This is a genomic window from Leifsonia sp. 1010, from assembly GCF_031455295.1.
Classification (GTDB): Bacteria; Actinomycetota; Actinomycetes; order Actinomycetales; family Microbacteriaceae; genus Leifsonia.
In genome coordinates, this window is record NZ_JAVDSL010000002.1 from 1 (window position 1) to 55,633 (window position 55,633).

The following is a 55,633-nucleotide window of genomic DNA, read 5'->3' on the forward strand; positions in this document are numbered from 1 at the left end:
CCACACCCCCGCCGCGCGCGCGCCGCGGGGGGGCGCGCCGGGGCCCCCCCCCCCACTCGGAACCGGTCGGGTTGTGGTCACCCCCCCCCCCAAACCCCCCCCCCCCCACGAATCTGGGGGTGACCTCAGGGAGGAATCGGGGGGTACCCCGATAGCGCGGCAGTGGCGCGAATCGGTTGGATGGAGACATGACCACCACCACCACCACCCCGTACCAGACCGCCACTCCCGACCGCACCCTCAGCATCACGAGCTTCGCGCTCGGACTCGCCTCGATCGTCTTCGGCTGGACGCTGATCGCCCCGGTCGCCGGCCTCGTCGTCGGCATCATGGCGCTGAAGCGCGAGCCGCTGGGCAAGACCTTCGCGGTGTGGGGCATCGTCCTCAACGCCGTGATGCTCGCCGGCGCCGCGTTCTTCGCCCTCCTCGCCCTCGTGGGTATCGGGTTCGGCGTCCTGGCGCTGCCGTTCGCCTGGCTGTAAGTCGACAGGGGACAATGGGGGGATGGAACCATCCCCCCTCGTCCGGCCGCGCAGCTTCGTAGTGCGCGGCCGCAAGACCGAAGCCCAGTCGCGCGCGATAGACGAGCTGTGGCCGAGCTTCGGCGTCGACTTCGACGGCTCGCCCCTCGACCTGGACGCGATCTTCGGACGCACGGCGCCCCGAGTCGTCGAGATCGGCTTCGGCAACGGCGAGAACCTGCTGACCCTGGCGGAGCGCCACCCCGACCGCGACTTCCTCGGCATCGAGGTGCACGGCGCGGGCATCGGCCGGGTGCTCGGCGCGATGCGGGATCGCGGACTCACGAACATCCGCATCGTCCGGCACGACGCGGTCGAGGTGTTCGAGCGCGGACTGCCGGCGGGTTCGGTGGATGAGATCCTCGTCTTCTTCCCGGACCCCTGGCCCAAGGCCCGTCATCATCGGCGCAGGCTCATCCAGCCGGAGGTCGCCCGGCTGCTCGTCGCTGCGCTGTCCCCGGATGGCGTGCTCCGGCTCGCGACCGACTGGGAGCCGTACGCCGAGCACATGATCGAGGTGCTCGACGCCGAGCCGGGTCTCGTGAACCTCGCGGGCGAAGCGCGCTTCGTCCCGCGCCCGGACGACCGTCCGGTCACCAAGTTCGAGCGCCGGGGCGAGCGCCTCGGCCACGCCATCTTCGACCTCGCGTACCGTCCCGCCCGCTGACCCGCCTGCCCGACCCGTCCGTCCGCCCGTAGACCCCAGTCGCGCGTCCGCGGCGCGCAAAGGGAGGTCATCCGATCCCGCGCATCGCCGGATCGCCTCCGTTTCCCGCATCAGGACGGCGTGTCGACGGGAATCACCTCCCATTCCGTCCGGCCACCGCGGAGGGCGGAAACGGAGGAGATCCGCATCCCCGCCTCGGCGCGTTGCGCGAAACGGAGGGCCGAGGACGGCCGCCGGCACCGGATCGCCTCCCTTTCGGGGGCGCACGCCTCCGGCCCGACGGACCGCCCGTATTCGTAGGATGGGCGCATGACGCATGCGCGCACGGTCGACGAGCTCCGGTCCGCCTTCGAGCGAGGGGTCACCAAGCCGCTCGCGTGGCGCCTCGGCCAGCTGCGGGCGCTGCGCCGCATGCTCACCGAGCGGTCGGCGGAGTTCGAGGATGCGCTGCTCGCCGACCTGGCGAAGAGCCCGACCGAGTCGCAGATCGCCGAGCTCGGGTTCGTGGTCGGCGAGATCGACCACACGCTGAAGCACCTGCGCCGCTGGCTGCGGCCGCGCCGCGTGTCGGTTCCCGGAGCGCTGCTCCCGGCGCGTGCGTCCACGATGCTCGAGCCGGTCGGTGTCGTGCTCGTCATCGCGCCGTGGAACTACCCCGTGCAGCTGCTGCTCGCCCCGCTGGTGGGCGCGCTCGCGGCCGGCAACGCGGTCGTGCTCAAGCCGAGCGAGCTCGCCCCGGCGACCTCTGCGGCGATGGCCCGCCTCATGCCGCAGTACCTCGACACGCGCGCCGTCGCGGTGGTCGAGGGCGGCGTGGAGGACACCACCGACCTGCTCGCCCAGCGGTGGGACCACATCTTCTACACCGGCAACGGCCGCGTCGGCCGCATCGTCGCCGCCGTGGCGGTCGAGAACCTCACCCCGGTGACGCTGGAGCTCGGCGGCAAGTCACCCGTCTACGTCGATGCCACGGTCGACATCGCCGCTGCCGCCCGCCGCATCGCGTGGGGCAAGTTCATGAACGCGGGGCAGACGTGCGTCGCGCCGGACTACGTGCTCGCCGAACGCTCCATCGTCCCCCGCCTCGCCGATGCCCTGCGCGACGCGGTCCGCGACCTCTACGGCGACGACCCGGCGCAGAGCCCCGACTACGGCCGCATCGTCAATGACCGCCAGTTCGAACGGCTGACCGGGATGCTCGGCTCGGGCACTGCGGCGGTCGGCGGCGACCACGACGCCGAGACCCGGTATCTCGCTCCGACCGTGCTTACCGATGTCGCGCCCGAGTCGCCCGCGATGGCGGAGGAGATCTTCGGCCCCATCCTCCCGATCCTTCCCGTCGACGGCCTCGACGACGCCATCCGCTTCATCCGCGCGGGGGACAAGCCGCTCGCCCTGTACGTCTTCACCTCGAGTGCGACGACCCGCCGCCGCATCCTCACCGAGACCAGCTCCGGCGCGGTCGGCTTCGGTGTTCCGGCCGCGCACCTCGCGGTCGCCGGACTCCCGTTCGGCGGGGTTGGCGAGAGCGGCGCCGGCGCGTATCACGGCGAGCGATCGCTGCGGACCTTCAGCCACGAGAAGGCGGTGCTGAGCAAGCCGCTCAGCCCCGACACCCTGCAGCTGATCTACCCGCCGTACACCGAGGCCAAGGACCGCTTCGCGCGCGGTCTGCTGCGCAAGCTGGGCTGATCCCTCGACGCTCGACGGCGATGGACACCGTGTCGAAGGAGTGTGGAGATGGGCGACAGGTCGTCCAGTGGGCCTCACAGGCCCGGGGGTAGGCTCGGCACTGCCGGAGGCCACGAACGTCCGGCGCCAGAAAGACATGCCAACGCACAACGAGAGGCAACGGTGCCAACCGTGAACCCGACAGCAACCATGGACGACTCGAAGACAGCCCCAATCCCCGTCGTCACCCCGTCCGGACTCGTCGTCACCGATGCGTCCGAGAACGTCTCCGACGTTCCTACCCCCAGCGCCGAGGGGCGCGCGACACGCGTCGAGACCGACTCGCTCGGCAGCCGCGAGATCCCCGCCGACGCCTACTGGGGCATCCACACCTCGCGCGCTCTGGAGAACTTCCCGATCGCCAAGCGCCCGATCTCCGTCTACCCGGACCTCATCGTCGCACTGGCCAGCGTCAAGCAGGCCGCCGCGCGCGCCAACGCCGAGATCGGCGTGCTCGAGCCGCGCAAGGCCGAGCTGATCGACCGCGCCTGCCAGCTCATCATCGACGGCCGCTACCACGACCAGTTCGTGGTCGGCGTGATGCAGGGCGGCGCCGGAACCTCGACCAACATGAACGCGAACGAGGTCATCGCCAACATCGCGCTCGAACTCGACGGACACGAGAAGGGCGACTACTCGCACCTGCACCCGATCGACGACGTCAACCGCAGCCAGAGCACCAACGACACGTACCCGACCGCCATCAAGATCGGCCTCACCTTCGCGCTCGGGCACCTGCTCGACGAGCTCGCTCTGCTGCGCGATTCGTTCGCCGCAAAGGCCGCCGAGTTCCGCAACATCCTGAAGGTCGGCCGAACCCAGCTGCAGGATGCCGTGCCCATGACCCTGGGCCAGGAGTTCCACGGCTTCGCCACCACGCTGACGGAGGACCACGCGCGCCTGACCGAGACGAAGTGGCTGCTCGCCGAGATCAACCTCGGAGCGACCGCGATCGGCACGGGCATCACCGCGGACCCGGGCTACGCGGCCGCCGCCGTGCGCCACCTGAACGCGATCACCGGCCTGAATCTCGAGACCGCCCCCGACCTGATCGAGTCGACCAGCGACGCGGGCGCGTTCATGTCGTTCTCCGGCTCGCTCAAGCGCAGCGCGATCAAGCTCTCGAAGATCTGCAACGACCTCCGCCTGCTCTCGTCCGGACCCCAGGCAGGGCTCGGCGAGATCAACCTGCCGGCGCGCCAGGCCGGCTCCAGCATCATGCCCGGCAAGGTCAACCCCGTCATCCCCGAGGTCGTCAACCAGGTGGCCTTCTCGGTCGCCGGCGCGGATGTGACGGTCACCATGGCGGCGGAGGGCGGCCAGCTGCAGCTCAACGCCTTCGAGCCCGTCATCGCCCACTCACTGCTGCAGAGCATCACGTGGATGGCGCAGGCGTTCCGCACGCTGCGCATCAACTGCGTCGACGGCATCACGGCGAACGAGGAGCGCCTCGGCGCGATGGTCGGCTCGTCCGTCGGCGTGATCACCGCACTCACCCCGCACATCGGCTACGCCGCCTCGGCCGCGCTCGCCAAGTCGGCTCTCCTGACCGGACGCAACGTCGCCGACCTCGTCGTCGAGGCGAAGCTGATGAGTCGCGAGGAGGTCACCCGGCTGCTGTCGCCCGCCCGTCTGAGCGGCCTGGAGGTCGTCACCACGGCCATCCCGGTCATCGAGGCGGATGCCATCCGCGAGGCACGCTCCGATACCGAGTGAGCGACGGGGTTCCTCAGCCCCGTCATCGAACGCAGACTCGTTCGTCTACTCCTATGGACGGATGCTCGCCTTCCCGCTGGCCCAGCGGGCTCCAGGCGGCTCCGCCGGAAGGAGCGACGGATGCCGCGAGGCGAGAGACGGATCGTGGACCGCTTCCTGCGGTCGCTGGAACGGGCGCCGGGCATCCACGTCGTGGACGCCGACGCCCTGCTGCTGCAGGTGCTGACCCCGGACGATCGGATCGTGGAGGTGCGGGTGGAGGAGGACGCCCTGCTCGCCAACGCCCGCCTGGTCGCCGACGATGCGGCTCTGCACGGACTGTCCGGGACCGACAGCGTCGAGCGGTCGTTCACGCTGTTCTTCCTGCACATGCAGACGGCGGTGCGGTCCGGGCCGCCGCAGGGGGCCCGCCGGCTCCGTTACACCGCTCAGGGCGTGGTCCGGGATGGGCACGCGGGAACGGGGAGCACGCCGCGCATGCAATAGCGGACATTGCTGTCTAGGCTTTTCGCCCCCGACCCGGGCAGGGTGAGCTTAAGCCCGCATAGAGGTCGTTATGCCCGACATAGCGACAAGGGTGCCGGCACCGGGGAATCTCGCTGCGCCGAGTGCCGGCACCCGACCTTTTCCGCCTGGCGTCAGTCGGACGGCGAGGGACCGGCGGCCGGAGAATCGTCCGCCGGGAGTTCATCCGTGCTCTGCGGCACGGTGCATTCGAAGTCGTACACCGCGCGGGGCGGAGTGCCCTGCAGCGCGGAGAACGCGTACACATCGACGACGGCGGCGCCTCCGAGGTGGGAGGGGCGGCGGATGCGCGTGGGCGGCGTTCGGGAGAGGGAGGGCACCGAGAGGGTGGTCTCGCTGCCGTCGCGGGCGACCAGGACGCAGGTGAGCATCCATCCGTCCGCTTCGTCGGGGATCATGCGACGACCCTAGGCGGTGCGGCCGCTCAGGTCGATTCCCCCGTCGAGGGGGAGAAGAAATCGGTGCCGTCCGCGGGGCCGGTGTGCGGCCCGGCGGACGGCACCGGAAGAGACTCAGTTGAAGGGCGCCCACTCGTCGAGGTCGTACTCGAGCTCGATGCCGTCGTAGAGGCGGACCCGCCAGACCTTGCTGTTGCCGCCGACGTACTGGCCGCGGGCGGTCTCCATCGACCACTCACCGTCGCCGATGCGCTGCCAACGGATCATGCCGACGTGTTCGCGGAGCCGCGGCGCGTGCGGCGGGTGAAGGAAGTCGTCTTCAGACATTTATCCATACCGTCCCCCTCGCTGCCCTCTCATCGTGGCCCAGCGTCGAGACGAGTCACTACCCCCAAATGTGGGGTCTAGGCTTTTCGCTCACCCGGCACGTCGGGATCGCTCAGCGTTCGCGCGCCTCGGCCTCGTGGAAGAGCGCGATCATGTCGCGGCCCAGCTGGTGCGGGGCGGTCTCGCACGGGCTGTGCCCGGTGCGGTAGACGGCGAGGCGGGCGCCGAGGGCCTTCGCGTTCGCGGCGTGCAGGTGCGTCGGCCAGAGGTCGTGATCACCCGTGACGACGAGGAGCGGGATGCCGCTGGCGGCGACGCGCGAACGCACATCCGGGACCCGCTTCATCAGTCCGACGATGTCGTCGACGCTGGAGCGGCGGGTGAGTGCGAACCGCGACCGTACGAAGGCCAGTCGACTGTCGGAGACCTTGTTCTTGTTCGTCGTGATGCCCCAGATCATCAGGCTCGCGCCGATGTGGGCCGTCGCGAACCAACTCAGCCAGCCGATGATCCGCACGCCGCGGAACGACTGCCCCGGCTCCGGCGGGGCCGTCAGGAGAGTCAGCGACCGGAACAGCTCGGGATGCTCCACCAGGGCCAGCTGCGACAGGATGCCGGCGAAGGAGTAGCCGAGCACGTGCGCCGGGCCGCCGTCGCGCAGGAAGGCGACGACATCGGCTACCAGCAGTCCGTAGGTGTAGTGGCCGCCCGGGACCGGACCGGCGTCGGCGGACTCGTACTGCCCGGCCAGATCGAAGCTCTGCACGTAATAGCCGGCCGCCACCAGGATCGGCGCCAGGAGATAGAAGTCCTCCTTGGAGCCGGTGACCCCGGGAATGAGCACGACGCGGGGATCGGCCGGGTCGCCGAGTGCGGCGACCGCCAGCTCACCGCTGGGCGCGCGGAAGCGGGAGAAGACCGTGCCGACGGGCGCGACCGACCAGTCGATATCGGGCAGGGCGGCATCGAGGCGCGCAGCCTCGTCGTCCCCGCCCGTGACCGGGCGCCGCTCTCCGATCGACACAGGCATACGCTAACGCACCGCGGCGCGCCCGGTGGGTCAGGTGACGCGGCAGTACGTGGTGAGGTAGCCGATCCCGCCGATGGAGACGGTGACGGTGGAGCGGTCGCGGAGGAAGACGGGAGGGGTGCGCGAGTAGCCCGCGCCGCCCGGGCTCCCGGTCGAGATCAGTGTTCCGGGCGGGATGGTGGCCGAGCGCGAGAGGAACTCGATCAGCTCCGGGACGCTGCGGACCATGTCGGCGGTCGACGCATCCTGCAGGATGGCACCGTCGACGTTCGTGGTGAGCCAAAGGTCTTGCGGGTCGGGGATCTCGTCGGCCGTGACGACCACGGGCCCGGTGGGGGTGAAGCCGTCGAACGACTTGCACCGCGACCACTGCGCCTCCGAGAACTGCAGGTCGCGCGCAGTGATGTCGTTGACCACGGTGTAGCCCCACACGTAGTCCAGGGCGTCCTGCACCGGGACGTTGCGCGCCGGGCGCCCGATGACGACCCCCAGCTCGGCCTCGTAGTCGACCTGGGTGGAGAGGTCGGCCGGCCAGGTGGTGGTTCCGCCGTGCCCGGCCAGGGAGTTCGGCCAGAGGTTGAAGACGGTCGCCGCCTTCTCGCTCCGCAGTTTCAGCTCGGACGCGTGCGCGGCGTAGTTCGCGCCGATCGCGATGACGTGCGGCGGGCGGAGGATCGCGGAGGCGTGGCGCAACTCGTGCACCGGCGGCAGCTCGCGGCCGGCGGCTTCCGCCTCGGCGACGACCGCGCGCACCTCGGCGAGGCCGCTCTCGCCGCGTTCGATGAGCTCCTGCAGGTCCCGCGGCGGCCGGTCCATCACCTCGTCGAGGAAGAGGGCTCCGTCTCCGATGACGGCGGCCAGGCGGGGCCCGGGATCTGCGGCAGTGCTGAGGTGCGAGAATCTCACCGATCCAGGCTATCGGTTCAGGCGACGGCGCCCGGCGCGTCCCTCTCGCGGTCGTGCGCTTGACGGCGCCGGGTGATGCGGCGGCGCCAGGGCGACTGGTCGGGTAGGTGCATGCTCAACGTCGTGTACGCCCAGCGCAGCCGGCGCCCGAAGCCGCGCCAGGTGGAGAACGGGCGGGCCGAGATGCCGACCGTGAGCCGTTCGTCGTAGCGGACGGCGGTGTCGAGGCTCAGATGGAAGGCGAGGTCCAGATCGTCGTGGATGTCGCTGCGGTCGCGGTGCACCCGCTCGCGCACATCCAGCCAGACCTCGCGGCGCATCGCGAAGTTGGAGCCGAAGATGGGCGGGTTCCCGAGCCACAGCCCCATGGACCAGAAGTAGCCGCCGATGTAGAGCACCTGTCCGATTCCGGCGACCACGGTGTTGCCGTCGTAGAACACGCCGGGGCCGGTGAGCACACCGACCTCGGGCGCATCGACGAACTCGGCCTCGATGTGGAGCAGCCAGTCGGCCGGCGGCCGCGAGTCGGCATCCAGGCGCGCGATGATGTCGCCGCTCGCGGCGTCGTACCCGGTGGATGCGGCGGGCCAGATCCCGCGATGCGGCTGCTCGACGACGGTCGCCCCGGCCGCGCGTGCGACATCGGCGGTGCCGTCGCTGCTGCCGTTGTCCACCACGATGATCTCGTCGGCGGGACGCAGCTGCGCAGCGAGGTCTTGCAGACAGCGGGCGAGCATCTCGGCGTCATCGAGGGCCGGGATGACGACGGACAGGGAGGGCACGTGTCGATCGTACGCGGCACCGGGCCTGGTTTCAGGCCCGCCACAGGTGCAGCCCGGCATAGCTGCGCCAGGGAGCCCACCGTGCACCGTGCTCGGCGAGCCCGCGCGCATCCCCCGGGAGCCCGAGCCGCGCGGCACCCTGCCGGAGTGCCAGATCGCCGGTGAGCAGGATGTCGGGGCTGCCCAGCACGCGCAGGGCGACGTATCCGGCCGTCCACGGGCCGATGCCGGGCAGCTCCACCAGCCGGCGTTCGAGCTCGTCACGCGACTCGCCGACGTCGATGGTGAGGCGACCGTCGGCCAGCGCCTCGGCCGCACCGACGATCGCGTCGATCCGGCGCGACGGCCCGCGGAGCACCTCCCGCCCGCGCTCGGCGATCGCGGCGGCGGTGGGGAAGAGGCGGGTGAAAGCGCCCCCGCCGGGCACCGGCAGGTCGATGGATTCGCCGAGGGCGTCCGTGAGCCGGGTGAGGGCGGTCCGCGCTGCGGCGACAGACACCTGCTGCCCGATGAGCGCACGGAAGACGATCTCCTCCGCATCCACCGCTCCGGGCACGCGCAGGCCGGGTGCCGCGGCGACGCTGGGCGCCAACGCGGGGTCGGCGGCCAGGACCGCGTCGATGGCCTCGGCGTCCGCGTCGAGGTCGAGCAGGCGTCGCACGCGCGCCACCAGGGGGGCCAGATCGGCCACATCCGCCAGGGAGGCGTCGCACTGCACCGCGGGGGACGTCGCGGTGCCGGTGAGAGTCAGCCGCACCACCGCGGGCCCGTGCGGGAGCCGGAGCGCCCGGGCGTACCCGATGTCGCCGGAGCCGTGGGCCGCGCCGGGAGCCTCCATCCCGTCAATCGCGCGGGCTGCGAGGAAGGACAGCACCGACGCGCCGTCGAACGGCGCACGGGCCGGCAGCCGCAGGCTCAGCGTCACCGTGCCGGGCTCGCGGTGTGCGGCGGCGGGGGAGCGGCGGGCGGCGGTCCGGATGGCGCCGGGCGTGAGCCGATAGACCTCGGCCATGGTCTCGTTGAACTGCCGGACGCTGCTGAAGCCTGCGGCGAAGGCCACGTCGGTGATCGGGAGGTCGCTGCCGGTCAGGAGCAGCCGCGCCGTCTGCGCACGGTGGGCGCGGGCGAGAGCGAGCGGTCCGGCACCGAGTTCGGCGGTGAGCACGCGGTTCAGGTGCCGCGGGGTGTAGCCGAGCCGGTGCGCGAGGCCGGGCACGCCCTCCCGCTCCACCGTGCCGTCGGCGATGAGGCGCATGGCGCGTGCGGCGAGGTCGTCGCGCACGTTCCATTCGGGTGAACCGGGCACGGCATCCGGGAGGCAGCGCTTGCAGGCGCGGAGCCCTGCCTCGTGCGCGGCCGCCGCGGTGAGATAGAAGGTGACGTTGCCGGGCTTGGGTGTGACAGCCGGGCAGCTCGGACGGCAGTAGATGCCGGTGGTGTGCACGCCGGTGATGAACTGCCCGTCGAAACGCGCATCCTTGGCGCTCATCGCCCGGTAGCGCTCGGCGAACACCGGGTCGGTGAGGCGGCCGTCGGCGCTGTCCGCAGGGGTGCTCGATGCGCCGGACCGGGGATGCTGCAGCGTGCTCATGTCCACCAGCGTGACACCCGCCGCCGACATCCGATAGCGGAAATCGGACATCACCGCGAGGCCGCCGGTGCCGCCGATCGCTAGCCTGGGGGCATGGACGTACTCGACTGGCTCGCGGCCGCGCTCGGCGAGGAGGCCGCCGACGCCGGCGTGCTGACGACCGACCCCGCTCTCCTCGACGCCGCCCGCACCGACCGGTCCGGATGGGTGGCCCAGGGCCGCCCGCTCGCGATCGTGACCGCGCGGTCGGTGGCGCACGTGCAGGCCACGCTGCGGGCGGCGAGCGAGTTCCGCGTCCCGGTCGTGCCCCGGGGTGCGGGCACCGGCCTGGCGGGCGGCGCGAACGGTACCGACGGATCCATCGTCCTCGACGTCTCCGCGATGAACCGCATCATCGAGATCTCGGCCGACGACCAGCTCGCCGTCATCGAGCCCGGCGTCGTCAACAGCGACCTCAACGCGGCACTGGAGCCATACGGCCTGTTCTTCGCGCCCGACCCGGCGAGCAAGGCGATCTCCACCGTCGGCGGGAACATCGCGACCAACGCGGGCGGGCTGCTGTGCGCGAAGTACGGCGTCACGCGCGAGGCCGTCCTGGGGCTGGAGGTCGTGCTCGCGGATGGACGCCTCCTGCGCACCGGGCATCGCACGGTCAAGGGCGTGACCGGCTACGACCTGACCGCCCTGTTCGTGGGGTCGGAGGGGACGCTCGGCGTTATCGTGGGCGCCACCGTCCGAGCCCAGCCGATCCCGCCGGGCGAGCCGGTCACCCTCGGCGCATTGTTCTCCGACGTCACCTCGGCGGCGCAGGCCTCGGCCCGCATCACCGCGGCACGGCTGCGTCCGGCCGTGATGGAGCTGCTCGACGCCCCGGCGCTCGAACGCATCTCCGCGTACCTCGGCTCGGCGACGATCGAGGATGCGTTCGGCGCGACGGGAGGCGCGGCCTACCTCCTCGTCCAGTTCGACGGCGCCACCGCGGCGGCCGACGCCGCCGCTGCCGGTGAGCTGCTGACCGAGACCGGGGGAACAGTCCGGGTCGCCGCGGATGCGGAGGAGGGGGAGCGCCTGCTCGCGCTCCGCCGCGCGTTCCACCCGGCGCTGGCCTCGTCCGGCGAAGTGCTCATCGAAGACGTCGCGGTGCCGCGCTCACGGATGCCGGAGATGTTCGCCGCGATCGAGCGCATCTCCGAGCGGTACGGCATCCCCATCCCGACCGTCGCCCACGCCGGCGACGGCAACCTGCACCCCAACTTCGTCTACACCGGCCACACGGTGCCCGACGCCGTGTGGGATGCGGCGAACGACCTGTTCCGGACCGCCATCGCCCTCGGCGGCACCCTCACCGGCGAGCACGGCGTCGGCGTGCTCAAGCGTCGCTGGCTCGCGGACGAGGTCGGACCCGACTCCTACGAGTTGCAGGTGAAGCTGAAGTCGGTGTTCGACCCTCTCGGCATCCTGAACCCGGGCAAGGTCTTCGGCGGCGCCTGACTCCGTCTGGGGGCGCGTGTGCGCCCTTAACAGACTCGACCCCCGGTGGTGCGGCGATGCCTGCAGCGCTCCCGGGGGATCGAGTTATGCGTCAAGGATGCCCCCGGCGCGCAGCGAGCGCAACCCCCGATCGCGGCTGCGCGGTGAGCGAACGCGCTTTGACGCCACACCCCGGCACCGGTTGGATGGGAGGCATGGCAGAGAACACCAACCAGAAGCCGGAAGTCGACGCCCCCGAGGGACCGGCTCCCGAGACCCTCGAGATCGTCGACATCGTCGAGGGCACCGGCCCCGAAGCCACCCCCGGCGCGAAGGTCGACGTGCACTACCTCGGCGTCGAGTACGAGACCGGCGAGGAGTTCGACTCCTCCTGGAGCCGTGGTCAGTCGATCAACTTCCCGCTGAACAACCTCATCAAGGGCTGGCAGGAGGGCATCCCCGGCATGAAGGTCGGTGGTCGCCGCAAGCTCACCGTGCCGCCGGCGCTCGCGTACGGCCCCGCCGGCGGCGGTCACCCACTGTCGGGCAAGACCCTGATCTTCGTGATCGACCTGCTCGGCGTCAGCTGAACGCATCACCCGAACGACGAAGCGCTCCCTCGGCACGGCCGGGGGAGCGCTTCGTCGTCTGGGGTGTCCTGTGCCGTGCGCGTCGGAAACGGAGGAGATCCCGGCCGCGGCCGACATCATCCCCTCCATTCCCGGCGTTCAGGGCGATCACCCGCCGGATCTCCTCCGAATTGGTCGACCATCCCCCGCCGCTCGACCGGTCCGAAAAGGAGGAGTCCCGCCGCCGACACGCCGCGGAACGCCGGGAACGGAGGCGATCCGGCGGGCTGCGGCGGAGATGTCCTCCGTTCCGGACCGGCCCAGGCGCCCGTCCGCCGCTCGGCCGAGACGACGGCCTACAGCGCGGGCGGCTGCATCCGGGTCGGGATGGCGATGCGGTTCCAGATGTTGATGGTCGCAATGGCCAGCAGCACGTTCGCCAGGCCCTCCTCGCCGAACTCGGTCAGCGCGCGCTGGTACAGGTCGTCCGAGACGCCGTCCTCGTGGATGAGGGTCACGGCCTCGGTGAGCTCCAGCGCGACGCGCTCGCGATCGGTGAACCACGGAGACTCGCGCCAGGCGGAGACGGCGAAGACCTTGCGGAGCGGCACGCCGCGACCCTGCAGGTCGACCGAGTGCATGTCGACGCAGTAGGTGCAGCCGTTGATCTGTGAGGCGCGCAGCTTGATGAGGTCGCCGAGCGGCTCCTCGACCTTGCCGCCGACGTAGCCGTCGAGGTTGATGACCTTGCGGTAGCCCTCGGGCACGATGGTGGGGAGTTGGATGCGTTCTGTCATGTCCTCCACGCTAGGAACACGATTGGCTGCGGGTAAGATCCATTCCGATCGATTCTGATCAGGCCATTCGTCGAGGCTCGGAGGGCATCCTGGACCTGCATGTCGCCATCGACGGCCGGGGCGATCGCGCCGACCGCATCTACCGCCAGCTGCGCGACGCCGTGGTCGATGGGCGCCTGCGGCGGGGGGAGCGGCTGCCGGCGACGCGCGAACTCGCCGAGCGGCTGCAGGTCTCGCGCTCGACCGTCTCGACCGCGTACGAGCGGCTGACGGCGGAGGGGTACCTCGCCGCCCGGGTGGGCGCGGGCACGTTCGTCGCCTACACGGGCGCACCGGCCCGCCCCGGCGCTGCGGACACCCCGCGCGGCGCCGCCCGCCCGAACGCGACCTGGGCCGAACTCGACGACCCGCTCTGGACCGAGCCGCGCCCGATCGCCTACGACTTCAGCATCGGCTCACCCGATCCCGCCCTCTTCCCGCTGGAGACCTGGCGGCATTACGTCACCGCCGAGCTCCGCGGCGGCTTCGCCCGCTCGGCCCTCTACGCCGACCCGGCCGGTGTCGACCGGCTGCGCGAGGGGATAGCGCGGCACCTCGGCCTCGCACGCTCGGTGGCCGCGGGTCCCGAGGACGTGCTGGTGACCAACGGCGCGCAGCAGGCGTTCGACCTGCTCGCCCGTGTGCTGCTGACGCCGAGCGACACCGTCCTCGTCGAGGACCCCGGATATCCGCCCGTCCGGCAGCTGTTCGAGACGACGGGCGCCCGGGTGCTGCCGGTCCCGGTGGACGAGTTCGGGCTCCGTGTCGACCTGCTGCCCCCGGCACGGCTGCTGTATGTGACCCCCTCCCACCAGTTCCCGCTGGGCGGCGTGCTCCCGCTGGAACGACGGGTCGCCCTGCTGGAGTGGGCGGCCCGCAACGACGCGGTCGTCATCGAGGACGACTACGACAGCGAATACCGGTTCGGGGCGCGGCCGCTCGATCCGCTCCAGCGACTGGATGCGGAGGGGCGGGTGGTCTACGTCGGCACCTTCTCGAAGACGATGGCACCGGCGCTCCGGCTCGGATTCGTCGTCGCCCCGCCGGGCCTCCTGCCCGCTCTTCGGCATGCCAAGCGGCTGAGCGACTGGCACAACGACGCGGTCACCCAGCGCGCCATGGCGCGCTTCATCGACTCGGGCGGTTTCGCGCGTCACGTGCGCTCGGCGACCCGCGTCTACGAGCAGCGGCACGACGCGCTCGTCCGTGCGGCGCGAGGGCTGCTGCCGGGCCTCCGCCTGGTGCCGTCCGCCGCCGGGCTCCACCTGGCGCTGCTCGCGGACGGGGCGGACGGCGACATCGACGGCCGCCGGGTCGCTGAGCGGGCCGCGGTCGCGGGCGTCGCCGTGCAGCCGGTGTCGCGGTTCCGGGTCGGGGAGGGGCCCGACGGCCTCCTGCTCGGCTTCGGCGGCATCCCGGTGGAGCAGATACCGGACGGCCTGCGCACGCTCGCCCAGGCGGTCGAGCGTGCCCGGGCGTCGGCACCGGGCGAAGCAATGCGATGATCGGAGGATGACCTCGCCGGATGCGCCCGCTCCCCGCCGTCGTGGCCGGCCGGCCGACGTCGACCCCGAGCGGGTGGCGCTGCTCGCCCTTCGGCATTTCGACGAGCACGGGTACGAGCAGACCACGATGGACGACATCGCCCGGGTGGCGGGAATCGGGCGGCGCACGCTGTTCCGTTACTTCCCGAGCAAGCCGGCACTGGTGTGGGGCGGCGTCGAGCCGGTGGTCGGGCGGATGCACGACGTGCTCGACGCAGCGGAGGACGACGAGCCCGTGCGGGATGTGCTGGCGCGCGCGGTGACCGAGTCGCTGACCCTGAGTCCCGAGGCCGAGGAGGCCACCCGCCGGCGCATGGCGCTGATGGGTACGCACCCCGCACTCGTCGGATTCGGTCTCACAGCGATCGCGGCGAACCGCGGCATGCTCGTCGATTTCCTCGCCCGCCGCCTCGGAGCCGAGCCGGACGGACTGCGCGTGCAGGTGCTCGCCGACACGATCGGGTCGGCCGACTTCTCGGCGCTCGTCTGGTGGGCGCGCCACGACGACGGACCGCCGGGCCCGGTGGTCGCGGCCGCACTGGACCAGGTGCTGCGCGGCATCTGACCGCATCCGGCTGTTCGACGCCGCTGGGATGGCTCTCGCCGCGCTGCCCGGCGACGAGTAGCGTGAGCCCATGCCGATCGAAGACGCATTCCCGCAGGGCACGCCCGTCTGGGTCGACCTCCAGAGCCCCGACCACCCCGCCGCCGCCACCTACTACCGATCGCTGTTCGGATGGGATGTGTCGGCGCCGTCAGCCGATTCCAACGGTTTCGCGCTGGCCAGCGCACGCGGTGTCCCCGTCGCCGCGCTCGGCCCGCTCCCGTCGGACGATGTGCCGACGAGCTGGACGGCTTACTTCTCGGTCGACGATCTGACCGCCGCGGCGCAGGCCGTGACGGCCGCGGGCGGCTCGGTGCTGCTGGAGCCGGGAGAACCGGTCGCCGGCATCCGGCTGGCCATCGTCGCCGATCCGGCCGGAGCGGTCTTCGGACTGTGGCAGCGGAAGGACCAGGGCGACCCGTGGCTGCGCGACGAGCCGGGCGCGGTGGACTGGCTGGAGCTGGTGGCCGCCGACCCGGCGTCGACGTTCCCGTTCTACGAGTCGGTGCTCGGCGTCGGCATCAGCGAGATGCGTGTGGGGGAGGAGCCCTACGGGCTGTTCGACGTCGGCGAGACGAGCGTGGCGGGCGCCTACCGGTCGGACGGTGTCGAGCCGGCCCACTGGCTGGTGTACTTCAACGTGGCCGATCTGGATGCGGCGATCGTGCGTGCGACGGAGCTCGGCGGGACGCTCCGCACCGAACCGCTCTCCGCTCCGGGCGTCGGCCGGTGGGCCGAGATCGTCGACCCGCAGGGCGCCGGATTCGCGCTCCTCGAGCCGGAACCGGAGCCGTCCTGAGCGGTGGCCGCGGGGCGGGAGCGCCCCGGATGCTCTGGTAGACTCTTCCAGTTGCCGTCTAACGGCCGCGGATCAAGAGAGCCCAGGCATCAGGCCCCGGGCACCGCGCAACGAGCAGAAAGGGGATCCCTCTATGGCGCTGGATGCAGACACCAAGAAGGCGATCATCGAAGAGTACGCAACCCACCCCGGTGACACCGGATCCCCCGAGGTGCAGGTCGCGATCCTGACCAAGCGGATCAAGGATCTCACCGAGCACCTCAAGGAGCACAAGCACGACCACCACTCGCGTCGTGGCCTGCTTCTGCTGGTCGGTCAGCGTCGCCGCCTCCTCGGCTACCTCTCGGACATCGACATCAACCGTTACCGCTCGCTGATCGAGCGCCTCGGTCTGCGTCGATAACCGCAGCCGGAAGCCGGCGTCTTCGATAGACACCGCGAACTTCTTACAGACGGGCCGTCACCTTCGGGTGGCGGCCCGTTCTGCGTTGCCGGCACCGATCACGATTTGCGCCAAATCTCGGTTACGGCGCGCCCATAACCGCGATTTGCGCCAAATCTCGCTCATGGCCGGGATGTGGTGCTTTCATGCTCTTGGCGGAACGTTTACAGCGCTGTAGCGTTGGGCGCACGTCCCGTCTCGAAGGAGAGCTGTGATCCCGCGCCGATTGTCCCTGTCCATCCTCTCCGCGATTACAGCGCTGGCCTTTTCAGCGGGAGCGATCGCGGCAGCGCCCGCGCATCCCGCCGCCGCGCCGGCGACGTACAGCAACCCGCTGCCCCTCGACCTGGGCGGCGGGAAGCTCGCCGAGCAGTGCGCCGACCCGGACGTCATCCGCTCGGAGGATCCGGCCGATCCGGCGTGGTACCTGTACTGCACGCGCGACGTCATCGACTCGTCGCTGCGCAACCCCGACGGCTCGCTCGTCTTCTCAAGCATCCCGACCTACCGCTCCACCGATCTCGTGCACTGGTCGTTCGTCGGCGAAGCGCTGCCCACGAAGCCCGCCTGGATCGGCGACGGCGACATGTGGGCGCCCGACGTCGCGTACGTCGACGGCCACTATCTGCTGTACTACACGGCGACGAACACCGTGGCGCCCGGCGGCGGCTCGGCGATCGGTGTCGCAACCAGCGACAGCCCCGCCGGGCCCTGGGTCGACTCGGGCGGTGCGGTGGTGGAGCCGATGCCGGCGCCGGGGAGCGCGGACCCCGCCGACCGGAGGTGGGTGTTCGACCCGGAGTTGATCACTGTCGCGGGCGAGCACTACCTGTACTTCGGCAGCTACTACGGCGGACTCTCGGTGCGGAAGCTCTCGGCCGACGGTCTGCACTCGGACCCGGCCAGCCAGGTGCAGGTCGCCATCCCGAATCGGTACGAGGGTACTCACGTCATCGAGCACGACGGCTGGTTCTACCTGCTCGGCTCGGCGACCAACTGCTGCTCGGGGCCGCTGACGGGATACGGCGTGTTCGCGGGACGCTCGACGTCGCCGACCGGTCCGTTCGAGGACCGGACCGGCGCACTGCTGCTCGACCCGCGCGTCGGCGGCACTCCGGTGCTGCACCAGAACGGCAACCGCTGGATCGGTACCGGCCACGTCACGAGCGCGGTCGATGCGACCGGCCAGCGCTGGATGCTGTACCACGCGGTCGACCGCACCGACCCGTACGTCGCGGGCGGTGGCACGTACACCAAACGTCCGGTGCTGATGGATGCGCTCGACTGGAAGGACGGCTGGCCGGTGGTGCGGGGCGGGGCGGGGCCGTCGGACTCCCCGCAGCCCGCCCCGGTGGTGACGGCGGGTGATCCGGCGGCGTACGCGCCGACGTTCGTCGCGCCGCCCAGCCGCGGAACGCTGCTTCCCGCGTACTCGGACGAGTTCGACGGCGCGGAGATGGACCCTGCTTGGACGTGGGAACGCGATCCCGGCGCGACGACACGATCCCTCTCCGGGGGTGCGCTGCACTGGGACACCCAGGCGGCCGATCTGGGCCCCGACGCGGGAGCCGCCGGACTTCCCCTCCGGGCTCTCCCGAGCGGTGACTACGTCGTCGAGACGCGGGTGTCGAGCACCGTGCCGAGCGAGGGATGCTGCCAGAACTACGCGCAGGGCGGCCTGGTCATCCACGAGGACGACGCCGACTTCGTAAAACTCTCGGTCACCTCCATCTGGGAGACCCGGCAGACCGAGTTCGGCAAGCGCGAGACGGCGGAAGGCCCGGGGTATCCCACGTACGGAAACGCCGTCGGCGGACCGGTGGCGGAGGCGACCGTTCTGCGGCTGAGCAGAACGCACACCGCGACGGAGAACGTCTACACCGCATCCACCAGCGCGGACGACGGCGCGACGTGGGATGAGGCGGGCGCCTGGACGACACCGCTGCAGGCGACGCCGCCCCGGTTGGGACTTGTGTCAATGGCGGCGGGAGGGTTCACGACGACGTTCGACTACGTGCGGGTGTACGGAGGGGTCGCCGCGCCCGGGACGGGAGAACCCGGCGGCGGGGGAGGCACGACGGATTCGGCGGCGCTGAACCCGACCACGGAACTCGCCGCGAGCGGTTCGACCGCGGACGCCTGGGTCGCGGGACTCGCGGCGCTGCTCGTCGCCGCCGGCGTCGTGGTGCGGATCAGCGGTGCTCGGGGTCCGCTCCCGGCCGGACCTTCGCGTCGTCGCGGACGTCGATCCGGCGGCGGCCCTCCGAGCCCTCGCTGACCTCGATCCGCGGGTCGGCGTCGCTCTCGTCGGCGGAGGGGGCGGTGGTCAGCTGGTCGGCGCGGTCGTCTCGGTGGCTCATGCCACGACTCTCCCGCGCCCACCGCATCCCGGCAAGGGCTCTGCCTCCCCGTCGCCCCGCACGATTTGCGCCAAATCATCGTTATGGCGCTCACATGACCGAGATTTGCGCCAAATCTCCGGCAGCCCCACCCTCGGTAGGCGCGGGATTCGTGCCGAATGTGCGTTATGGCGGCGCCATAACGCACATTCGGCACGAATGTGGGGAGGTCAGTCGTGGGGTGCGGGAGGCGCGGGCGCGGAGGAAGTGACGGCACCGCGGCGCGCCGCGACGGCCCGGTCGAACAGGGTGACCGCGACGAGCGCCGCCGCGACCAGCGCGATCCCGATGGTGACGCCGACGAGTCCGATCACCGGCGACGCCAGTGGGAGGAGGAGCACGAGGGCGATCGCGACGAATGTCTTCACCGGCCGGATGACCACCTCCGATACCAGCGGAGCGTGCAGCACGTAGAGCATGAAGAGGAACACCGCGACCGGAACGGCCATCGCGTACTCCACCGCCGTGTTCGACGCCTCCGAGTGCGCGGCGCCCGCCTGCACCGCCACCTCCAGCCCGGCCCCCAACGCTGCCAGCGACGCGAACACGAAGTAGTGTCCGTACCCCCAATAGAACGACCGATTGCGTCGTGACCGCAGTCCCTCGGCGGCCGGCTCCAGGAAGTACAGCCACCACAGGGCGAACAGCAGCACCAGACCGGCCACCGCGATACACACCAGAGCAGCGCTGAATCCGGACTGGGCGAGCGCGTTCTGCACACCGATGGCCGACGCCGACACCGATTCGCCGAGCACGATGATCGTGAACAGCCCGTAGCGCTCCGCGATGTGGTGAGGATGCCAGCTCGTCATCCCGGGCCGCTCCGCCCACAGCGGCACCGCCAGTTCGAGCAGCGCGCCGAGAACGAAGGTCGCGACGGCGATCTGCGTCGGCAGGAACCCCCACGCCACCCACAGCACCTGGACCGCCGAGACGCCGACGGCATACCGGATCGCCGTCTTGCGCCCCTCCGGGTACTCGATCGCCGCGCGCACCCACTGCCCGACGAGGGCGAACCGCATGATCAGGTAGCCGACGATGATCGCCGTGAAGTTCTCGTGGTCGAACGCAGCGGGGACGCCGGCCGCGAGCACCAGCACTCCGCCCATCTGCACGAGGGTCATCAGCCGGTAGGGCACGTCGTCGGTGTCGTAGGCCGAAGCGAACCAGGTGAAATTCATCCACGCCCACCAGATGGCGAAGAACACCATGAGGTAGAGGGGCAGGTGGTCGAGGATGGTCCCCTCCTCGCCGGCATGCGCCAGCTGCCCCGCCACCTGCGCGATCGCGACGACGAAGGTCAGGTCGAAGAGCAGTTCGAGCGGGCTCGACACCCTGTGGCGCTCGTCGGTGGAGCGGCCGGTCATCCGGATGCGGAACGCGCTGGTCATGTGCGCCAGCATAGGAGGATGCGCCGCCGTCCCGTGCTCTCCGCCGTCACCGTCGCCTACCTGGCGGTCGTCGCGTGGATCACGTTGAACCCGGCACCCGGCAATCCGGCGGGCAATCCGCTTCTGCGGTCGCTGCTGCGCTTCGTGTCGGCGGTTCCCGGCTTCGGCTGGGTGGACTATGCGGTGGCCGAGTTCTCGGCCAACGTGCTCATGTTCGTGCCGATGGGCCTGCTGTTCACGCTGCTGCTCGGCCGCTGGCGCTGGTGGCTCGCGGTCACGATCGGCGTTGTCGCGACGCTGGTGATCGAGTTCGTCCAGCTGTTCCTGCCGGCGCGCTTCAGCGACCCGAGCGATCTGCTCGCGAACACGCTCGGCACGCTCATGGGCGTCGGGATCGCGTTCCTCCTTCCCACGCGCCGAGGCGGTCGTAGGGTGGCCGCGTGGAGACGGTGACGAAGGAGCGGGCGGACGCCCCCGACGGGTTCTTCGAGGCGGAGGCCGCCGGCCTCCGCTGGCTCGGCGAACCGCAGGCGGACGGGGGAGCGCGCGTGGTGCGGGTCTCGGCCGTGAGCCGCGGACGGATCGAGCTGGAGCGCATCCGCGAGACGCGTCCGACGGGGGAGGCCGCCCGGGCGTTCGGCGCCGCGCTCGCGCTGACGCACGCGGCCGGGGCTGTGGCGTTCGGTGCGCCACCGGACGGCTGGGACGGCCCGCTGTTCATCGGCAAGCGCCCGCTCCCCATCGCGCACGAGGCCGGCTGGGGCCGGTTCTACGCGCGCGACCGCGTGCGGCCGTACCTGGAGATCGCGGTGGATGCCGGGAGCGTCACCACGGATCAGCTGGCGGTGATCCGTGCGGCCGTCGAGCGCGTGGAGTCGGGGGAGTTCGACGACGAGGAGCCGCCTGCGCGCATCCACGGCGACCTGTGGAACGGCAACCTGCTCTGGGACGCGCGCGGCGGCGTGCTGATCGACCCGGCCGCGCACGGCGGCCACCGCGAGACCGACCTCGCGATGCTCGAGCTCTTCGGCGCACCGCACCTCGACGACATCGTCGCCGGCTACGACGCCGCCCGGCCGCTGCGTGCGGGCTGGCGGGACCGCATCCCGCTGCACCAGCTCCACCCGCTCGCCGTGCACGCCGCCGGCTACGGGCCGTCCTACGGCCGGGCGCTCACCGACGCCGCGCGCGCGACCCTCGCGCTCTGAGCAGCACCCGGATCAGGAGGCGGGCGTCACCGTCAGGTCGACGGAGGCGAAGGGGAACGGGAAGACGTACGTCGCGCTGCCGTTCCACGACTCCAGCGGGATCAGGCCGAACCACACGACGCCGATCAGCAGGCTGACCCCGGCGATCGCGGTGCCGACGAGCGCAGCGCGATCGAGGATGCGGAGGGCGTCCGCCTCGGTGCGAGCACGCCGCAGCACGCGCCCGATCGCCACGAACACCACGAAGGCGAGTGCCGCGAACACGAACGGGCTCGGGTGGAGCTGAAGGCTGACGCAGCTGTCGGCCGCCGGTCCTGCGCCCGGGCAGAAGGCGCGGGTGCCGTTCGACAGGAAGCCATAGCCGACGGCGACGAGCGCGGTCGCACTGATCAGCCGCCGCACCCGGATGAGGATCGCCGCGCCGGGAACGGCGGGCAGCAGCGCATCCCGCGAAAGAGTCGACGCGTGCGCCGACCGTGGTGTCTCGCCCATCGGAATCCCCCTCGTCCCGGCTCGCTGACGGCCTCCGTCCATCCTGGCACGGGCTGCGACTGATAGGATGCTGGTGGTCGGCCGAGCGCCGTCCATCCAACTCAATACCGAGAAGGAACCCGGAGCAGGCTGGCAGAAGCTGGTCCTCGGTGGTGGTATCCGGATGCGGTGGCAGCGAGAGCGGCCCGCAACCGTGTATTTCTACTGATGGCCAGACGGGCTCAGCCCACGCGATCCGCATGGGATGCCGCGTACACACGACGTGTCGAACTGCCTGTTCCTGCTCCTTGAATGACAGTCGCGTCCACACGGGACAGCGACGTTAAACAAAGGAGACAGACCTCTTGGAAGGTCCTGAAATCAAATTCGCCGAAGCCGTTCTCGACAACGGCCGCTTCGGCACCCGCACCGTCCGGTTCGAGACCGGACGCCTCGCCCAGCAGGCGCAGGGCGCCGTCGCCGCGTACCTCGACGAGGAGACCATGCTGCTGAGCGCGACCAGCGCCAGCAAGCACCCGAAGGACAACTTCGACTTCTTCCCGCTGACCGTCGACGTCGAGGAGCGCTCGTACGCCGCAGGCAAGATCCCCGGCTCGTTCTTCCGGCGCGAGGGCCGCCCCTCCACCGAGGCGATCCTGGTGTGCCGCCTGATCGACCGCCCGCTGCGCCCGTCGTTCGTCGACGGCCTCCGCAACGAGGTGCAGATCGTCATCACCGTCCTGAGCATCGCTCCGGACGAGTTCTACGACGCGCTCGCCATCAACGCGGCCAGCGCCTCCACGCAGATCTCCGGTCTGCCGTTCTCCGGCCCGATCGCCGGTGTGCGCCTCGCGCTCATCCCCGGCAACGGCACCCACGAGGACCAGTGGATCGCCTTCCCGAAGGCCGAGCAGCTGAAGGAGGCCGTGTTCGACCTCATCGTCGCCGGCCGCGTCCTCACCAACGAGGACGGCTCCGAGGGCGACGTCGCGATCATGATGGTCGAGGCGGAGGCAACCGAGAACAGCTGGAACCTCATCCAGGGTGGAGCGGTCAAGCCGAACGAGGAGATCGTCGCGCAGGGCCTCGAGGCGGCCAAGCCGTTCATCCGCCAGCTCGTCGGCGCGCAGAACGTCATCGCCGAGCAGGCCGCGAAGGCCATCGCCGACTACCCGGTGTTCCTGCCCTACTCGCAGGAGACCTACGACAACGTCGCCGGCCTCGCCTACGACGAGCTCGTGAACGTCTACCAGATCGCCGACAAGATCGAGCGCCAGAACGCCGACGACGCCCTCAAGGAGCGCGTCAAGGTCGCCCTCACCGAGAAGGTGGAGGCGGGTGTCCTCGACGCCGAGGTGCTGTCGCAGTTCTCCGCGGCCTACAAGTCGGTGTCGAAGGTCGTCATGCGCGGCCGTGTGCTCCGCGAGGGCATCCGCATCGACGGGCGTGGCCTCACCGACATCCGTCCGCTCGACGCCGAGGTGCAGGTCATCCCGCGCGTCCACGGTTCGGCGATCTTCCAGCGCGGGGAGACCCAGATCCTGGGCGTCACCACGCTGAACATGCTCAAGATGGAGCAGCAGATCGACTCGCTCTCGCCGGTGACGCACAAGCGCTACCTGCACCACTACAACTTCCCGCCCTACTCGACCGGTGAGACCGGCCGCGTCGGGTCGCCGAAGCGTCGCGAGATCGGGCACGGCTTCCTCGCCGAGCGCGCCCTCGTGCCGGTGCTGCCGAGCCGCGAGGAGTTCCCGTACGCGATCCGTCAGGTTTCCGAGGCCCTCGGGTCCAACGGCTCCACCTCGATGGGCTCCGTCTGCGCCTCCACCCTGTCGCTGCTGAACGCCGGTGTGCCGCTGCGCGCGCCGGTCGCCGGCATCGCCATGGGCCTGATCTCCGACGTCGTCGACGGTGAGACCCGCTACGCGGCGCTCACCGACATCCTGGGCGCGGAGGACGCGCTCGGCGACATGGACTTCAAGGTCGCCGGAACCAGTGAGTTCGTCACCGCGATCCAGCTCGACACGAAGCTCGACGGCATCCCGTCGTCGGTGCTCGCCGGCGCGCTGAAGCAGGCGAAGGACGCCCGCACCACCATCCTGAGCGTGCTCAACGCCGCCATCGACCGTCCGGATGAGATGGCCCCGACCGCGCCTCGCGTGATCTCGGTCCAGATCCCGGTCGACAAGATCGGTGAGCTGATCGGCCCGAAGGGCAAGACGATCAACGGCATCCAGGACGAGACCGGCGCCGAGATCTCCATCGAGGAGGACGGCACCGTCTACATCGGCGCCACCGACGGCCCCTCGGCCGAGGCGGCCCGCGCCCAGGTCAACGCGATCGCGAACCCCACCAACCCGGAGGTCGGCGAGCAGTTCCTCGGAACCGTCGTCAAGATCGCCGCGTTCGGCGCGTTCGTCTCGCTGCTCCCGGGCAAGGACGGCCTGCTGCACATCTCCGAGGTCCGCAAGCTCGCCGGTGGCAAGCGCGTGGAGAACGTCGAGGACGTGCTCGGGGTCGGACAGAAGGTCCTGGTCGAGATCACCAAGATCGACGACCGCGGAAAGCTGTCGCTCGCCCCGGTGATCGCGGAGGAGGCCGCTGAGGCCCCCGCCGAGACCGCCCCCGTGGAGGCTCCCGCCGAGGCGTAAGCTCTCGCACCTCACCGAAGGCCGCGTCGACTCTGTCGGCGCGGCCTTCGTGCGTCCCCGGCCCGGCGCCCACGCCATCCGTTCCTGAGTTTTTCGGCCCGGATGCGGCGTGTCGGCCCGAAAAACTCAGGAGCTGATGGCGTGTGTGGGTCAGGCGTCGCGCGTGAGGAGGGGGCGGAGGCGGTAGGGGATGAGCTCGCCCATGTCGAGGGATGTCTCGGCGCGGTCGACGCCGTCCGTCGACTGGATGATGCCGGTGATGCGGAAGAGGTCCTCCGCGTCGACGCACACGACGCGCAGCAGCAGGTCGGACGGGCCGGACAGCCCGTGCGCCTGCACGATCTCGGGGATGGCCGCGAGACTCTCGACGACTGCCGCCAGCCGCTGCTGCCGCACGTGCACATTGACGAAGGCGGCCAGAGGGTAGCCGGCGACGCGGGCGGAGATGCGCCGCTCGAACGACAGGAACGCTCCGCTGCGCTCCAGCTCGGCGACCCGCGCCTGGACCGTGTTGCGGCTCAGGCCGAGACGATCGGCGAGGGACACATTGGTCGAGCGGGGGTCATCCGCAAGGGCCAGCAGGATGCGGCGGTCGGTGCTGTCGAAGCTGCGCATAGTGTGAAACCTAGCAGTCGTCGACTCTGCCGGATAGTGCATCCTGCACGGTCGACACGCCGATGGTTGTGCGCGCTGATCGCGCAGCGTAGCCTTCCACCTAATTCTGGCGAAGGGGCCGGAAGCCGGTCGTGCGCGCCACAAGCAGCGTCGGCCGGGCGCGAGAGTGAAGGTTGCGTGAACCGTGACGATCGACAATCAGCCCGCCACCCGTCGGGGCGGCTCCCACACGGACCTCGGTGCCATGGACGAGCTCCGGCTCGGCGGAGCCGGACTCGGTGATCTCGGCCTCGTACGCCTCCTCGATTCCGACGGCGTCCGTCACGAGGACGACCGCTACGACGCCTGGGTCTCCGACATCGGAACCGACCAGCTGCTCGCGCTCTACGAGGACATGCAGGTCATCCGCCGCATCGACGCCGAGGCGACCGCGCTGCAGCGTCAGGGCGAGCTTGGGCTCTGGCCGCCGCTGCTCGGCCAGGAGGCCGCCCAGATCGGCTCCGGGCGCGCACTCCGCACCGACGACTTCGTCTTCTCCAGCTACCGCGAGCACGGCGTCGCCTACTGCCGCGGCGCCGGCCTGGTCGACCTGCTGCGCGTCTGGCGCGGCACGACCCAGAGCGGCTGGAACCCGTACGACATCAACATGGCCACCCCGCAGGTGATCATCGGCGCGCAGACCCTTCACGCGACCGGATACGCGCTCGGCATCCAAGCCGACGGCACCGACGCCGTGGCGGTCGCCTACTTCGGCGACGGCGCCACCAGCGAAGGGGATGTGAACGAAGCGCTGATCTTCGCGGCGACGTACGCGGCACCCGTGATCTTCTTCTGCCAGAACAACCAGTACGCGATCTCGGAGCCGGTGTCGCTGCAGGCGCAGCGTCCCATCGCCGACCGCGCTCCCGGCTTCGGCGTCCCGAGCGTCCGCGTCGACGGCAACGACGTGCTGGCCGTGCTCGCGGTGACGCGCGCGGCACTCGACCGTGCCCGTTCGGGCGGCGGCCCCACCTTCATCGAGGCGGTGACGTACCGGATGGGTCCGCACACGACCGCGGACGACCCGACCCGCTACCGCGACGCGTCGGAGCTCGACCTCTGGCGCGGCAAGGACCCGCTGGCCCGCGTGGAGGCGTACCTCGACGCGCAGGGAGCCCTCACCGACGACCGCCGAGCAGCGATCGCGGCGAAGGCCGACGCCGTCGCGGCCGAGATGCGCGCAGGCATCACCACCCTCGCCGACCCCGACCCGCTCACCGTCTTCGACAACGTGTACGCCGAGCCGCACACCGGCCTTGCCCGCCAGCGCGACCACTACTCGCGCTACCTGCGCACCTTCGTGGGGAGCGACGGACGATGACCTCACTGAGCATGGCCAAGGCCATCAACGCCGGGCTCCGGCGTGCACTGGCCGCCGACGACCACGTCGTCCTGATGGGGGAGGACATCGGCACCCTCGGCGGCGTCTTCCGCGTCACGGACGGCCTGCAGACCGAGTTCGGGCCGCGCCGGGTGATGGACTCGCCGCTCGCGGAGTCCGGCATCCTCGGCACGGCGGTCGGAATGGCGTACCGCGGGTACCGGCCGGTGGTGGAGATCCAGTTCGACGGCTTCATCTATCCGGCTTTCGACCAGATCGTGAACCAGGTCGCGCGGATGCACTACCGGACGCAGGGCGCTGTGCGCATGCCGATCGTGATCCGGGTGCCGTTCGCGGGCGGCATCGGGTCGGCCGAGCACCACTCGGACTCGCCGGAGGCGTACTTCGCGCACACCGCCGGGCTGCGAGTGGTCAGCCCGTCCGATCCGCAGGACGCGTTCACGCTCATCCAGCAGGCCATCGCGTCGGACGACCCGGTGCTGTTCTTCGAGCCGAAGCGCCGCTACCACGCGAAGGGCGAGGTGGATGAGGACGCCCCGCTCGCCGACGCGCGCCCGATGGGCACAGCGCGGGTGCTGGCGCAGGGCACGGACGTGACCCTGGTCACGTACGGCGGACTGGTGCAGCTCGCGCGCGACGCGGCGGTGGCCGCGGGCGACGAGGGCGTGTCGGTAGAGGTCATCGACCTGCGCTCGCTGTCGCCTCTCGACCTCGACACGGTCGTCGCGTCGGTGAAGCGCACCGGGCGTCTCGTGGTGACGCATGAGGCGGCGCTGTCGGGAGGGCTGGCCGCCGAGATCTCGGCGTCCATCACCGAGCGGTGCTTCTACCACCTGGAGCACGCGCCGGTGCGTGTGACCGGGCACGACATCCCGTACCCGCCGGCACGCCTGGAGTCGGCGCACCTGCCGGACCTGGACCGCATCCTGGACGGCATCGACCGCGCCATGGACCGACCGAACTCGCTGAGCGGGGTGGAGGACTGATGGCCGTCCGCGAGTTCGCGCTTCCCGACCTCGGCGAGGGACTGACCGAGTCGGAGCTGGTCGCCTGGAAGGTCGCCGTCGGCGACACCGTGCAGCTCAACCAGATCATCGCCGAGGTGGAGACGGCCAAGGCTCTCGTCGAGCTGCCGGCGCCGTACGACGGGCGCGTCTCCCGCCTGTTCGTGGAGCCGGGGGTCACGGTGGCCGTCGGCGAGCCGCTCGTGGCGTTCGAGGTGGATGCGGGGGAGTCGGAGGGGGACGCGCCGGCGGCTCCTGCTGCTCCCGCGTCGGAGACGGGTCCGTCGGCGTCGCCGGACGGGCGCGAGCCGACGCTGGTCGGATATGGCGCGCGGCCGGAGTCGGGTGCGCGCCCGGCGCGGCGGGCACGGCCGGGGTTGGCCGTGGCCGGAAGTGCGGCTGCGGGCGCCGGTTCGGTCGCGACGGCCCAGATGGTCCAGACGGCCCAGATGGCCGAGACGGCTGCGGCTGCGACTGCCTCAGCTGCCTCGCCGGCCCCGAACACGGGCGCGACGGCGACCGCGCTGGCCGAGCGCCCGCGCGCGACCCCGCCGGTGCGCAAGTTCGCGCGCGAAGTCGGTGTCGACCTGGCGTCGGTGACCGGCTCGGGCGACCGGGGGCTGATCACGCGCGGAGACGTGCAGCAGTACGCCGAACAGCGCGAGGGCGGCTCCGTGACAGCGGCCGGCGCGGCCACGGTGGATGCGGGAGCGCGCGAGAAGCGCATCCCGATCCGCGGGGTCCGCAAGGCGACCGCCGACGCGATGGTCCGGAGCGCGTTCGGTGCGCCGCAGGCGACCGTGTTCCTGACGGTGGACGTGACGCCGACGATGGAGTTGGTCTCGCGGCTGCGCGCGCTGCCCGAGCTGGCCGAGGCGCGGCCGGGGCTGCTGGCCGTCGTCGCCAAGGCGCTGCTGCTGGCGGTGCGGCGAACCCCGGAGGTCAACTCCCGGTGGGACGACGCCGCGAACGAGATCGTGCAGGCGGAGTACGTGCATCTCGGCATCGCCGCGGCGACCCCGCGCGGGCTGATGGTGCCGGTGATCCGCGACGCGGAGGGCATGACCCTCGGCGACCTGTCCGGCGCGATCCGCGGCCTCGCCGACACCGCGCGGGGGGGTCGGACCGCCCCGGCGGACCTGAGCGGCGGCACGATCACGATCACGAACGTCGGCGTGTTCGGAGTGGATGCGGGGACGCCCATCCTGACGCCCGGAGAGGCGGCGATCCTCGCCGTGGGCGCGGTGCGTCGTCAGCCGTGGGAGCACGACGGCGGCATCGCGCTCCGCCAGGTGCTCACCCTCGCGCTGACGTTCGACCACCGGATCGTCGACGGCGAGCAGGCGTCCCGCTTCCTCGCCGACATCGGCCGCATCCTCGCCGACCCCGCCTCCGTCCTCACCCTCGTCTGACGAGCGTCTGGTTGACGCGACACGCCGTTCCCGCTCTCGGGCGGACGGTGTGTCGCGTCAACCGCACCGGCGTGGACCGTCTTGGCCGGCCCGGGGCTTCAGCGGTGATCTTGTAGAAACCGTTCCCGTTCGCGGGACTGCTCTCGCTGCAGGTCTTCGTATTGCTCCTGGTACCGGGTCACGACGCGGTCCGCCTCGTGAGCCGCTTCCTCGTGCCGGTCGGCGAAACGCTGGAACTCGTGGCGGAAGTCGGGGTCATCGGCGGCACCATGCTGAGCGACGGCCTGGTAGACGCTCTCCTGGATCCGGTAGATCTGCGACCGGTAGTGCATGAGATGCTCTTCCGCGTCTTCCAGTCGGCGCCGGGCAGCTGCGCTCTCCTCGTCGTGGGCGCTCTCGAGTTCGCCGAGCGATCGATACGTCACCATGTGATGCTGTTCACCGCCTTGCCGTAGTCGCTGTCCGCTTTCAGCGTGTCGATCCCCTGGGCGACCTTCTTCGCGACCTCGCCTCCGAGCACGGTGTTGCTGAACGCGGCGCCACCGAGGGTGAGGCCGATACGGCCGCTCGAGGCGGAAACGACCGCCAGGGCGGCCGCCTGCACCGGTACCGAACCGGCCCGGACGATTGTCGGGAGGGCGAGGTTCAGCAGGTCGACCGCCGCCCGGTGCAGGATCTGATCGACGTGAGTCAGGGTTTCGACCGCGTCCGAGGCGGTCCTGAGGGCGTCATCCAGCACGTCAGCAATGGTGCTGGACGAGATCTCCGGTAAGAACGACACGAGCGTCTCCTTTCAGCGCAGCGGTGAGAAGCGGGACGCCCACTGGCCATCCTGCTCCAGGGTGTGAACGACGGCCTTCACGACCCCTTCGGACAATTGGGCGACCAGGAGCGTGTGAGTGTCGACGCGCCGGTCCACCTCTGCGACCGCGTCGAGGTCGATGCGCTGGTGCGGATTCAGCCGGTGGGTGCTGATGCATTCCTCGACATCCGTCGGAGTGACGAAGGGGATCATCGACACCGTGCTCCTGCCGGCATCCAGGACGGACTGCAGCTGACCGGGAAGCCCGGCGTTCGCCGCCTTGATGGCCTCCAGGGAGATGCCCAGCGAGCCGATCGAGGAGGCCAGGTCGAGCGCGGCCACGGTATCGACCAGGACCGTGGCGCCGGAGGCGATGGTTCCGACGAACTCTCCGACCAGGGGCAGGCGCAGACCTCCGTACAGGCCGGCGATGATCGGCGTGAACTGAGGCTGCAGGCCGGCCGGGAGTCCCGCAACCTGGTTCTGGCTGATCCTCAGTCGCTGCGACCCTCCACTCCCAGACGCTCGAGCGAGCCGTCGGCGTTGAACTCGTAGGCCGTCTCCAGATCGTGGTGACCGAATGGTCCCTTTCCCCGCGGACCGCCGACGTACTTCGCGGCCCCGGTGCCGTTGCCCGACAGGTTCCCGATCAGGTCCCACTCGTTGACATAGTTGACCAACGGGTTACGGCCGGCGTCCCGCTGGCTCTGAAGCCATTCCTTCGCCCGCGGAGAAAGGTTGTTCCAGGGGTCCGGACCATTGAAGGACACTCCGGCCCAACCGAACTCCGCCGCGACCAGCATCGCCTGCCACCCGCCGAGCGAATGCCCCACCGTGGAGTACGACGCTTCGGGGTGCTCTTTCTTGACGCTCTCCCGGACCCGTCGGGCGAACTCCATCGCCTCCGACGCCTGCGTACCGGGCCCGGTGTCCCCGCCCACGACCGACATGGTGTCTGCGAGGATGTCCGCCCGATGCTCCGGGTTCGTGCCGGCGAATGCGATCGTGACGTGCGAGAAGTCCGGCTTGCCTGCGACCACGGGCACCACCGCCATGCCCTGGAATCCGGAGACCGGATCGTGGTGGGAGTCGTAGACGAGGTACTCGACATCGTCGGGACCTACCTTGAATCTTGAGCCTGCGGTGTACGGAGGGTCCCGGGCCAGCGGGTCGACGAGATACGCCTCTTTGGCGATGTCATGGTCTTCCTTCTGCGTCGTCATTCGAAGACCTCCGATGTGCCGTCGCTGTAGAACACGGTCATGGCGATGCGAGGTACCGAAGGGGGAAGAGTGGGCATCATCGGAGGCGAGTCTCCTAGCGGAAATCCGAGCGTGTCGGGGCCGATGATCACCTCTATCTCCTCCCCGTCGAGGGTGGCGATCGCGTTGACGCTCCAGGCCGCTCCGAGTCCCGGCTTGCCACCTTCGCGCTTGAACCGGATCTCTTCGACATTCGCCCATCGCGAACGGAAGTGAAGAGCCGACTCTCGTTGGTACTCGAGATTGGACTTCGGTCTCTCGGTCGACTTCCCGTACAGAATGCGGTCTCCCATCTCAGCGCACGCGGTCGTGCCCGCGAGCAGCGCACCAGCGACCGCCAGCCCCGCAACAACCGTCCAAACTTTGATCATCACTCTCAGAGACGATGGGAGTATCAGATCATGACGTGACACGCACGCACTGGCATCAGTCGATGACCTCGGTTGACCCATCGCTGTAAGTCACCGTCAGGACCACGGGCGAGGCTGTCGGGGGCAACGTCGGCGTCTTGGGAGGTGGATCGGTATGCAGAACCGCCAGCGCGTGCGGGCCGATGATCACCTCGTAGTCCTTGCCCTCGATGGTGGCGACAGCATTCGCGCGCCACGAGGCACCGAGGCCTGGCTTGCCGCCCTCCTCCGTGAAGCGAATTCGTTCCACGTTCGCCCACACCGTGCGGAACTCCACTGCCGACTCCCGCTGATACTCGTGATTCGACTTCGGCTTCAGTGTTCCGTACAGAATGCGGTGCCGGACGTCACCGCATCCGGTCGTGCTCACGAGCACCGCGCCGACGACCGCCAGCCCGGCAACAGCCGTCCAAACTCTGCTCATCACCCTCAAAGACGAGGGGCGGCGTCGGATCGTGACGCGAGTGCGCCGCGTCGCTACGCACCTCGACGGCTCCGGTGAGGGAATTGAGGCGGAATGAGATGTCCGGCTTGCCTGCAACCGCCGGCACCACCGCCATGCCGTGGAATCCGGAGACCGGATCGTGGTGGGAGTCGTAGACGATGTATTCCTGCTCGTCCGGGCCGATCGTGAACTCAGTGCCTTTGGTGTATGGCGGATTCTGTTTCAGAGGGTCGACGGAGTAGACCTCATCGGCCAGGTCGTATTGCTCTTCTTGACTCGTCATTCGATCACCTCGGACGATCCGTCGCTGTAGGTCACCTCCAGCACCATCGATGGTGTTGACGGGGGCAACGTCGACATCTTGGGTGGTGAGTCTCCGAACGGGAAGCCCAGCGAATTGGGGCCTATGATCACCTCGTAGTCCTTGCCGCCGACGGTGGCTACCGCATTTGCTCGCCACGTGGCACCGAGACCGGGCTTGCCGCCCTCCTCCTTGTAGCGAATGCGTTCCACGTTCGCCCACACTGTGCGGAACCGCAGGGCCGACTCTCGTTGGTACTCGAGATTCGACTTCGGTCTCTCGGTCGAGTTCCCGTACAGGATGCGGTGCCCGACCTCACCGCATCCGGTTGTGCCCACGAGCACCGCGCCGGCGACCGCCAGCCCGGCAACAGCCGTCCACACTCTGCTCATCACCCTCAAAGACGAGGGGCCGCGTCGGATCGTGACGCGAGGGGGCAGCGGGGTTACGCGTGGAGGGCGGCGTTGAGCTCCACGCCGGTGCCGTTGCGACGGAGGACCTCCACGGCGCCCGTGAGGGAGTTGCGGCGGAACAGCAGGCCCGGCTGGCCGGAGAGCTCGGCCGCCTTCACCGTGCGGGGGCGGCCGTCGGCAGTCGGCGCCTCGCCGACCAGCACGACCTTGGTGCCGGCAGTCACGTAGAGACCGGCCTCGACGACCGAGTCGTCGCCGATGGAGATGCCGATGCCGGAGTTCGCGCCGAGCAGGGCCCGCTCGCCGATCGAGACGCGGTGCGTCCCGCCGCCGGACAGCGTCCCCATGATGGATGCGCCGCCGCCGATGTCCGAGCCGTCGCCCACGACGACGCCTTGCGAGATACGGCCTTCGACCATCGAGGTGCCGAGTGTGCCGGAATTGAAGTTGACGAATCCCTCGTGCATCACGGTCGTGCCCGGGGCCAGGTGCGCGCCGAGGCGCACCCGGGACGCATCGGCGATGCGCACGCGCTCCGGCGTCACGTAGTCGAGCAGCCGCGGGAACTTGTCGATGCCCGACACCTGGATGCCCGCGCGCTGCAGGCGCGGACGCAGCCGGTCGAGGTCGGCCGGGTTCACCGGTCCGGCGTTCGTCCATGCGACGGTGGGAAGGTGCGCGAACACGCCGTCCAGGTTGAGGCCGTTGGGCTGAACGAGCAGGTGCGACAGCAGGTGCAGGCGAAGGTAGGCGTCGGGGGTGGAGGCGGGCGGCGCATCCAGCTCGATCTCGACCGTCACGATGTCGACGCGCACGGCGCGGCGGGGGTCGTCGCCGGCCAGCTCCTCGAGTTCGGCCGGGGCGATCCAGCGGTCGCGGCCCGCCGGGAGCCGGCTGAGCTGGGGCTCGGGGAACCAGGTGTCGAGCACGGTTCCGTCGGCGGACACCGTCGCGAGCCCGTAGCCCCAGGCAGAACGGACGTCGGCAGAACGGACGTCGGCGGAGCGGGGCGCGGCGGAATTTTCAGGCACGGCAGAGGGCATGCCCCTAGGTTAGTAGGGTGCAGATCAGCAGTGTTCCCCTCGACCTGACCGCCTCGTCCATCGACCTCACGCGCCAGCTGTGCGACATCGAGTCCGTCTCCGGCGGGGAGGGCACCCTCGCCGACGCGATTGAGGACGCGCTGACCGGGCTGCCGCATCTGGAGGTCATCCGCGACGGCGACGCGATCGTCGCCCGCACGAACCTGGGACGCGGCCGCCGCGCGCTGATCGCCGGGCACATCGACACCGTCCCGCTCAACAACAACCTTCCGACGCGGTTCGAGGAGCACGACGGCATCCGCTACCTGTGGGGCCGCGGAACCGTGGACATGAAGGCCGGCGTCGCCGTGCAGCTGAAGCTCGCCGCCGAGCTGACCGATCCCTCCGTCGACGTCACGTGGATGTGGTACGACCACGAAGAGGTCAACGCCGAGCTGAACGGCCTCGGCCGCCTCGCCCGCAACCGGCCCGACCTCTTCGTCGGCGACTTCGGCATCCTCGGCGAGCCGAGCAACGGCGTCGTGGAGGGCGGCTGCAACGGCAACCTCCGCGTCGAAGTGCGCACCTACGGCCTGCGCGCCCACTCGGCCCGCGGCTGGGTGGGCGACAACGCCATCCACAAGGCCGCGCCCATCCTGGACATCCTCGCGGCCTACCAGGCGCGCGAGGTCGAGGTCGACGGGCTCGTCTACAAGGAGGGCCTCAACGCGGTCGGCATCTCCGGGGGAGTGGCCGGCAACATCATCCCGGACGAGTGCATGGTCCACATCAACTACCGCTTCGCTCCGTCGCGCTCGTCGCAGGAGGCCATCGAGCACATGCACGAGCTGTTCGGCGACTACGAGATCACCGTCGTCGACCGTGCAGACGGCGCCCGCCCGGGATTGGATGCGCTCCTCGCGCAGGAGTTCGTCGCCGCGGTCGGCGGTGTGGCGAAGCCGAAGTACGGGTGGACCGACGTGGCCCGGTTCAGCGCCATGGGCATCCCCGCGGTCAACTACGGTCCCGGCGACCCGCTGAAGGCGCACGCCGACGACGAGCGCGTCGACGTCGAGCAGATCGTCGCGGTCGAGGAGGGGCTGCGTGCCTGGCTCACCGGCGCCGGCGCCCGCTGAGTCGACGGCGCTGCCGGATGCGGCGCTGCCGGATGCGGCGGTCGCCCGCGGCCCGTGGTGGACGCTGTGGTGGGTGCGGGTCCTCCTGATCTATCTGGGGGCGCGCGCGGTCACGACCGTCATCCTCCTGAGCTTCGCCGCCGCGGAGGGCGCGAACGCCTGGACGAGCGCGGCGCCCGACTACTTCTCGTTCGCCAACCTCTGGGACGGGCGCTGGTACGAGATCGTCGCCGGCTCCGGCTATCCCGCCGGCCTTCCGACGACCGACGGTGTGCACGTCGCCGAGAACGCGTGGGCGTTCCTCCCCGGCTACCCGGGGCTCGTCGACGCGGTCATGTTCCTGACCCGGCTGCCCTGGTCGATGGCCGCGGTGCTGGTGTCATTCCTGGCCGGCGCCGGGGCGGCTCTCGTGTTTCATCAGCTGATGCGCCGCGTGGGCCTGAGCGCCTCGACCAGCCTGTTCGCCGTCGTCCTGTTCTGCGTCGCGCCCGTCTCGCCGCTGTTCCAGGTCGCCTACGCCGAGTCGCTGTACATCCTGCTGCTCACGACCGCATTGCTGCTGCTCGTCGAGCGGCGGTACGCGTGGCTGTTCCCGGTCGTGCTGGCGATGGCGTTCACACGTCCGTCGGGACTCGCATTCGCCCTCGCCCTGGTGCTGCACGTCGGCTACCGGTGGATGCGGCGGCGCGACGACCCGTTCCCCGTGCGCGAGCGCGTGCTCAGCGTCTCGCTCGCCGTCTTCAGCGGCCTCGCCGGACTCGCCTGGCCGGCCATCGCCGCGATCGGGACGGGCTCGCTCACGGCCTACACGGACACCGAGCTGGCCTGGCGGTCGGCGTACATCGGGTACACGCATTTGGTGCCGTTCACGCCCTGGTTCCAGGGCGCCGACTGGTGGGCGAGCGCGATGCTCGGCATCCCCGGCTGGGTGGGCATGGCCGCGCTGGTCGTCATCGTCGCGCTGTTCGGCATCCTGCTGTTCTCGCCGGCCGTGCGGAGGCTCGGTGTCGACCTGCGGTTCTGGGTAGCCGCGTACTCGCTCTACCTGCTCGCCGTGTTCTTCCCGCAGTCGAGCACGTTCCGGCTGCTGATGCCGCTGTTCCCCCTGCTCGGAGCCATCGCCCTGCCGCGCAGCAGGGTCTACCGCGTGGCGATCGTCGCGCTGTTCATCGCCCTGCAGGTGGGCTGGGTCGCCGTCTGCTGGTTCATCAACGGATACGACTGGTCACCTCCGTGATCCCTCCGATTTCCTCACGTCGGCAACGATGTCGGATAATAGGAGGACATCCACGAAAGGGGAGCTGCATGGCGGCCATGAAGCCGAGGACCGGGGACGGGCCGATGGAGGCTGTGAAGGAGGGACGGCTCATCATCGTGCGTGTGCCGCTCGAGGGTGGGGGACGACTGGTGGTCTCCGTCAACGATGCGGAAGCCAAAGAGCTCCACGACGCGCTTGCCAGCGTCGTGACCTCCGCCTGACCATACGCTGTACCGAGAAGGGCCCCGATCGACTCGATCGGGGCCCTTCTCGCATGCGGTGTGCTGGTAGGCGGGCCGCCTACGGCGCGAGCTTGGTGATCTGCAGCAGCCCCTCGCCGGCCGGCGACAGGGCGCTGATGACGGCACCGGACGCCGACGTCTCGGTGATGAGGGTGCGGAAGCCGGTCGCGACCTCGTCACGCGCGGCCGGGTCGGCGACGCGTCCGCGCCAGAGCGCGCGGGCGACGAGCACCGTTCCGCCCGGTCGAACCAGGCGCAGCCCGTGCTCGACGTATTCGATCACCGACTGCGGGTCGGCGTCGATGAAGACGATGTCGTAGGAGTTCTCGTTCATGCGCGGCAGCACCTCGAGGGCGCGGCCGGGGATGAGCCGGACGCGGTTCGACGGCAACCCCGCCTCGGTGAAGAACGCGCGGGCGTGCTGCTGGTACTCGACCTCCACGTCGATGGAGGTGAGCTGCGCATCCGTGCCGCCGGTGAGGAGCCAGAGGCCCGAGACGCCGACGCCGGTTCCGATCTCGACCACGTTCTCGGCACGCGTCGCCGCCACCACGACGGCCGCTTGGGCGCCGGTCGCGGGCGAGATGGGGTCGATGCCCAGTTCGAGCGACTGCTGCCGTGCCCGGGCGATCACATCGCTCTCGACGACGATGTCGTCGGCGAATCTCCAGTTCGAGTCCTTGTCTGACACTGCACTCCCGTCGATCGGCCTCGGGCGCGGGCCTCTTCACAGGATACGGCGGGCTCATGCGGCATCCGTGCAGGCACCGCCGCGATACCCTGGAAACGTGTTCGGGCTGACCTTCGACAAGCTGCTGATCGTGGCGGTGATCGCGGCGTTCGTCATCGGCCCCGAGCGCCTTCCCGCGTACGCCGCGAAGCTCGGTCAGCTGGTGCGGTCGCTCCGCGACTTCGCCAACGGCGCGAAGGACCGGATGCGGGATGAGATGGGCCCCGAATTCGACGACGTCGACTGGAAGAAGCTCGACCCCCGCCAGTACGACCCGCGCCGCATCATCCGTGAGGCACTGCTCGAGGACGGCCCCGAGGCCGCCGGCGCGATCAAGCCGGTGACGCAGTCCGCGTACGCGCAGCGGAAGCTGCCGCTGACGGCCGGGGCGATCCCGCCGTACGACACCGAGTCCACCTGACGCGGCGCGGCGGGCTGCGCGGGTGCGCATCCACTACGCTGCGGACATGATCGCAACGGAGCAGTCGCTGAGCAGGGCGACCGTCGCGCGGTACGCCGTCGGGTCACTCGGAACCGGCGGCTTCGCGACCCTTCCCGGGCTGGTGCTCGTCTACTACCTCACCGACTCGCTGGGTGTCGCCGCGATCGTCGCGGGCGTCGTCGTCACGGTGGCGAAGGTGTGGGATGTGGTGATCGACCCGGTGATCGGCGCCCGGAGCGACCGGATGCTCGCCGTGCGCGGTTCCCGCCGTCCGATGATGCTGCTCGGCGCGGTCGCGCTGCCCGTGTTCTTCCTGCTCACGTTCGCCGTTCCGCCCGGGACGCCGGCCGCGGCCGCCGCCGTCTGGGTGCTGCTCGCGTTCGTGCTGACGGCCACGGCGTTCAGCCTGTTCCAGGTGCCGTACATCGCACTGCCGGCCGAGCTCGCGTCCGGGTACGACCAGCGCACGCGCCTGCTGACGTGGCGGGTGGTGGTGCTGACCTTCGCCATCCTGCTGTTCGGGGCGGGCGGCCCGGCGCTGCGGTCGCTGGGCGGAGGCAACGCCTTCGCGGGGTACTTCCTGATGGCGCTGGTCGCGGGAGTGACCATCGGCGCCGGGATGCTGGTCTCGGCGTTCGTCGCACCGCGCGGACTGCCCGCTGCTGAGCCGCCCGCGCGCGAGAGCGTCGTCGCGACCCTCCGCTCGAACTACGCCGCGGGCGTGCGCGTGCTGCGCGACAGCCAGCCGTTCCGTGCACTGCTGCTGACGTTCCTCCTGCAGGGGCTCGCCACCGGTCTGATGCTCGCCGGAGCGAACTACGTCGCGACGTGGGTGCTCCACTCGGAGGACGCCGTGACGTTCCTGTTCGTCGCACTCATCGGGCCCGCCCTCATCGTCACGCCGGTGTGGGGCGTCATCGCGCGGCACATCGGCAAAGAGCGCGGGTTCGTGATCGCGAGCGTCCTGTTCGGGCTGGCGGCCCTGTCCATGATCGCGCTGCTGTGGGCGCCCGGCGCGTGGGTCTACGCCCCCGTCGCGCTGGCGGGAGCCGGGTACGCGGGCATGCAGTCCCTGCCGATGGCGATGCTGCCCGACGTCATCTCGCACGACGCGCGGCGCAACGGCGAGGGCCGGGCGGGGACCTTCGGCGGCATGTGGACGGCGGGGGAGACGACGGGCATGGCGCTCGGCGCGACCGTGCTGAGCATCGTGCTCGCGGTGAGCGGCTACGTCTCGCGCAGTGCGGCCGTGGCGGAGGCGGGCGCGTCTCAGCCGGCCGGCGCCGTCGCCGGGATCGCCCTGAGCTTCAGCCTCGTGCCCGCGATCATCATCGCGATCAGCCTGGTGCCGCTGGCGCGGTACCGGCTCCGGAAGGGAGACATCGATGTCGTCGTTTGACGCTGCGGCCATCCTCGGGCGCCTCGCCGCCCTACGCGAGGCGGACGCCCCGACGCACGGCGGCCGGGTGCTGAGCTACGTCTACGACTCGGGGATGCCCGAGATCGACGAGCTCGCGGCCGAGGCGATGCGGCTGGTGCAGCCGGTGAACGGCCTGGACCCGACCACGTTCACCTCGGTCGCGGTAATGGAGCGCGAAGTCGTCGGGTTCGCCCGCGAACTGCTGCACGGCGGGGACGACGTGGTCGGCTCGGTGACCTCAGGAGGCACGGAGTCGTGCCTGCTCGCCGTGAAGGCCGCGCGCGACGTCTGGCGCGGCGCGGGCGGCGCGGGGACGCCCCGGCTGCTCGCACCGGTGACCGTGCACGCGGCGTTCCAGAAGGCGGCGGCACTGTTCGACCTGACGCTGGACCTCGTGCCGGTGGATGCGCGGACCGGGCGGCTCGACGCATCCCGGCTGATCGAGCGCATCGGTCCGGACGTCGCGCTGGTCGTCGTCTCGGCGCCCTCGTACCCGTACGCGACGCTCGACCCGATCGAGGTTGTGGCCGCCGCGTGCGACGACGCGGGCGTGGCCTGCCATGTGGACGCCTGCATCGGCGGATGGATCCTGCCGTTCTGGCGGGCGGCGGACGGATCGGCGCTTCCGGCGTGGGACTTCCGGGTGCCCGGCGTGACGAGCGTCTCGGCCGACCTCCACAAGTACGGCTACGCGCCGAAGGGAGCCAGCGTCCTGCTGCAGCGCGGGCGCGACCGGCAGCGGCGCCAGTACTTCGCGACGACCGGCTGGCCGGGGTATCCGGTCGTCAACTCCACCCTCCTCGGGTCGAAGTCGGCCGGGTCGCTCGCCGCATCCTGGGCCATCATCCAGGCGCTCGGAGCCCGCGGCTTCGCCGGTCTCGCCGAGTCGTGCCGCCGCGCGACCCGCGGGCTGCAGGACATCGTCGGCGACATCGAGGGGCTGCGCGTGCTCGGCGACCCGACCGGTCCGCTGCTCGCCGTCACGACCGACGACGCGGTGCCGCCGGAGCGCCGCGTCGACCCGCACCACTGGGCCGACCGGGCGCGCCGCCGCGGCTGGGTGCTGCAGCTGCAGCCGGGGCTGGTGCAGCCGGACGGCACGCGCCTGCCGCACACCACCCACCTCACGATCACGCCGGTCACGGAGGCTCGGATCGACGAGCTGGAGGCGGCCCTGCGCGGTGCCGCGGACGAGGCGCGCGGTGTGCCCCCGGTGGACGGGGATGCGGTGCTCGCCGCCCTGCCCGGCGACCTGCTGGCGGGGCTCGCGGCGGGCGACGTCGAGCTCGACTCGGCGACGGCCGCGCACATCCTGGGCTCGATCGGCCTCACGGGAGGCGCGACCCCCGGCCTGCCCGACGATCAGGCGCCGCTGCTCGCGCTCGTCTCGGCGCTGCCGCGTCCGGTCACCGAACGCCTCCTCACCGAGCTGCTCGCCCGAGCCGTCGAGCCCCCCGACGCCTGACCCCGCCCCAAGCCATCAGCTCCTGAGTTTTTCGGGCCGACACGCCGTTTCGGGGCCGGAAAACTCAGGAGCTGATGGCTGGGGTCGTCAGCGGACGGAGAGGCCGAGCTTGCGGCCGGCGAGGCCGCGGGAGCGGGTTGCCAGGCGGTCGGCGACGGCGCGGATCGCGGCGGCGGCGGGGTCCGCAGGGTCGGTCACCACGATGGGCGCTCCGGTGTCGCCGCCGGCCCGCAGCGGGATGCTGAGGGGCACGCTGGCGAGCAGCGGCACCTCCTCCTCCTGCCCGGTTGACAGCCGACGCGCGACCTCCGCGCCGCCGCCGGAGCCGAACAGATCCAGCACGCTGCCGTCCGGCTGCACGAGCCCCGCCATGTTCTCGATGACGCCGATGACCCGCTGGCCGGTCTGCCGCGCGACGACGCCGCTGCGCTCGGCCACGTCGGCCGCGGCCGGCTGCGGTGTCGTCACCACGAGCACCTCCGCGCCGGGCAGCAGCTGGCCGACCGAGATCGCGACATCCCCGGTGCCCGGCGGGAGGTCGAGCAGCAGCACGTCGAGGTCGCCGAAGTACACATCCGACAGGAACTGCTGGATGGTGCGGTGAAGCATCGGCCCGCGCCACGCGACGGCCGCGGAGGCCGAATCGACGAACATCCCGATCGAGACGACCTTCACGCCGTAGGCGACCGGCGGAAGGATCATGTCATCCACGCGCGTCGGCCGCGGCGCGACGCCGTTCTCGTCGGTCAGGCCCAGGATGCCGGGGATGGAGAAGCCGTGCACGTCCGCATCCACGATCCCGACCCGTAGCCCGCGCTCCGCCAGGGCGACCGCGAGGTTGGCCGTGACCGTCGACTTGCCGACTCCGCCCTTGCCGCTCGTGACGGCGTAGACGAGGGTGAGCGACTCCGGGCCGAACTGCTGACCGCGCGCCGGCCGGCCCGCCCGAAGGCGGTCGGTCAGAGCACGCCGCTCGGCGGGGGTCATGACGGAGACGTCGACGGCGACCTCGGTCACACCGGGGACGGCGGCGGTCGCCGCGCGCACGTCCCGTTCGATCGCGTCGGCCGCCGGGCAGCCGACGATGGTCAGCTTGATGCCGACCTCGGCACGGCCTTGCGCATCCACCTCCACGCCGCCCACCATGTCGAGCTCGGTGATCGGTTTGCGGATCTCGGGGTCGAGCACCGCCCCGAGCGCGCTCCGGACGGCAACCGCGAGATCGACTCCCGCGCTGTCCGGCTCAGGCACGGGCCTGCTCGCCCTCGCCTGCGTCGCCCCTCTCGAGGTCCTCGAGCAGCGAGCGGAGCTCGGCGCGGATGAAGTCCTTCGTCGCCATGTCCTTCACCGCGAGCCGCAGGGCTACGACCTCGCGCGCCAGGTACTCGGTGTCGGCGAGGTTGCGCTCTGCACGCTGCCGGTCCTGCTCGATCTGCACGCGGTCGCGGTCGTCCTGACGGTTCTGCGCGAGCAGGATCAGGGGAGCGGCATACGACGCCTGCAGCGAGAGCACGAGCGTCAGCGCGATGAACCCGAGGGCCGCGGAGTCGAAGCGCCAGGCGTTCGGGGCGAGCGTGTTCCACGCCATCCACGCGAGGACGAAGACGGTCAGCCCCAGGATGAACCACGGCGTTCCCATCGCCCGCGCGATCCACTCGGTGAACCGGCCGAACCGGTCGCGCGACTCCAGCGGGCTGCGCCGCAGCACCGGCGTCCGGAGTCCCTTCGGGGCGTCGAGCCCCGCGTCCTGCCTACCTCCTGCCACTTCCGCCCCTCCTTCCGTTCACGATGCGGATGCTTCCGGTCTGGTCGGACGGCGCCGTGCGTTTCACGGGCTCGTCCTCGTCTTGACTTCGCCAATCGTCGGGGAGCAGATAGTCGAGGATGTCGTCGATGGTCACCACCCCGACGAGACGATGCTTGTCGTCGACCACGGGGACCGAGACGAGGTTGTACGAGGCGAGGATGCGCGAGACCTCGGCGGCGGACGTGTCGGCCGTGACCGGCTCCAGGCTCGGGTCGAGCAGGGTGCCGAGCCGCACGTGCGGGGGATAGCGCAGCATCCGCTGGAAGTGCACGACGCCCAGGAATCGGCCGGTCGGCGGCTCGTACGGCGGCAGGGTCACGCACACCGCGGCGCCGAGCGCCGGCGCCAGCTCGTGGCGGCGGATCAGGGCGAGGCCCTCCGCCACCGTCGCGTCGGCCGAGACGATGATCGGCTCGGTCGTCATCAGACCGCCCGCGGTGTCCGGGTTGTAGCTGAGGAGCATGCGGACGTCGTCCGCCTCCTCCGGCTCCATGAGCTCCAGCAGGTGCTCGCCGCGCTCGTCGGAGAGCTGGGCGATCAGGTCGGCTGCGTCGTCCGGCTCCATCTGGTCGAGCACATCCGCGGCGCGGTCGTCGTTCAACTGGGCGAGGATCTGCACCTGCTCGCTCTCCGGCATCTCCTCCAGCACATCGGCGAGACGGTCGTCCGGCAACTCCTCCGCGACCTCCAGCATCCGCTGCTGAGGGAGGTCGAGGAGGGTGTTCGCGAGGTCGGCGGGCTTCAGCTCCGAGTAGGTGGCGATGAGCTGCTCGGCCGACTGCGCCTCACCGAGCTTCTGCTTCTCGCGCACCTCGTTCCAGGTCACGAACGTCGTCGCGCCCTTGGCGAAGGGGGAGCCGCCGGCCTTGGGCTTGCGGACGAACAGCTGGCTGACCGCCCAGTCGCCGGTCTCGGTCTCCTCGATCGCGACGTCCTCGATGGTGGCCTCGCCACCGCCGTCGGCGAATACCACGCGACGGCCGAGGAGCTCGGCGATCACGCGCACCTCGCCGCCGCGCTGCTCGAAGCGGCGCATGTTGATGATGCCGTTCGTGATGATCTGCCCGCTGCCGATGCTGGTGACCCGCCCGATGGACAGGAACACGCGGCGCTTCCCGGGGATCTCGACGATCAGCCCGACGACGCGGGGCGGGTCGTTCTTGCGGTACACGACCAGGACGTCTCTGACCTTGCCGACCCGGTCTCCGACGGGATCGAACACGGTCGTCCCGGCGAGGCGGGCGACGAAGACTCTGGGCGAACTCACCCTGTTAACCTAGCCCTCGCAGGTGAACGACGGCTGTTTCCGTGCCCTCTCGGAGCCTGGATGGAACAATGGGTGGATGAGCACACCTGGGCTGAACAACGGGCGCAACCGTATCCTCTTCCCGACCCTGCCGCGAGGCGAAGTGGTCGCCACCTTCGAGAGCTACCCGGAGGCGCAGGAGGCGGTCGACGTGCTGGCCCGCGCCGACTTCCCGGTCGACAAGGTCTCGATCGTCGGCAGCGACCTGAAGAGCGTCGAGCGTGTCACCGGCAAGCTGACCTGGGGCCGCGTCGCCCTTGCTGGGGCGGCGTCCGGTGCGTGGCTCGGCATCTTCTTCGGCCTGCTGCTCATCATCTTCTCGCCGTCGGTGAGCCTCGCGTTCGTGCTCGCCGCGCTGCTCCTCGGTGCGGGATTCGGGATGCTGTGGGGCATCGTCTCCTACGCCATCAACCGGCGTCGGCGTGACTTCACGTCGATCCAGCAGGTGATCGCGACCAGCTACTCGGTGCTCGTCGACTCGGAGCTGGGCAACCGCGCGCGCAACCTGCTCGCGAGCGGGGGAGCGGAGGAGCCCGCCGCAGCTCCCGGATGGACGCCGCCCGCGCAGCCGCAGCACCCGTCCGACCCGCCGCCCGCGCCTCCCGCGTCGGCAGGCGACGAGCGTCCCCCCGCGCCCCCCGCCTGACCACCTCCGCCGAAGTGCACGTCGTGGCGGCTATTTCGCGCGCGAAACAGCCACGACGTGCACCTCAGCGCCGCGAGAGCCGCCGCACCCACGCCTCCACATCGTCCGCGGTGCGCGGGATGTCGGCGGAGAGGTTCTCGGCGCCGTCCTCGGTGACCAGGATGTTGTCCTCGATGCGCACGCCGATGCCGCGGAAGCTCTCGGGCACGGTGAGGTCGTCCGGCTGGAAGTACAGTCCCGGTTCGATCGTGAACACCATGCCGGGCTGCAGGACGCCGTCGAGGTAGAGCTCCCGGCGTGCCTGCGCGCAGTCGTGCACATCGAGCCCGAGGTGATGGCTCGTCCCGTGCACCATGTAGCGGCGGTGCTGCTGGTTCTCGACCTCCAGGGCCTCCTCGGCGCTGACCGGGAGCAGCCCCCATTCGGCGGTGCGCCGCGCGATGACCGCCATGGCGGTCGCGTGGATCTCGCGGAACCGGATGCCGGGCCGCACGATCGCGAACGCCGCGTCCGCCGCCTCTCGCACCGCCTCGTAGATCAGGCGCTGCGTCTCGGTGAAGGTGCCGTCGATGGGGAAGGTGCGGGTGATGTCGGCGGTGTAGTAGCTGTCCAGCTCGACGCCCGCATCCAGCAGGATGAGATCGCCCGGCACCACGGGGCCGTCGTTGCGCGTCCAGTGCAGGATGCACGCGTGCGGTCCGCTCGCCGCGATCGTGTCGTAGCCGACCGCGTTGCCGTCGGCGCGGGCGCGGCCGTAGAAGACACCCTCGACGAGCCGCTCGCCGCGCGGGTGCGCGGTGATGCGCGGCAGGTCGGCGATCACGTCGTCGAAGCCGCGGGCGGTCGCCGCGACGGCGGCGCGGAGCTCGGCGATCTCGTACTCGTCCTTGACGAGGCGCAGCTCGGAGAGTTCGCGCGCCAGCCGGTCGTCCTCATCGTGGTCCTCGGGGTCGACGCCGGTGCCGGTGCCGATGCCGTCGCCGTCGCCGTCGCCGTCCGAACCCTCTGCCAGCAGCAGGCGCGCCGCATCCACGTCGTCCGTGATGGCGCGGTCGGCCTCGCGCAGCACGACGGTGTCGCCGTCCACCGCGTCGAGCACCGAACGCACCTCGGCGATCCCGCGGGTGGTCAGCGCGAGGTCGCTGGCGACCTGCGCGAGCGACGGGCGGGGACCGATCCAGAACTCGCCGATCTCGGGGTTCGCGTAGAACTCGTCGGAGTCGCGGCCCGCGCGCTCCCGGAAGTACAGGGTCGCCTCGTGTCCCGACGCCGTCGGCTCCAGCACCAGGGCGCTGCCCGGCTCGGAGTCCGAACCCCAGCCCGTCAGGTACGCGAACGCCGAGTGCGCGCGGAACGGGTAGTCGGTGTCGTTGGAGCGCTGTGCGAGGCGCCCGGCCGGGATGATGAGGCGCTTCCCCGGGAACAGCTCGGACACGCGCGCACGGCGGGCCGCGGCATACTGCGCCTGGCGGCGCGGCTCCGGGACGACCTCCGCACGCTCCGCCCATCCCGAGCCGATGTACTCGCGGAACGCGTCGGAACCGGGCGTCGTCGAGCGGTTCTGCGTCGCGCGCGGAGCCTCATCGGACTCGGCGGCGGCAGCCGTCTCGGTCGTCGTGGCGACCGCTGCGGCGGTCGGGTCGTCGACGGTGTCGGTCGCGATGTCGGCGTCTGCGGTGGCTGGCGTTGTCGGCTGGGAGGACATGGCGTCCATTCTTCCACCCGCTGGGCGTCATGCGCCCGGCCGGTCAGCGCCCTCCTAGGATGGTCACCATGGCTGATGCGCGGCGGTTCCGAGGTCCCGTCGACCTGCACACGCACTCCAGCGTGTCCGACGGCACGGAGACCCCGGCCGAGCTCATCCGCGCCGCCGCCGACGCGGGGCTGGGCACCGTCGCGCTCACCGATCACGACTCGACGGCCGGGTGGGCGGACGCCGCGGCCGAGGCCGCACGCGTCGGCATCACGGTCATCCCGGGGATGGAGCTGTCGACCCGCATCGAGTTCGCCAGCGTCCACATGCTCGGCTACCTCTTCGATCCGACCAACGAAGCGCTCGTCGCAGAGACCCGCCGCATCCGCGAGGGCCGGATGCGACGCGCCGAGGACATGGTGCGCCGCATCTCGGAGGACTACGACATCACGTGGGACGACGTCCTCGCGCAGGCGACGGAGGGCGCGACCGTCGGCCGGCCGCACATCGCCGACGCGCTCGTCGCGCGCGGGCTCGCCTCGGACCGCAGCGCCGCGTTCGCCGGGATCCTGCACTGGCGGAGCGGCTATTTCCAGCCGCACTACGCGCCGGAGCCGCTGACCGGCGTCCGTCTCATCCGCGGGGCGGGGGGTCTGCCGGTACTGGCGCATCCCGCGACCGGCGGCCGGGGGCGCGTGATCCCGGAGGACCGGCTGCGGCGCCTGGTCGACGCCGGGCTCTTCGGACTGGAGCTCGACCACCGCGAGAACACCGCCGACGGCGTCGAACGGCTGCGGGAGCTCGCGGCCCGCTACGGCCTCCGCATCACCGGATCGAGCGACTACCACGGCGCAGGCAAGCCCAACCGGCTGGGGGAGAACACGACCGATCCGGCCGTCGTCGACGCGATGATCGAAGAAGCGACAGGCGCGGCGCCCTTCTACGCTCCGTGACCACCAGCACGTAGCCTGGACCCCGGACATGACGTCGGGGCGAGAAGGATGCGAGGTGCGCGAGTGAGACGGTTCTGGCGAGGATCGGCGGCCGCTGCCGCCCTGACGGCCGTCCTCGTCGTCGTTGCGGGCGTCACGCCCGCGAACGCCGACAGCTACCCGTCGTGGGACGACGTGCAGGCCGCGAAGAACAACGCCAGCGCGGCCCAGGCCGAGGTCGACCGGATCAACGGTCTGCTGACGGGTCTGCAGACCGCCGCGAACGCCGCGGGCGACCTCGCCGTGAAGCGGCTGGGGGAGTACGGGACCGCCGAGGCCGCCCTGCAGACCGCGACCGCCAAGGCGCAGGGTCTGGCCGAGAAGGCGCACGAGGCATCGGCCCAGGCGGATGCGCTCAAGGCCCAGAGCGGCAAGCTCGCCGAGCAGCTCACCCGCGCGGGCACCTCATCCGTGTCGCTCCGGTTGTTCCTCAGCCCGAACGCGACGCGCTCCGACTCCCTGCTGTACCAGCTCGGCGCGGTGTCGAAGCTCGCCGACCAGGCCAGCTCGCTGTACGCCAGGGCGAACGCGCAGAAGAACCTCGCCGCGTCGCTCAGCGAGCAGGCGACCACCGCCCAGAAGGTGCGCGATCAGCTCGCGGTGGATGCGAAGAAGGCTCTCGACGTCGCGACCGCGGCGAAGCAGGCGGCCGACGCCCAGCTGGCCGACCAGAAGAAGCACGCCGACACGCTGTACGCCCAGCTGGCGACCCTGAAGAACACCGAGGCGGCCGTCGAGAAGTCGTACGCCGAGGGGGAGGCCGCGAGACAGGCGGCCGAGGCGGCCGCGAACCCGGGCGGCGGGTCCGACGGGTTCGCCCCGCCTCCCGGCATGGTGGTCGATCCCGCGGGCGCCCAGGCGTACGCGGCCAGCCGCCTCCCGGCCTTCGGCTGGGGCGGTGAGCAGATGAGCTGCCTGATCAAGCTGTGGAACCATGAGTCCGACTGGCGGGCGGACGCGTACAACACGTCGAGTGGCGCGTACGGCATCCCGCAGGCCTGGCCCGCCAGCAAGATGGCGTCGGCCGGCCCGGACTGGCTGACCAACCAGAACACGCAGGTCGACTGGGGCCTCGACTACATCAACCGCGCCTACGGCTCCCCGTGCGCCGCGTGGAACTTCGAGATGAGCCACGACCCCAACTGGTACTGAGCGCGTCCCCCTCCCAAGCGCCCCAGCCCCAAGCAAACAGCTCCTGAGTTTTTCGCTCCAATCCGCATGGATCGGGCGAAAAACTCAGGAGCTGTTCGCGTGGGAGGCTGGGTCAGCTGGCGGGGGTGGTGGCGGAGCCGCCGCGCGAGCGACGACGGCGACGACGCGGAGCGCTGTTGCCGTCGCGGTGCTGCGATCCGCCGCCGTCGTGCGTGCCGGCGGCCGGGGCCTTGGCCTCGCCGCCCTCCGACCCGGACCCATCGGGAGCCGTCGAGCCCTGCGATGCGCCCTGACCGGAGCCGCGCGTGCGGCGACGACGGCTGCTGCTCGAACGCTCCCCGCCCTCCGGGCCGGTGGAGTCGGTGCGGCCGCTGCGCGGCGACTCGGTCGCCTTCACGGCCGGGGTGGGCTTGAGCCGGCCCTTGACGCCCTGCGGGATGTCGAGGTCGGTGTAGAGGTGCGGCGACGACGAGTACGTCTCGGTCGGCTCCGGCTGCCCGAACTCGAGCGCCTTGTTGATGAGGGCCCACTTGTGCAGGTCCTCCCAATCGACGAACGTCACGGCGATACCGGTCTTGCCCGCCCGGCCGGTGCGGCCGGCGCGGTGCAGGTACGTCTTCTCGTCGTCCGGGATGGTGTGGTTGATGACGTGCGTCACATCGTCCACGTCGATGCCGCGGGCCGCGACGTCCGTGGCGATGAGGATGTCCTTCTTGCCCGCCTTGAACGCGGCCATGGCGCGCTCGCGCTGCTCCTGGTTGAGGTCGCCGTGCACGGCGGCGGCGTTGAAGCCGCGGTCGTTGAGCTCCTCGACCAACTTGGCGGCGGCGCGCTTGGTGCGGGTGAAGATCACGGTCTTGCCGCGGCCCTCGGCCTGCAGGATGCGGGCGATGACCTCGTCCTTGTCGAGCGAGTGGGCGCGGTAGATCAGGTGCTTGATGTTCGCCTGGATCTGGCCCTCGTCGGGGTCGGTCGCGCGGATGTGCACAGGGCGGGTCATGAACCGGCGCGCCAGCGCGACGATTGGGCCCGGCATGGTCGCCGAGAAGAGCATGGTGTGGCGCGTGGCCGGGGTCTGCGCGAACAGCTTCTCGATGTCGGCGAGGAAGCCGAGGTCAAGCATCTTGTCGGCCTCGTCGAGCACCATCTCCTGCACGCTGCCGAGGTTCAGCAGGCGCTGGCCGGCGAGGTCGAGGAGGCGCCCAGGGGTGCCGACGACGATCTGGGCGCCGCCCTTCAGCTGGGCGATCTGGCCTTCGTAGGCCTTGCCGCCGTAGATGCTGGCGATGGAAGTCGGGCGTCCGGCGGCGGCCGTCTCGAGGTCTTCGTAGACCTGGATGGCCAGCTCGCGGGTGGGCACGACGACGAGTGCCTTCACGCCGGGCTCGGGGTTCGGGCCGAGGCGCTGGATCAGGGGGAGGCCGAAGCCGAGGGTCTTGCCCGTTCCGGTCTTCGCCTGGCCGATGATGTCCTGGCCGGTGAGCGCGAGCGGGATGGTCTGCGTCTGGATGGGGAACGGCTCGATGATGCCCTTGGCGGCGAGCTGATCCACCATGTCCTGGTCGATGTTGAGTTCTGAGAAAGTCACTGGTGAATTGCCTGTCGATTCGATTGGAGTGTCCACGCCCTGTTTCTCTGTCGCAGGCGTAGGGCCGTCGATCCTGCGCCGACGGCGTCCCCAGCCTACTGGACGGTCCCGATACACTGCTGAGCGTGTCGACTTGGTTCACCCGGCGACGGCCTTCCGTCGAGCTCCCGCGCCTGACTCCGCGGGCGCGCACGCTGCCGACCGTCCGCGTCGACCTGCACGAGGTGATGCCGGATCTGCTGCCCTACCTGGGTCAGTCCGCGTACCTCCAGCTCGAGCAGTTCGAGACGCTGTCGCGCGTCGCGGCCGAGGCGGAAGACCTTCACGCGAAGGGCCTCATCTCGGCGGCCGCCGGTCACGCCCTGTCGAAGCATCAGGGGATCGTGGCCGAGATCCGGCGCCGAGGGGACGACCCGGCCGACGCCATGAAGCCGTTCGCGGATGAGATCGAGGGCTTCAGCGCGCTCATCGTCGGCGCGGACTGGCGCGAGACACTGCTCTCCGCCCTCGTGACGGGCGGCCTGCTCGACGACTTCTTCATCCGGCTCGCCGCCGGACTGCCGGGCGACGTCGGACCGCGCCTCGCGCACCTGCTCGGCTCGGAGTCCGGGCAGGAGGGCGTGCTGGAGGTGCTCCGCGCGCAGATCGCGGCCGACCCGCTGCTCGCGTCGCGGCTCGCGATGTGGGGCAGGAGGCTCGTCGGCGACACGCTGCTCGTAGCGCGCTCCGCGCTGCACCTCTCGGGGAACAGGATCGCCGACGATGCGCGCATCGAGCCGATCTTCACGGAGCTGATCGCCGCGCACACGCGCCGGATGGATGCGCTCGGCCTGACCGCCTAGGCCGCGACATTCGTGCCGAATGTGCGCTCAGCGTGGGCGATAACGCACATTCGTGCCGAATGTGCGCTCAGCGCGCGACGGCGCCCTTCGCCAGCGCGTGCAGCATGCGGTCGTCGTTGGCGGCGCGGACTCGGCCGATCAGCAGGTCGGCGACGGCGACGATGAGCGCGGTGCCGAGGAGGGTGATCCACCAGATCCAGCCGCCGTCCCACTTCAGGCCGGCCCAGGTGAGCGCCACCCAGAGCACGGCCGACGAGACGACGCCGACGGCCGGGATGAGCACGGAGCCGTGCGTGTGACGGTTCGGCAGCAGATAGCGTCCGGCCAGGCCGATGATGGCCCCGCCGAGGACGACGAAGAGCAGTTCCACGAGTGGAGGCTAGCCGACGAAGCCGATGCGGCGCGATTCCTCGGTGCCGATCTCGACGTACGCGATGCCCGCGGTCGGGACGACGTAGAGCCGGCCCTTGTCGTCGGTCAGCTGCAGAACACCGGTGCCGCTGGCGAGTGCGCTCTGCACCTGCCCGGCAAGCTCCTCGGCCGACTGCGACGACTCGAAGTTGAGTTCGCGGGGGGCGTTGACGATTCCGATGCGGATCTCCACTGAGGTGCCTTTCGAGTCTGACCGGCGGGTGTGAGTTCAGACTACGGCACACGGCTCGCGGCCCCCGCTCGCGTTCTCTGTCGGCGGACGCCGATACCGTGAAGGACATGATCGCTCGAGGCTTCCGGATGCACCCTGCCGGCACCCTCGCATCCCCTCTTCCAGCAGGTGGCGCGGCGCTCGACGGCTCGCAGTCGGAGGTGCTCCTGCTGCCGGACGGCGCCTCCGCCGCCGTGCTCGGAGCGCCAGGCACGGGCAAGACCACGACGCTGGTGGAGGCCCTGGCCGAGCGCGTGCTCGACCGCGGCTACCGGCCGGATGAGGTGCTGGCGCTGAGCGCCTCGCGCACCGCGGCGACGGCGCTCCGCGACCGCATCGCCCTGCGCCTCGGCGTTCCGACGCAGGGTCCGCTGGCGCGCACGGCGACGTCGCTCGCGTTCCAGCTCGTCGGCGAGCGAGCGCGGCGCATCGGAGCAGAGCCGCCGCGCCTCCTCACCGGAGGCGAGCAGGACCAGATCATCGCCGAGCTGATCAGCGGCCACCTGGAGGACGGAACCGGTCCGGCGTGGCCCGACCCGCTCGTCGAGGAGGTGCGGACACTTCGCGGATTCCGCACCGAGCTGCGCGAGCTCATGGCGCGTTGCGCCGAGCGCGGGGTCACCCCGTCCCGGCTGTCCGAGCTCGGTGCGATCACCGGCCACGACGAGTGGCGCGCCGCAGCCCGCTTCATCGCCGAGTACCAGCTCGTCGTCGACAGCTATCGCGGCGGCTTCGTCGACTCGGCCGAGCTGATCGCGTCGGCGGTCACGGTCATCGCCGAGGGCAGCTCGCTCGACGACCTGCGCGCCGTGTTCGTCGACGACCTGCAGGAGGCCACTGTCGCGACCCTGGCGCTGCTGCGGGCGCTGGCGACGCGCGGTGTCGCCGTGGTCGCGTTCGGCGACCCGGATGTCGCATCCACCACCTTCCGCGGAGCGCAGACCACCGCTCTCGGGCAGCTCGAGGGCCGTCTCGGGGTGCCGGTGACCCGGTTCGTGCTGACCACCGCTCACCGCCAGACGCCCGCGCTGCGCGAGCTGACCGCCCGGGTGACCGAGCGGATCGGCACGGCGGCGGCCGGAGTGCAGCGCATGGCCTCGGCCGGGCGACCTGAGCCGGAGCAGGCGAATGCAGAGCAGAAGGATGCGGGCGGCGTGGATCCGGCCGACCGCCGCCCCGAGATCGTACGGCTCGTCGCCGTTTCGGCCCCCGCGGAGGCCTCGCGGCTGGCCCGCAAGCTGCGCGAACGTCACCTGCTCGACGGCGTGCCGTGGAGCTCGATGGCCGTGGTGGTCCGTTCGGGCGCCCATGTACCCGCCCTCTCGCGCGCACTCGCGGTCGCCGAGGTCCCGACGACGACGAGCATCGCCGGGCGTCCGCTGCGCGACGATTTCGCCGCCCGCCAGCTGATCACGATCGCCGGCGTGCAGCTCGGCGCGATCGAGCTGACGCCCGTGGTCGCCACCGAACTGCTGCTCGGGCCGTTCGGCGGGCTCGACAGCGTCAGCCTGCGGCGGCTGCGCCTCGCCCTCCGTCAGGAGGAGCTCGCGGGCGACGGCAACCGTCCGGGCGACGAGCTGCTCGTGGAGGCGCTGCAGCATCCCGCGCACCTGGCCACCATCGACGCGAGCCCGGCCCGCCGCGCTGCACGCCTGGCCGAGACGCTGCGATCCGGCCACGAGAAGGCGGAGAACGGCGCCTCGATCGAGGAACTGCTCTGGCACGTATGGGAGCGCAGCGGCCTCGCCGCCCGCTGGCTCGAACACTCGGAACGCACGGGCATCGTCGCCGACGAGGCGAACCGGCACCTCGACGGCGTCGTCGCGCTGTTCACCGCCGCCCGGCGGTTCGTCGAGCGCTACCCGGAGCGTCCGGCCTCCGACTTCGTCGTCGAGCTGCTCGGCGCGGAGGTCCCGGAGGACACCCTGGCCGCCCGTACGGCCGGCGACGCCGTACTGGTCTGCACGCCGAGTGCCACCATCGGTCGCGAGTTCGAGGTCGTCGTCGTCGCCGGGCTCCAGGAGAGCGTCTGGCCCAACCTGCGCCTGCGCGGTTCGCTGCTGCACCCGCAGGAGCTCGCGGACGCGGTGGAGGGTCGCACCACCGAGACCGAGGACGAGCGCGCGGAGGTGCTCGGCGACGAGTTGCGGATGTTCGCGCTGGCGGTCTCGCGCGCCCGCGGCCAGGTGATCCTCACCGCGACGGCCAACGACGACGAGCAGCCCTCGCCGTTCCTGCGCCTCGCGGCCGACCTGGCCGTCGACGACGCCGACGACGGCGCCCATCCGCTCTCCCTCCGTGGCATGGTCGGCCGGTTGCGTCGCCGCCTCGCCACGACGGGCGCACCCGACGCGGCCGAGGCGCTCGCCCGCCTTGCGGACGCGGACGTGGAGGGCGCCGATCCCGACACCTGGTACGGCCTGCTCGAGCCGTCGACGACCGAGCCGCTGGTCGATCTGGACGACCCGGAGGCCGTCGTCCGGGTGTCCCCGTCGCGGCTGGAGACATTCGAGAAGTCGCCCCTGGCCTGGTTCGTGGACACGATGGCCGCTTCCCCGAGCGGACTCGCCGCGGGCATCGGCACCGTCGTGCACGCCGTCATGGAGGAGGCGAGCACGAGCGACGATCGCGACCTCAGCGTCGAGCGGCTGTGGCAGGGCATCGAGCGCCGGTGGGGCGAGCTCGCGTTCGAGTCGCCGTGGCTGGAGGAGAAGGAGCGCCGACGGACGCGGACGCTCACGGCCGGAGTATCCGAATACCTCCGCGACTTCGAGCGCGCCGGCGGTGTGCTGCTCGGCTCCGAGGGCGCCTTCGAGCTGCGCCTCGGCCGGGCGCTGGTGCGCGGGACGATCGACCGCGTGGAACGCACCCCCGACGGCACGGTCGTGATCGTCGACCTCAAGACGGGAAACCGCACGCCCTCGGCGGCGGAAGCCGCCGAGCACGCGCAGCTGGGCGCCTATCAGCTGGCGTTGGAGCACGGGGCGATCGAGCAGGCCGCCGACCTGCCGTCCGGTGGCGCGAAGCTGCTCTTCGTCGCCAAGGGCGTCCGCGGGAAGGGCTATCGCGAGGTCGCTCAGGACCGCGTCGACGACGACGGGCTCGAGCGGCTGCGGGAGCGCGTCGCGCGTGCGGCCGACGGTATGGCCGGCGCGACGTTCGCCGGGGTCGTCGACCTGGGCGAACGCGACCCGCACGGAAAGTACGAGTACCGCATCCACCTGGTGCCTGCGGTCAGCGCGGGAGGAGGAGCATGACGGACGAAGCGACGCACGTCGACGACGAGAGCCTCCTGGAGTGGGCGACCGAGCAGGCGGAGCTCGACCTGGTCGAGCAGGCCTTCTCGCTGGCTGAGACGGAGGAGGAGCGGCCGCGCCCGTCCCGCGCGCTGAGCGCGGCGGACATCGCTGAGGCGCTCCGGCTGCCCATCCCGACCGCCCAGCAGCAGGCGGTCATCGAAGCGCCGCTGCGACCGGCGATCGTGGTCGCGGGAGCCGGCAGCGGCAAGACCGAGACGATGGCGAACCGAGTGGTCTGGCTGCTCGCCAACGGTCACGTGCGGGTGCCCGAGATCCTCGGCCTGACGTTCACCCGCAAGGCCGCGGGCGAACTGGCCGGCCGCATCCGCACCCGCATCGAGCAGTTGGTCGCGTCCGGCGTGACGGAGGTGGAGTTCGACCCCTTCGACGCTCCGGCGGTCGCCACGTACAACTCGTTCGCCAACGCGATCTTCCGCGAGAACGCGCTGCTGATCGGCCGCGAACCCGAGTCGGCGGTGCTCAGCGAGGCGTCGGCGTGGCAGCTCGCCCGCCGTCTCGTCGTGACCAGCACCGACGACCGGCTCGTCGAGCTCGACCGGGGCGTCGAGGCGGTCACGACCGCCGTCGTGACCCTGAGCCGCGCGCTCAGCGAGAACGTCGCGGACCCGGACGACGTCGAGCGGATGGTGGAGCAGTTCGCGCGCATCGCCGAGCTGCCGACGGGCAACGGACGCGTGAAGGAGCTGTACGCCTCCGTGCGTTCGGCCGTCGACGCCGTCGGGTCGCTTCCCCCGCTGCTCGACCTCGCCCGCGCTTTCGCCGACGAGAAGCGCCGTCGCGGATTCGTCGAGTACTCCGACCAGGTGGCCCTCGCCCTGGATGTCAGCGAGCGCCTCCCCGCCGTGGTCGCGGACTACCGCCGGCGCTACCGGGTCGTACTGCTTGACGAGTATCAGGACACCTCGGTCGTGCAGACCCGCCTGCTCTCGACGCTGTTCGCCGACCAGCCGGTGATGGCGGTCGGCGACCCGCACCAGTCCATCTACGGCTGGCGCGGCGCGAGCGCCGCCAACCTCGGCCGGTTCTCCGCCGACTTCACCGGTCAGCGGGCGGGGTCGGAGGGCGGAGCGGCCGAATACGCGCTGAGCACCAGCTGGCGCAATCCGACGCGCGTGCTGGATGCGGCGAACGCGCTCGTGGAGCCGCTGACGGCCGCCTCACCGGTGCACGTCGAACGCCTGCAGCCGCGCCCGGGCGCCGTCGCGGGGGAGCTGACGGCGGTGTTCGAGCAGACGGTCGCCGACGAGGCCGAGACGGTCGCGCGCTGGCTGGGCGCTCGTCTTGGCGAGCGCGACGATAACGG

At 70.9% G+C, this 55,633-nt stretch carries 57 protein-coding genes (1 of these 57 cut by a window edge); 30 read left to right on the forward strand and 27 right to left on the reverse strand.

Annotated elements, in window-relative coordinates:
- The first annotated feature begins 188 nt into the window (after positions 1–188).
- From J2Y42_RS10710 to J2Y42_RS10730, 5 genes are all read left to right on the forward strand, one after another.
- Entirely contained in the window at positions 189–482 is a 294-nt protein-coding gene (locus J2Y42_RS10710; protein WP_309858132.1) for a hypothetical protein, read from the forward strand.
- Positions 483–504: 22 nt separating this feature from the next.
- Positions 505–1,188 (forward strand): tRNA (guanosine(46)-N7)-methyltransferase TrmB, encoded by a 684-nt coding sequence (gene trmB, locus J2Y42_RS10715; protein ID WP_309858135.1) that lies wholly within the window; start codon positions 505–507, stop codon positions 1,186–1,188.
- Positions 1,189–1,497: 309 nt separating this feature from the next.
- Positions 1,498–2,880: an aldehyde dehydrogenase family protein gene (locus J2Y42_RS10720; RefSeq protein WP_309858137.1), complete on the forward strand. Its 1,383-nt coding sequence runs from the start codon at positions 1,498–1,500 to the stop codon at positions 2,878–2,880.
- Positions 2,881–3,069: 189 nt separating this feature from the next.
- Entirely contained in the window at positions 3,070–4,635 is a 1,566-nt protein-coding gene (locus tag J2Y42_RS10725; protein WP_309859515.1) for an aspartate ammonia-lyase, read from the forward strand.
- Positions 4,636–4,755: 120 nt separating this feature from the next.
- Positions 4,756–5,121, forward strand: coding sequence for an ABC transporter substrate-binding protein (locus J2Y42_RS10730; protein ID WP_309858140.1), 366 nt, complete (start codon positions 4,756–4,758; stop codon positions 5,119–5,121).
- A 152-nt stretch (positions 5,122–5,273) separates the two neighbouring features.
- Here the strand turns inward: J2Y42_RS10730 and J2Y42_RS10735 are convergent, their stop codons facing one another.
- The 6 genes from J2Y42_RS10735 to J2Y42_RS10760 form a co-directional block, all read right to left on the reverse strand.
- On the reverse strand, positions 5,274–5,558 hold the full coding sequence (locus J2Y42_RS10735) for a hypothetical protein (protein ID WP_309858143.1): 285 nt from the start codon (positions 5,556–5,558) through the stop codon (positions 5,274–5,276).
- Between the two features lie 114 nt (positions 5,559–5,672).
- Entirely contained in the window at positions 5,673–5,885 is a 213-nt protein-coding gene (locus J2Y42_RS10740; RefSeq protein ID WP_309858145.1) for a hypothetical protein, read from the reverse strand.
- 112 nt (positions 5,886–5,997) lie between these two features.
- The gene (locus J2Y42_RS10745) at positions 5,998–6,915 is read right to left on the reverse strand and encodes an alpha/beta hydrolase (protein ID WP_309858147.1); all 918 of its coding nucleotides are present in this window, start codon (positions 6,913–6,915) and stop codon (positions 5,998–6,000) included.
- A 30-nt stretch (positions 6,916–6,945) separates the two neighbouring features.
- Entirely contained in the window at positions 6,946–7,821 is an 876-nt protein-coding gene (locus J2Y42_RS10750) for a fumarylacetoacetate hydrolase family protein (RefSeq protein WP_309858151.1), read from the reverse strand.
- A 17-nt stretch (positions 7,822–7,838) separates the two neighbouring features.
- Positions 7,839–8,603, reverse strand: coding sequence for a glycosyltransferase family 2 protein (locus J2Y42_RS10755; protein ID WP_309858154.1), 765 nt, complete (start codon positions 8,601–8,603; stop codon positions 7,839–7,841).
- Between the two features lie 31 nt (positions 8,604–8,634).
- A complete protein-coding gene (locus J2Y42_RS10760; RefSeq protein WP_309859518.1) occupies positions 8,635–10,224 on the reverse strand; it encodes an AlkA N-terminal domain-containing protein in 1,590 nt (529 codons plus the stop codon).
- A 63-nt stretch (positions 10,225–10,287) separates the two neighbouring features.
- Here J2Y42_RS10760 and J2Y42_RS10765 point away from each other — a divergent pair, with 63 nt between their 5' ends.
- Positions 10,288–11,685: an FAD-linked oxidase C-terminal domain-containing protein gene (locus tag J2Y42_RS10765; protein ID WP_309858156.1), complete on the forward strand. Its 1,398-nt coding sequence runs from the start codon at positions 10,288–10,290 to the stop codon at positions 11,683–11,685.
- 194 nt (positions 11,686–11,879) lie between these two features.
- Entirely contained in the window at positions 11,880–12,254 is a 375-nt protein-coding gene (locus tag J2Y42_RS10770; RefSeq protein WP_018190441.1) for an FKBP-type peptidyl-prolyl cis-trans isomerase, read from the forward strand.
- 335 nt (positions 12,255–12,589) lie between these two features.
- Here the strand turns inward: J2Y42_RS10770 and J2Y42_RS10775 are convergent, their stop codons facing one another.
- Positions 12,590–13,030 (reverse strand): carboxymuconolactone decarboxylase family protein, encoded by a 441-nt coding sequence (locus J2Y42_RS10775; protein ID WP_309858163.1) that lies wholly within the window; start codon positions 13,028–13,030, stop codon positions 12,590–12,592.
- A 161-nt stretch (positions 13,031–13,191) separates the two neighbouring features.
- On the opposite strand from J2Y42_RS10775, the gene J2Y42_RS10780 reads away from it, so the two are divergent.
- From J2Y42_RS10780 to J2Y42_RS10800, 5 genes are all read left to right on the forward strand, one after another.
- Positions 13,192–14,574 carry a PLP-dependent aminotransferase family protein gene (locus J2Y42_RS10780; protein WP_309858165.1) on the forward strand — a complete coding sequence of 461 codons (1,383 nt, stop codon included), beginning with the start codon at positions 13,192–13,194 and terminating at the stop codon, positions 14,572–14,574.
- Positions 14,575–14,581: 7 nt separating this feature from the next.
- Complete coding sequence (locus tag J2Y42_RS10785; RefSeq protein ID WP_309858168.1) at positions 14,582–15,178, forward strand: TetR family transcriptional regulator; 597 nt, start codon at positions 14,582–14,584, stop codon at positions 15,176–15,178.
- Between the two features lie 70 nt (positions 15,179–15,248).
- A complete protein-coding gene (locus J2Y42_RS10790) occupies positions 15,249–16,016 on the forward strand; it encodes a VOC family protein (protein ID WP_309858171.1) in 768 nt (255 codons plus the stop codon).
- 133 nt (positions 16,017–16,149) lie between these two features.
- Complete coding sequence (gene rpsO / locus J2Y42_RS10795) at positions 16,150–16,419, forward strand: 30S ribosomal protein S15 (RefSeq protein ID WP_018190446.1); 270 nt, start codon at positions 16,150–16,152, stop codon at positions 16,417–16,419.
- 250 nt (positions 16,420–16,669) lie between these two features.
- Positions 16,670–18,736, forward strand: a complete 2,067-nt coding sequence (locus J2Y42_RS10800) for a family 43 glycosylhydrolase (RefSeq protein ID WP_309858175.1) — start codon at positions 16,670–16,672, stop codon at positions 18,734–18,736.
- Positions 18,737–19,027: 291 nt separating this feature from the next.
- Here J2Y42_RS10800 and J2Y42_RS10805 read toward each other — a convergent pair whose 3' ends face one another.
- Positions 19,028–20,248 carry a low temperature requirement protein A gene (locus J2Y42_RS10805; RefSeq protein ID WP_309858178.1) on the reverse strand — a complete coding sequence of 407 codons (1,221 nt, stop codon included), beginning with the start codon at positions 20,246–20,248 and terminating at the stop codon, positions 19,028–19,030.
- Between the two features lie 18 nt (positions 20,249–20,266).
- Here J2Y42_RS10805 and J2Y42_RS10810 point away from each other — a divergent pair, with 18 nt between their 5' ends.
- Both J2Y42_RS10810 and J2Y42_RS10815 read left to right on the forward strand, forming a co-directional pair.
- A complete protein-coding gene (locus J2Y42_RS10810; RefSeq protein ID WP_309858180.1) occupies positions 20,267–20,701 on the forward strand; it encodes a VanZ family protein in 435 nt (144 codons plus the stop codon).
- The gene (locus J2Y42_RS10815; RefSeq protein ID WP_309859521.1) at positions 20,698–21,456 is read left to right on the forward strand and encodes a fructosamine kinase family protein; all 759 of its coding nucleotides are present in this window, start codon (positions 20,698–20,700) and stop codon (positions 21,454–21,456) included. Before J2Y42_RS10810 ends, J2Y42_RS10815 begins: the two co-directional genes overlap by 4 nt.
- Before the next feature lie 12 nt (positions 21,457–21,468).
- Here J2Y42_RS10815 and J2Y42_RS10820 read toward each other — a convergent pair whose 3' ends face one another.
- A complete protein-coding gene (locus J2Y42_RS10820) occupies positions 21,469–21,948 on the reverse strand; it encodes a hypothetical protein (protein ID WP_309858183.1) in 480 nt (159 codons plus the stop codon).
- A 344-nt stretch (positions 21,949–22,292) separates the two neighbouring features.
- Here J2Y42_RS10820 and J2Y42_RS10825 point away from each other — a divergent pair, with 344 nt between their 5' ends.
- Positions 22,293–24,581, forward strand: coding sequence for a polyribonucleotide nucleotidyltransferase (locus J2Y42_RS10825; RefSeq protein ID WP_309858185.1), 2,289 nt, complete (start codon positions 22,293–22,295; stop codon positions 24,579–24,581).
- 150 nt (positions 24,582–24,731) lie between these two features.
- On the opposite strand, the gene J2Y42_RS10830 is transcribed toward J2Y42_RS10825, so the two are convergent.
- A complete protein-coding gene (locus J2Y42_RS10830) occupies positions 24,732–25,196 on the reverse strand; it encodes an Lrp/AsnC family transcriptional regulator (RefSeq protein ID WP_018190453.1) in 465 nt (154 codons plus the stop codon).
- 244 nt (positions 25,197–25,440) lie between these two features.
- On the opposite strand from J2Y42_RS10830, the gene pdhA reads away from it, so the two are divergent.
- Genes pdhA through J2Y42_RS10845 form a run of 3 tightly spaced genes read left to right on the forward strand, consistent with a single transcriptional unit; the run spans position 25,441 to position 28,993 of the window.
- Complete coding sequence (pdhA, locus tag J2Y42_RS10835; RefSeq protein WP_396427155.1) at positions 25,441–26,556, forward strand: pyruvate dehydrogenase (acetyl-transferring) E1 component subunit alpha; 1,116 nt, start codon at positions 25,441–25,443, stop codon at positions 26,554–26,556.
- Positions 26,553–27,563 (forward strand): alpha-ketoacid dehydrogenase subunit beta, encoded by a 1,011-nt coding sequence (locus tag J2Y42_RS10840; RefSeq protein ID WP_309858191.1) that lies wholly within the window; start codon positions 26,553–26,555, stop codon positions 27,561–27,563. The genes pdhA and J2Y42_RS10840 overlap by 4 nt, the downstream gene beginning before the upstream one ends.
- On the forward strand, positions 27,563–28,993 hold the full coding sequence (locus J2Y42_RS10845) for a dihydrolipoamide acetyltransferase family protein (RefSeq protein WP_309858195.1): 1,431 nt from the start codon (positions 27,563–27,565) through the stop codon (positions 28,991–28,993). The genes J2Y42_RS10840 and J2Y42_RS10845 overlap by 1 nt, the downstream gene beginning before the upstream one ends.
- Positions 28,994–29,091: 98 nt before the next feature.
- Here the strand turns inward: J2Y42_RS10845 and J2Y42_RS10850 are convergent, their stop codons facing one another.
- The 9 genes from J2Y42_RS10850 to dapD all read right to left on the reverse strand — a co-directional run bounded on the left by J2Y42_RS10850 (position 29,092) and on the right by dapD (position 33,669).
- The gene (locus tag J2Y42_RS10850; protein ID WP_309858198.1) at positions 29,092–29,421 is read right to left on the reverse strand and encodes a hypothetical protein; all 330 of its coding nucleotides are present in this window, start codon (positions 29,419–29,421) and stop codon (positions 29,092–29,094) included.
- Positions 29,415–29,774 (reverse strand): hypothetical protein, encoded by a 360-nt coding sequence (locus J2Y42_RS10855; RefSeq protein ID WP_089875310.1) that lies wholly within the window; start codon positions 29,772–29,774, stop codon positions 29,415–29,417. The genes J2Y42_RS10850 and J2Y42_RS10855 overlap by 7 nt, the downstream gene beginning before the upstream one ends.
- A gap of 12 nt (positions 29,775–29,786) precedes the next feature.
- On the reverse strand, positions 29,787–30,137 hold the full coding sequence (locus J2Y42_RS10860; RefSeq protein ID WP_309858201.1) for a hypothetical protein: 351 nt from the start codon (positions 30,135–30,137) through the stop codon (positions 29,787–29,789).
- A 152-nt stretch (positions 30,138–30,289) separates the two neighbouring features.
- The gene (locus J2Y42_RS10865; protein WP_309858203.1) at positions 30,290–31,018 is read right to left on the reverse strand and encodes a DUF6792 domain-containing protein; all 729 of its coding nucleotides are present in this window, start codon (positions 31,016–31,018) and stop codon (positions 30,290–30,292) included.
- Positions 31,015–31,431, reverse strand: coding sequence for a hypothetical protein (locus tag J2Y42_RS10870; protein ID WP_309858205.1), 417 nt, complete (start codon positions 31,429–31,431; stop codon positions 31,015–31,017). Before J2Y42_RS10870 ends, J2Y42_RS10865 begins: the two co-directional genes overlap by 4 nt.
- Before the next feature lie 52 nt (positions 31,432–31,483).
- On the reverse strand, positions 31,484–31,837 hold the full coding sequence (locus J2Y42_RS10875; protein ID WP_309858209.1) for a hypothetical protein: 354 nt from the start codon (positions 31,835–31,837) through the stop codon (positions 31,484–31,486).
- Positions 31,815–32,195, reverse strand: a complete 381-nt coding sequence (locus tag J2Y42_RS10880) for a hypothetical protein (protein WP_309858212.1) — start codon at positions 32,193–32,195, stop codon at positions 31,815–31,817. Before J2Y42_RS10880 ends, J2Y42_RS10875 begins: the two co-directional genes overlap by 23 nt.
- The gene (locus tag J2Y42_RS10885; RefSeq protein ID WP_309858214.1) at positions 32,192–32,605 is read right to left on the reverse strand and encodes a hypothetical protein; all 414 of its coding nucleotides are present in this window, start codon (positions 32,603–32,605) and stop codon (positions 32,192–32,194) included. The genes J2Y42_RS10880 and J2Y42_RS10885 overlap by 4 nt, the downstream gene beginning before the upstream one ends.
- A 53-nt stretch (positions 32,606–32,658) precedes the next feature.
- A complete protein-coding gene (dapD, locus tag J2Y42_RS10890) occupies positions 32,659–33,669 on the reverse strand; it encodes a 2,3,4,5-tetrahydropyridine-2,6-dicarboxylate N-succinyltransferase (RefSeq protein WP_309858217.1) in 1,011 nt (336 codons plus the stop codon).
- A 17-nt stretch (positions 33,670–33,686) separates the two neighbouring features.
- Between dapD and dapE the strand changes: the two genes are divergently transcribed.
- The 3 genes from dapE to J2Y42_RS10905 all read left to right on the forward strand — a co-directional run bounded on the left by dapE (position 33,687) and on the right by J2Y42_RS10905 (position 36,263).
- Positions 33,687–34,784 (forward strand): succinyl-diaminopimelate desuccinylase, encoded by a 1,098-nt coding sequence (dapE, locus tag J2Y42_RS10895; RefSeq protein WP_309858220.1) that lies wholly within the window; start codon positions 33,687–33,689, stop codon positions 34,782–34,784.
- On the forward strand, positions 34,753–36,021 hold the full coding sequence (locus J2Y42_RS10900; RefSeq protein WP_309858223.1) for a hypothetical protein: 1,269 nt from the start codon (positions 34,753–34,755) through the stop codon (positions 36,019–36,021). Before dapE ends, J2Y42_RS10900 begins: the two co-directional genes overlap by 32 nt.
- 68 nt (positions 36,022–36,089) lie before the next feature.
- Positions 36,090–36,263: a DUF3117 domain-containing protein gene (locus tag J2Y42_RS10905; RefSeq protein ID WP_018190460.1), complete on the forward strand. Its 174-nt coding sequence runs from the start codon at positions 36,090–36,092 to the stop codon at positions 36,261–36,263.
- A gap of 79 nt (positions 36,264–36,342) precedes the next feature.
- Here J2Y42_RS10905 and J2Y42_RS10910 read toward each other — a convergent pair whose 3' ends face one another.
- The gene (locus J2Y42_RS10910) at positions 36,343–36,975 is read right to left on the reverse strand and encodes an O-methyltransferase (protein WP_018190461.1); all 633 of its coding nucleotides are present in this window, start codon (positions 36,973–36,975) and stop codon (positions 36,343–36,345) included.
- Between the two features lie 97 nt (positions 36,976–37,072).
- Between J2Y42_RS10910 and J2Y42_RS10915 the strand changes: the two genes are divergently transcribed.
- The 3 genes from J2Y42_RS10915 to J2Y42_RS10925 are packed head-to-tail and all read left to right on the forward strand — an operon-like array spanning position 37,073 to position 40,341.
- Complete coding sequence (locus tag J2Y42_RS10915) at positions 37,073–37,435, forward strand: twin-arginine translocase TatA/TatE family subunit (protein WP_309858228.1); 363 nt, start codon at positions 37,073–37,075, stop codon at positions 37,433–37,435.
- A gap of 46 nt (positions 37,436–37,481) precedes the next feature.
- Positions 37,482–38,855 (forward strand): MFS transporter, encoded by a 1,374-nt coding sequence (locus J2Y42_RS10920; protein WP_309858231.1) that lies wholly within the window; start codon positions 37,482–37,484, stop codon positions 38,853–38,855.
- Entirely contained in the window at positions 38,842–40,341 is a 1,500-nt protein-coding gene (locus J2Y42_RS10925) for an aspartate aminotransferase family protein (protein WP_309858234.1), read from the forward strand. Before J2Y42_RS10920 ends, J2Y42_RS10925 begins: the two co-directional genes overlap by 14 nt.
- 87 nt (positions 40,342–40,428) lie before the next feature.
- Here the strand turns inward: J2Y42_RS10925 and J2Y42_RS10930 are convergent, their stop codons facing one another.
- The 3 genes from J2Y42_RS10930 to J2Y42_RS10940 are packed head-to-tail and all read right to left on the reverse strand — an operon-like array spanning position 40,429 to position 43,415.
- Positions 40,429–41,592, reverse strand: a complete 1,164-nt coding sequence (locus tag J2Y42_RS10930) for an Mrp/NBP35 family ATP-binding protein (protein WP_309858238.1) — start codon at positions 41,590–41,592, stop codon at positions 40,429–40,431.
- The gene (locus J2Y42_RS10935; RefSeq protein WP_018190466.1) at positions 41,585–42,106 is read right to left on the reverse strand and encodes a DUF1003 domain-containing protein; all 522 of its coding nucleotides are present in this window, start codon (positions 42,104–42,106) and stop codon (positions 41,585–41,587) included. The genes J2Y42_RS10930 and J2Y42_RS10935 overlap by 8 nt, the downstream gene beginning before the upstream one ends.
- On the reverse strand, positions 42,093–43,415 hold the full coding sequence (locus tag J2Y42_RS10940; RefSeq protein WP_309858241.1) for a magnesium transporter MgtE N-terminal domain-containing protein: 1,323 nt from the start codon (positions 43,413–43,415) through the stop codon (positions 42,093–42,095). Before J2Y42_RS10940 ends, J2Y42_RS10935 begins: the two co-directional genes overlap by 14 nt.
- Before the next feature lie 76 nt (positions 43,416–43,491).
- Here J2Y42_RS10940 and J2Y42_RS10945 point away from each other — a divergent pair, with 76 nt between their 5' ends.
- Positions 43,492–44,100 carry a general stress protein gene (locus tag J2Y42_RS10945; RefSeq protein WP_309858243.1) on the forward strand — a complete coding sequence of 203 codons (609 nt, stop codon included), beginning with the start codon at positions 43,492–43,494 and terminating at the stop codon, positions 44,098–44,100.
- 64 nt (positions 44,101–44,164) lie between these two features.
- On the opposite strand, the gene J2Y42_RS10950 is transcribed toward J2Y42_RS10945, so the two are convergent.
- Positions 44,165–45,814: an aminopeptidase P family protein gene (locus J2Y42_RS10950; RefSeq protein ID WP_309858247.1), complete on the reverse strand. Its 1,650-nt coding sequence runs from the start codon at positions 45,812–45,814 to the stop codon at positions 44,165–44,167.
- A gap of 59 nt (positions 45,815–45,873) precedes the next feature.
- Here J2Y42_RS10950 and J2Y42_RS10955 point away from each other — a divergent pair, with 59 nt between their 5' ends.
- Together J2Y42_RS10955 and J2Y42_RS10960 are read left to right on the forward strand one after the other, a co-directional pair.
- Positions 45,874–46,746, forward strand: a complete 873-nt coding sequence (locus J2Y42_RS10955) for a PHP domain-containing protein (RefSeq protein WP_309858250.1) — start codon at positions 45,874–45,876, stop codon at positions 46,744–46,746.
- 63 nt (positions 46,747–46,809) lie between these two features.
- Complete coding sequence (locus tag J2Y42_RS10960; protein ID WP_309858252.1) at positions 46,810–47,937, forward strand: hypothetical protein; 1,128 nt, start codon at positions 46,810–46,812, stop codon at positions 47,935–47,937.
- A gap of 112 nt (positions 47,938–48,049) precedes the next feature.
- On the opposite strand, the gene J2Y42_RS10965 is transcribed toward J2Y42_RS10960, so the two are convergent.
- Positions 48,050–49,525 carry a DEAD/DEAH box helicase gene (locus tag J2Y42_RS10965; protein ID WP_309858255.1) on the reverse strand — a complete coding sequence of 492 codons (1,476 nt, stop codon included), beginning with the start codon at positions 49,523–49,525 and terminating at the stop codon, positions 48,050–48,052.
- 125 nt (positions 49,526–49,650) lie between these two features.
- On the opposite strand from J2Y42_RS10965, the gene J2Y42_RS10970 reads away from it, so the two are divergent.
- Positions 49,651–50,367 (forward strand): ferritin-like fold-containing protein, encoded by a 717-nt coding sequence (locus J2Y42_RS10970; RefSeq protein WP_309858258.1) that lies wholly within the window; start codon positions 49,651–49,653, stop codon positions 50,365–50,367.
- Positions 50,368–50,434: 67 nt separating this feature from the next.
- On the opposite strand, the gene J2Y42_RS10975 is transcribed toward J2Y42_RS10970, so the two are convergent.
- Positions 50,435–50,737, reverse strand: coding sequence for a hypothetical protein (locus tag J2Y42_RS10975; protein ID WP_309858260.1), 303 nt, complete (start codon positions 50,735–50,737; stop codon positions 50,435–50,437).
- A 9-nt stretch (positions 50,738–50,746) separates the two neighbouring features.
- Entirely contained in the window at positions 50,747–50,971 is a 225-nt protein-coding gene (locus J2Y42_RS10980) for a DUF3107 domain-containing protein (protein ID WP_309858263.1), read from the reverse strand.
- 107 nt (positions 50,972–51,078) lie between these two features.
- Between J2Y42_RS10980 and J2Y42_RS10985 the strand changes: the two genes are divergently transcribed.
- Positions 51,079–54,267: an ATP-dependent DNA helicase gene (locus J2Y42_RS10985; RefSeq protein WP_309858266.1), complete on the forward strand. Its 3,189-nt coding sequence runs from the start codon at positions 51,079–51,081 to the stop codon at positions 54,265–54,267.
- A protein-coding gene (locus J2Y42_RS10990; protein ID WP_309858269.1) for an ATP-dependent DNA helicase crosses the window boundary here: on the forward strand, positions 54,264–55,633 show its start. The gene runs 1,993 nt beyond the window's last position; the window shows 1,370 of its 3,363 coding nt (coding positions 1–1,370); its start codon is at positions 54,264–54,266; its stop codon lies beyond the right edge, outside the window. Before J2Y42_RS10985 ends, J2Y42_RS10990 begins: the two co-directional genes overlap by 4 nt.

Bases quoted from the DNA above. Each gene is read 5' to 3' on its own strand.
- J2Y42_RS10710 (WP_309858132.1), top strand. From the start codon at position 189: ATGACCACCACCACCACCACCCCGTACCAGACCGCCACTCCCGACCGC.
- trmB (WP_309858135.1), top strand. From the start codon at position 505: ATGGAACCATCCCCCCTCGTCCGGCCGCGCAGCTTCGTAGTGCGCGGC.
- J2Y42_RS10720 (WP_309858137.1), top strand. From the start codon at position 1,498: ATGACGCATGCGCGCACGGTCGACGAGCTCCGGTCCGCCTTCGAGCGA.
- J2Y42_RS10725 (WP_309859515.1), top strand. From the start codon at position 3,070: ATGGACGACTCGAAGACAGCCCCAATCCCCGTCGTCACCCCGTCCGGA.
- J2Y42_RS10730 (WP_309858140.1), top strand. From the start codon at position 4,756: ATGCCGCGAGGCGAGAGACGGATCGTGGACCGCTTCCTGCGGTCGCTG.
- J2Y42_RS10735 (WP_309858143.1), bottom strand. From the start codon at position 5,558: ATGATCCCCGACGAAGCGGACGGATGGATGCTCACCTGCGTCCTGGTC.
- J2Y42_RS10740 (WP_309858145.1), bottom strand. From the start codon at position 5,885: ATGTCTGAAGACGACTTCCTTCACCCGCCGCACGCGCCGCGGCTCCGC.
- J2Y42_RS10745 (WP_309858147.1), bottom strand. From the start codon at position 6,915: ATGCCTGTGTCGATCGGAGAGCGGCGCCCGGTCACGGGCGGGGACGAC.
- J2Y42_RS10760 (WP_309859518.1), bottom strand. From the start codon at position 10,224: ATGTCGGCGGCGGGTGTCACGCTGGTGGACATGAGCACGCTGCAGCAT.
- J2Y42_RS10765 (WP_309858156.1), top strand. From the start codon at position 10,288: ATGGACGTACTCGACTGGCTCGCGGCCGCGCTCGGCGAGGAGGCCGCC.
- J2Y42_RS10770 (WP_018190441.1), top strand. From the start codon at position 11,880: ATGGCAGAGAACACCAACCAGAAGCCGGAAGTCGACGCCCCCGAGGGA.
- J2Y42_RS10775 (WP_309858163.1), bottom strand. From the start codon at position 13,030: ATGACAGAACGCATCCAACTCCCCACCATCGTGCCCGAGGGCTACCGC.
- J2Y42_RS10785 (WP_309858168.1), top strand. From the start codon at position 14,582: ATGACCTCGCCGGATGCGCCCGCTCCCCGCCGTCGTGGCCGGCCGGCC.
- J2Y42_RS10790 (WP_309858171.1), top strand. From the start codon at position 15,249: ATGCCGATCGAAGACGCATTCCCGCAGGGCACGCCCGTCTGGGTCGAC.
- rpsO (WP_018190446.1), top strand. From the start codon at position 16,150: ATGGCGCTGGATGCAGACACCAAGAAGGCGATCATCGAAGAGTACGCA.
- J2Y42_RS10805 (WP_309858178.1), bottom strand. From the start codon at position 20,248: ATGACCAGCGCGTTCCGCATCCGGATGACCGGCCGCTCCACCGACGAG.
- J2Y42_RS10810 (WP_309858180.1), top strand. From the start codon at position 20,267: ATGCGCCGCCGTCCCGTGCTCTCCGCCGTCACCGTCGCCTACCTGGCG.
- J2Y42_RS10820 (WP_309858183.1), bottom strand. From the start codon at position 21,948: ATGGGCGAGACACCACGGTCGGCGCACGCGTCGACTCTTTCGCGGGAT.
- J2Y42_RS10830 (WP_018190453.1), bottom strand. From the start codon at position 25,196: ATGCGCAGCTTCGACAGCACCGACCGCCGCATCCTGCTGGCCCTTGCG.
- pdhA (WP_396427155.1), top strand. From the start codon at position 25,441: ATGGACGAGCTCCGGCTCGGCGGAGCCGGACTCGGTGATCTCGGCCTC.
- J2Y42_RS10840 (WP_309858191.1), top strand. From the start codon at position 26,553: ATGACCTCACTGAGCATGGCCAAGGCCATCAACGCCGGGCTCCGGCGT.
- J2Y42_RS10845 (WP_309858195.1), top strand. From the start codon at position 27,563: ATGGCCGTCCGCGAGTTCGCGCTTCCCGACCTCGGCGAGGGACTGACC.
- J2Y42_RS10850 (WP_309858198.1), bottom strand. From the start codon at position 29,421: ATGGTGACGTATCGATCGCTCGGCGAACTCGAGAGCGCCCACGACGAG.
- J2Y42_RS10865 (WP_309858203.1), bottom strand. From the start codon at position 31,018: ATGACGACGCAGAAGGAAGACCATGACATCGCCAAAGAGGCGTATCTC.
- J2Y42_RS10880 (WP_309858212.1), bottom strand. From the start codon at position 32,195: ATGACGAGTCAAGAAGAGCAATACGACCTGGCCGATGAGGTCTACTCC.
- J2Y42_RS10885 (WP_309858214.1), bottom strand. From the start codon at position 32,605: ATGAGCAGAGTGTGGACGGCTGTTGCCGGGCTGGCGGTCGCCGGCGCG.
- dapD (WP_309858217.1), bottom strand. From the start codon at position 33,669: ATGCCCTCTGCCGTGCCTGAAAATTCCGCCGCGCCCCGCTCCGCCGAC.
- J2Y42_RS10905 (WP_018190460.1), top strand. From the start codon at position 36,090: ATGGCGGCCATGAAGCCGAGGACCGGGGACGGGCCGATGGAGGCTGTG.
- J2Y42_RS10920 (WP_309858231.1), top strand. From the start codon at position 37,482: ATGATCGCAACGGAGCAGTCGCTGAGCAGGGCGACCGTCGCGCGGTAC.
- J2Y42_RS10925 (WP_309858234.1), top strand. From the start codon at position 38,842: ATGTCGTCGTTTGACGCTGCGGCCATCCTCGGGCGCCTCGCCGCCCTA.
- J2Y42_RS10945 (WP_309858243.1), top strand. From the start codon at position 43,492: ATGAGCACACCTGGGCTGAACAACGGGCGCAACCGTATCCTCTTCCCG.
- J2Y42_RS10950 (WP_309858247.1), bottom strand. From the start codon at position 45,814: ATGGACGCCATGTCCTCCCAGCCGACAACGCCAGCCACCGCAGACGCC.
- J2Y42_RS10955 (WP_309858250.1), top strand. From the start codon at position 45,874: ATGGCTGATGCGCGGCGGTTCCGAGGTCCCGTCGACCTGCACACGCAC.
- J2Y42_RS10985 (WP_309858266.1), top strand. From the start codon at position 51,079: ATGATCGCTCGAGGCTTCCGGATGCACCCTGCCGGCACCCTCGCATCC.